Source organism: Cryobacterium cheniae, assembly GCF_004403395.1.
GTDB lineage: Bacteria > Actinomycetota > Actinomycetes > Actinomycetales > Microbacteriaceae > Cryobacterium > Cryobacterium cheniae.
This window is the reverse complement of record NZ_SOGN01000005.1, coordinates 1-56031: the sequence shown is the minus strand read 5'-3', so window position 1 is coordinate 56031 and position 56031 is coordinate 1. Positions and strand designations below refer to the sequence as shown.

Annotated in this window: 52 protein-coding genes and 1 pseudogene; 23 read left to right on the top strand and 30 right to left on the bottom strand. The window is 68.0% G+C overall.

The genetic code is table 11. The features are described 5' to 3' along the window. Positions 1–699: pseudogene (locus E3T23_RS00595) on the bottom strand (hypothetical protein); the annotation flags it as partial. 219 nt (positions 700–918) lie between these two features. Between E3T23_RS00595 and E3T23_RS00590 the strand changes: the two are divergent. From E3T23_RS00590 to E3T23_RS00580, 3 genes are read left to right on the top strand one after another with little or no spacing between them, the layout of a single operon-like run. Further along, positions 919–1737, top strand: a complete 819-nt coding sequence (locus E3T23_RS00590) for an alpha/beta fold hydrolase (protein WP_134368482.1) — start codon at positions 919–921, stop codon at positions 1735–1737. A 9-nt stretch (positions 1738–1746) separates the two neighbouring features. Next, positions 1747–3186, top strand: a complete 1440-nt coding sequence (locus E3T23_RS00585; RefSeq protein WP_134368481.1) for a glycosyltransferase family 2 protein — start codon at positions 1747–1749, stop codon at positions 3184–3186. 60 nt (positions 3187–3246) lie between these two features. Next, positions 3247–3420, top strand: coding sequence for a hypothetical protein (locus tag E3T23_RS00580; protein ID WP_241977478.1), 174 nt, complete (start codon positions 3247–3249; stop codon positions 3418–3420). Positions 3421–3439: 19 nt separating this feature from the next. Here E3T23_RS00580 and ctlX read toward each other — a convergent pair whose 3' ends face one another. Together ctlX and E3T23_RS00570 are read right to left on the bottom strand one after the other, a co-directional pair. Further along, complete coding sequence (ctlX, locus tag E3T23_RS00575) at positions 3440–4390, bottom strand: citrulline utilization hydrolase CtlX (RefSeq protein WP_198416154.1); 951 nt, start codon at positions 4388–4390, stop codon at positions 3440–3442. 5 nt (positions 4391–4395) lie between these two features. Beyond that, entirely contained in the window at positions 4396–5427 is a 1032-nt protein-coding gene (locus E3T23_RS00570; RefSeq protein WP_134368479.1) for an ornithine cyclodeaminase, read from the bottom strand. 125 nt (positions 5428–5552) lie between these two features. Between E3T23_RS00570 and E3T23_RS00565 the strand changes: the two genes are divergently transcribed. Beyond that, complete coding sequence (locus E3T23_RS00565; protein ID WP_134368478.1) at positions 5553–6020, top strand: Lrp/AsnC family transcriptional regulator; 468 nt, start codon at positions 5553–5555, stop codon at positions 6018–6020. Positions 6021–6100: 80 nt separating this feature from the next. Further along, positions 6101–7570, top strand: coding sequence for a cardiolipin synthase (cls, locus tag E3T23_RS00560; protein ID WP_134368477.1), 1470 nt, complete (start codon positions 6101–6103; stop codon positions 7568–7570). A gap of 17 nt (positions 7571–7587) precedes the next feature. Here cls and E3T23_RS00555 read toward each other — a convergent pair whose 3' ends face one another. Continuing rightward, complete coding sequence (locus tag E3T23_RS00555) at positions 7588–8829, bottom strand: alkaline phosphatase PhoX (RefSeq protein ID WP_241977477.1); 1242 nt, start codon at positions 8827–8829, stop codon at positions 7588–7590. Positions 8830–9001: 172 nt separating this feature from the next. On the opposite strand from E3T23_RS00555, the gene E3T23_RS00550 reads away from it, so the two are divergent. From E3T23_RS00550 to E3T23_RS00540, 3 genes are read left to right on the top strand one after another with little or no spacing between them, the layout of a single operon-like run. Beyond that, the gene (locus E3T23_RS00550) at positions 9002–9541 is read left to right on the top strand and encodes a hypothetical protein (protein ID WP_134368476.1); all 540 of its coding nucleotides are present in this window, start codon (positions 9002–9004) and stop codon (positions 9539–9541) included. Continuing rightward, the gene (locus tag E3T23_RS00545; protein WP_134368475.1) at positions 9541–11550 is read left to right on the top strand and encodes an ATP-binding cassette domain-containing protein; all 2010 of its coding nucleotides are present in this window, start codon (positions 9541–9543) and stop codon (positions 11548–11550) included. Before E3T23_RS00550 ends, E3T23_RS00545 begins: the two co-directional genes overlap by 1 nt. Then, positions 11547–12434, top strand: a complete 888-nt coding sequence (locus E3T23_RS00540; RefSeq protein ID WP_134368474.1) for an ECF transporter S component — start codon at positions 11547–11549, stop codon at positions 12432–12434. Before E3T23_RS00545 ends, E3T23_RS00540 begins: the two co-directional genes overlap by 4 nt. Here the strand turns inward: E3T23_RS00540 and metH are convergent. Together metH and E3T23_RS00530 are read right to left on the bottom strand one after the other, a co-directional pair. Then, complete coding sequence (gene metH / locus E3T23_RS00535; RefSeq protein ID WP_134368473.1) at positions 12322–15936, bottom strand: methionine synthase; 3615 nt, start codon at positions 15934–15936, stop codon at positions 12322–12324. The genes E3T23_RS00540 and metH overlap by 113 nt on opposite strands. Positions 15937–16018: 82 nt before the next feature. Next, on the bottom strand, positions 16019–16345 hold the full coding sequence (locus tag E3T23_RS00530) for an antibiotic biosynthesis monooxygenase family protein (protein WP_134368472.1): 327 nt from the start codon (positions 16343–16345) through the stop codon (positions 16019–16021). Positions 16346–16459: 114 nt separating this feature from the next. Between E3T23_RS00530 and E3T23_RS00525 the strand changes: the two genes are divergently transcribed. Further along, entirely contained in the window at positions 16460–17092 is a 633-nt protein-coding gene (locus E3T23_RS00525; RefSeq protein WP_134368471.1) for a histidine phosphatase family protein, read from the top strand. Between the two features lie 144 nt (positions 17093–17236). On the opposite strand, the gene E3T23_RS00520 is transcribed toward E3T23_RS00525, so the two are convergent. Beyond that, positions 17237–18949, bottom strand: coding sequence for an alkaline phosphatase D family protein (locus E3T23_RS00520; RefSeq protein WP_134368470.1), 1713 nt, complete (start codon positions 18947–18949; stop codon positions 17237–17239). Positions 18950–19028: 79 nt separating this feature from the next. Continuing rightward, on the bottom strand, positions 19029–19871 hold the full coding sequence (locus E3T23_RS00515; RefSeq protein WP_134368469.1) for an NAD-dependent epimerase/dehydratase family protein: 843 nt from the start codon (positions 19869–19871) through the stop codon (positions 19029–19031). A 150-nt stretch (positions 19872–20021) separates the two neighbouring features. On the opposite strand from E3T23_RS00515, the gene E3T23_RS00510 reads away from it, so the two are divergent. After that, positions 20022–20996, top strand: coding sequence for an FAD-dependent oxidoreductase (locus E3T23_RS00510; protein ID WP_134368468.1), 975 nt, complete (start codon positions 20022–20024; stop codon positions 20994–20996). A 123-nt stretch (positions 20997–21119) separates the two neighbouring features. Here E3T23_RS00510 and heR read toward each other — a convergent pair whose 3' ends face one another. Next, a complete protein-coding gene (gene heR, locus E3T23_RS00505; protein WP_134368467.1) occupies positions 21120–21905 on the bottom strand; it encodes a heliorhodopsin HeR in 786 nt (261 codons plus the stop codon). Positions 21906–21963: 58 nt separating this feature from the next. Between heR and E3T23_RS00500 the strand changes: the two genes are divergently transcribed. Beyond that, the gene (locus tag E3T23_RS00500) at positions 21964–22452 is read left to right on the top strand and encodes a DNA alkylation repair protein (RefSeq protein ID WP_134368466.1); all 489 of its coding nucleotides are present in this window, start codon (positions 21964–21966) and stop codon (positions 22450–22452) included. Here E3T23_RS00500 and E3T23_RS00495 read toward each other — a convergent pair. Further along, complete coding sequence (locus E3T23_RS00495) at positions 22435–23427, bottom strand: NAD(P)-dependent alcohol dehydrogenase (RefSeq protein WP_134368465.1); 993 nt, start codon at positions 23425–23427, stop codon at positions 22435–22437. The genes E3T23_RS00500 and E3T23_RS00495 overlap by 18 nt on opposite strands. 208 nt (positions 23428–23635) lie before the next feature. On the opposite strand from E3T23_RS00495, the gene E3T23_RS00490 reads away from it, so the two are divergent. Next, a complete protein-coding gene (locus tag E3T23_RS00490; protein WP_198416153.1) occupies positions 23636–24319 on the top strand; it encodes a TetR/AcrR family transcriptional regulator C-terminal domain-containing protein in 684 nt (227 codons plus the stop codon). Positions 24320–24348: 29 nt separating this feature from the next. On the opposite strand, the gene E3T23_RS00485 is transcribed toward E3T23_RS00490, so the two are convergent. Next, positions 24349–26037 (bottom strand): long-chain-fatty-acid--CoA ligase, encoded by a 1689-nt coding sequence (locus E3T23_RS00485; RefSeq protein WP_134368464.1) that lies wholly within the window; start codon positions 26035–26037, stop codon positions 24349–24351. Between the two features lie 55 nt (positions 26038–26092). Between E3T23_RS00485 and E3T23_RS00480 the strand changes: the two genes are divergently transcribed. The 3 genes from E3T23_RS00480 to E3T23_RS00470 all read left to right on the top strand — a co-directional run bounded on the left by E3T23_RS00480 (position 26093) and on the right by E3T23_RS00470 (position 30449). Then, a complete protein-coding gene (locus E3T23_RS00480) occupies positions 26093–27904 on the top strand; it encodes a DEAD/DEAH box helicase (RefSeq protein ID WP_134368463.1) in 1812 nt (603 codons plus the stop codon). Positions 27905–28021: 117 nt separating this feature from the next. After that, positions 28022–28423 carry a VOC family protein gene (locus E3T23_RS00475; RefSeq protein ID WP_134368462.1) on the top strand — a complete coding sequence of 134 codons (402 nt, stop codon included), beginning with the start codon at positions 28022–28024 and terminating at the stop codon, positions 28421–28423. A 25-nt stretch (positions 28424–28448) separates the two neighbouring features. After that, positions 28449–30449 (top strand): hypothetical protein, encoded by a 2001-nt coding sequence (locus E3T23_RS00470; RefSeq protein ID WP_134368461.1) that lies wholly within the window; start codon positions 28449–28451, stop codon positions 30447–30449. Positions 30450–30455: 6 nt separating this feature from the next. On the opposite strand, the gene E3T23_RS00465 is transcribed toward E3T23_RS00470, so the two are convergent. Further along, positions 30456–30953: a hypothetical protein gene (locus E3T23_RS00465; protein ID WP_134368460.1), complete on the bottom strand. Its 498-nt coding sequence runs from the start codon at positions 30951–30953 to the stop codon at positions 30456–30458. A gap of 60 nt (positions 30954–31013) precedes the next feature. Here E3T23_RS00465 and E3T23_RS00460 point away from each other — a divergent pair, with 60 nt between their 5' ends. Further along, on the top strand, positions 31014–31295 hold the full coding sequence (locus E3T23_RS00460; protein WP_134368459.1) for a metal-sensitive transcriptional regulator: 282 nt from the start codon (positions 31014–31016) through the stop codon (positions 31293–31295). Positions 31296–31309: 14 nt separating this feature from the next. Here E3T23_RS00460 and E3T23_RS00455 read toward each other — a convergent pair whose 3' ends face one another. From E3T23_RS00455 to E3T23_RS00440, 4 genes are read right to left on the bottom strand one after another with little or no spacing between them, the layout of a single operon-like run. Next, positions 31310–32083: a sulfite exporter TauE/SafE family protein gene (locus tag E3T23_RS00455; protein WP_134368458.1), complete on the bottom strand. Its 774-nt coding sequence runs from the start codon at positions 32081–32083 to the stop codon at positions 31310–31312. After that, the gene (locus E3T23_RS00450) at positions 32080–32388 is read right to left on the bottom strand and encodes a rhodanese-like domain-containing protein (RefSeq protein WP_134368457.1); all 309 of its coding nucleotides are present in this window, start codon (positions 32386–32388) and stop codon (positions 32080–32082) included. The genes E3T23_RS00455 and E3T23_RS00450 overlap by 4 nt, the downstream gene beginning before the upstream one ends. After that, positions 32388–33452, bottom strand: coding sequence for a HoxN/HupN/NixA family nickel/cobalt transporter (locus tag E3T23_RS00445; RefSeq protein ID WP_134368456.1), 1065 nt, complete (start codon positions 33450–33452; stop codon positions 32388–32390). Before E3T23_RS00445 ends, E3T23_RS00450 begins: the two co-directional genes overlap by 1 nt. Positions 33453–33456: 4 nt before the next feature. After that, positions 33457–34818, bottom strand: a complete 1362-nt coding sequence (locus E3T23_RS00440) for an MBL fold metallo-hydrolase (RefSeq protein WP_134368455.1) — start codon at positions 34816–34818, stop codon at positions 33457–33459. Between the two features lie 122 nt (positions 34819–34940). Here E3T23_RS00440 and trxA point away from each other — a divergent pair, with 122 nt between their 5' ends. Beyond that, positions 34941–35321 carry a thioredoxin gene (gene trxA / locus E3T23_RS00435; protein ID WP_134368454.1) on the top strand — a complete coding sequence of 127 codons (381 nt, stop codon included), beginning with the start codon at positions 34941–34943 and terminating at the stop codon, positions 35319–35321. On the opposite strand, the gene E3T23_RS00430 is transcribed toward trxA, so the two are convergent. Together E3T23_RS00430 and E3T23_RS00425 are read right to left on the bottom strand one after the other, a co-directional pair. Then, positions 35318–36628 (bottom strand): sensor histidine kinase, encoded by a 1311-nt coding sequence (locus E3T23_RS00430; protein WP_166806140.1) that lies wholly within the window; start codon positions 36626–36628, stop codon positions 35318–35320. The genes trxA and E3T23_RS00430 overlap by 4 nt on opposite strands. 95 nt (positions 36629–36723) lie before the next feature. After that, positions 36724–37413, bottom strand: coding sequence for a response regulator transcription factor (locus E3T23_RS00425; protein WP_134368452.1), 690 nt, complete (start codon positions 37411–37413; stop codon positions 36724–36726). 155 nt (positions 37414–37568) lie between these two features. On the opposite strand from E3T23_RS00425, the gene E3T23_RS00420 reads away from it, so the two are divergent. Then, entirely contained in the window at positions 37569–38264 is a 696-nt protein-coding gene (locus E3T23_RS00420; RefSeq protein WP_198416152.1) for a DUF2202 domain-containing protein, read from the top strand. Positions 38265–38343: 79 nt separating this feature from the next. On the opposite strand, the gene E3T23_RS00415 is transcribed toward E3T23_RS00420, so the two are convergent. The 3 genes from E3T23_RS00415 to E3T23_RS00405 all read right to left on the bottom strand — a co-directional run bounded on the left by E3T23_RS00415 (position 38344) and on the right by E3T23_RS00405 (position 40275). Beyond that, a complete protein-coding gene (locus tag E3T23_RS00415; RefSeq protein WP_134368451.1) occupies positions 38344–38721 on the bottom strand; it encodes a rhodanese-like domain-containing protein in 378 nt (125 codons plus the stop codon). A gap of 223 nt (positions 38722–38944) precedes the next feature. Next, the gene (locus tag E3T23_RS00410) at positions 38945–39187 is read right to left on the bottom strand and encodes a thioredoxin family protein (protein WP_134368450.1); all 243 of its coding nucleotides are present in this window, start codon (positions 39185–39187) and stop codon (positions 38945–38947) included. A 38-nt stretch (positions 39188–39225) separates the two neighbouring features. Continuing rightward, on the bottom strand, positions 39226–40275 hold the full coding sequence (locus tag E3T23_RS00405) for a permease (RefSeq protein ID WP_134368449.1): 1050 nt from the start codon (positions 40273–40275) through the stop codon (positions 39226–39228). A gap of 100 nt (positions 40276–40375) precedes the next feature. Here E3T23_RS00405 and E3T23_RS00400 point away from each other — a divergent pair, with 100 nt between their 5' ends. Together E3T23_RS00400 and E3T23_RS00395 are read left to right on the top strand one after the other, a co-directional pair. Further along, positions 40376–40774, top strand: coding sequence for an ArsR/SmtB family transcription factor (locus E3T23_RS00400; RefSeq protein WP_134368448.1), 399 nt, complete (start codon positions 40376–40378; stop codon positions 40772–40774). A 134-nt stretch (positions 40775–40908) separates the two neighbouring features. Next, positions 40909–42522 (top strand): isocitrate lyase, encoded by a 1614-nt coding sequence (locus tag E3T23_RS00395; protein WP_134368447.1) that lies wholly within the window; start codon positions 40909–40911, stop codon positions 42520–42522. A 123-nt stretch (positions 42523–42645) separates the two neighbouring features. Here E3T23_RS00395 and E3T23_RS00390 read toward each other — a convergent pair whose 3' ends face one another. Together E3T23_RS00390 and E3T23_RS00385 are read right to left on the bottom strand one after the other, a co-directional pair. Beyond that, on the bottom strand, positions 42646–42831 hold the full coding sequence (locus E3T23_RS00390; protein ID WP_134368446.1) for a hypothetical protein: 186 nt from the start codon (positions 42829–42831) through the stop codon (positions 42646–42648). 303 nt (positions 42832–43134) lie between these two features. Beyond that, positions 43135–43308 (bottom strand): CsbD family protein, encoded by a 174-nt coding sequence (locus E3T23_RS00385; protein ID WP_134368445.1) that lies wholly within the window; start codon positions 43306–43308, stop codon positions 43135–43137. Positions 43309–43578: 270 nt separating this feature from the next. Between E3T23_RS00385 and E3T23_RS00380 the strand changes: the two genes are divergently transcribed. Continuing rightward, positions 43579–44085, top strand: a complete 507-nt coding sequence (locus tag E3T23_RS00380) for a hypothetical protein (RefSeq protein WP_134368444.1) — start codon at positions 43579–43581, stop codon at positions 44083–44085. 32 nt (positions 44086–44117) lie between these two features. Here E3T23_RS00380 and E3T23_RS00375 read toward each other — a convergent pair whose 3' ends face one another. The 6 genes from E3T23_RS00375 to E3T23_RS00350 form a co-directional block, all read right to left on the bottom strand. Then, the gene (locus E3T23_RS00375) at positions 44118–44618 is read right to left on the bottom strand and encodes an SRPBCC family protein (protein WP_134368443.1); all 501 of its coding nucleotides are present in this window, start codon (positions 44616–44618) and stop codon (positions 44118–44120) included. A gap of 92 nt (positions 44619–44710) precedes the next feature. Beyond that, positions 44711–45736 carry an aldo/keto reductase gene (locus E3T23_RS00370; RefSeq protein WP_134368442.1) on the bottom strand — a complete coding sequence of 342 codons (1026 nt, stop codon included), beginning with the start codon at positions 45734–45736 and terminating at the stop codon, positions 44711–44713. A 94-nt stretch (positions 45737–45830) separates the two neighbouring features. Next, the gene (locus E3T23_RS00365) at positions 45831–46769 is read right to left on the bottom strand and encodes an NAD(P)-dependent alcohol dehydrogenase (protein WP_198416151.1); all 939 of its coding nucleotides are present in this window, start codon (positions 46767–46769) and stop codon (positions 45831–45833) included. 86 nt (positions 46770–46855) lie between these two features. After that, positions 46856–48229 (bottom strand): NAD-dependent succinate-semialdehyde dehydrogenase, encoded by a 1374-nt coding sequence (locus tag E3T23_RS00360; RefSeq protein ID WP_134368440.1) that lies wholly within the window; start codon positions 48227–48229, stop codon positions 46856–46858. Between the two features lie 321 nt (positions 48230–48550). Beyond that, positions 48551–49258 (bottom strand): NUDIX hydrolase, encoded by a 708-nt coding sequence (locus E3T23_RS00355; protein ID WP_134368439.1) that lies wholly within the window; start codon positions 49256–49258, stop codon positions 48551–48553. Between the two features lie 10 nt (positions 49259–49268). Then, positions 49269–52223: an aminotransferase gene (locus E3T23_RS00350; protein ID WP_134368438.1), complete on the bottom strand. Its 2955-nt coding sequence runs from the start codon at positions 52221–52223 to the stop codon at positions 49269–49271. A 222-nt stretch (positions 52224–52445) separates the two neighbouring features. On the opposite strand from E3T23_RS00350, the gene E3T23_RS00345 reads away from it, so the two are divergent. Then, positions 52446–53297, top strand: a complete 852-nt coding sequence (locus tag E3T23_RS00345) for a Cof-type HAD-IIB family hydrolase (protein WP_241977476.1) — start codon at positions 52446–52448, stop codon at positions 53295–53297. Between the two features lie 145 nt (positions 53298–53442). After that, positions 53443–55326 (top strand): FAD-binding monooxygenase, encoded by a 1884-nt coding sequence (locus tag E3T23_RS00340; RefSeq protein WP_134368437.1) that lies wholly within the window; start codon positions 53443–53445, stop codon positions 55324–55326. A 121-nt stretch (positions 55327–55447) separates the two neighbouring features. On the opposite strand, the gene arfB is transcribed toward E3T23_RS00340, so the two are convergent. Then, the gene (gene arfB / locus E3T23_RS00335; protein WP_134368436.1) at positions 55448–55870 is read right to left on the bottom strand and encodes an alternative ribosome rescue aminoacyl-tRNA hydrolase ArfB; all 423 of its coding nucleotides are present in this window, start codon (positions 55868–55870) and stop codon (positions 55448–55450) included. Positions 55871–56031: the final 161 nt, after the last annotated feature.

The following is a 56031-nucleotide window of genomic DNA, read 5'->3' as shown; positions in this document are numbered from 1 at the left end:
CGGAGCGGCCGGCTTGGCCTGGGCGGCAGCCTGCGCCTGCGCGGCGGCCTGAGCCTCAGCGGCAGCCTGCGCCGCCTGAGCATCCGCGGCAGCCTGCGCCTGCGCGGCCGCGGCAGCCGCGGCCGCAACTGCAGCCTGCTCCGCAGCCACGCGAACGACCTCCGCAGTCGAAGTCTTCACGACCTCGGATTCGGCAGTGACCTGTTCGACGAGATCGAAAGTTCGCTGGGGGGCCAGAAGGGTGTAGTCGCTGAGCGCGGCGACAGTGCTCGAGAGAGCCGTCGCATCCGTCTTGCCCTGCGCTGCTGCGATCACACTGTTGGCGCCGGTGAGGGCGGTGCGCGCACTCGCGGAGGCGTGGGCCGAGACGACCCTGTCCAGGCTGCCCGACTGCTCGGGGTGCGGGCCGCCGGTCGTGGCCAGCGCAACGGTGGCGGCCAGGCTCTCTTTTTCTGCGGCCGCCGCGGACTGCGAGGCGGATTGAGCGGAGAATCCGCTTCCCACGATGGCGCCGACGGCGATGATGGCGCCGGCCACCAGCAGGCCGTTGTGCCCCCGGCCGCGACGCGTTTCCTGGTGGCGGGGGAACCCGTTGTCGGTGCCGATCACGGTTTTCGCACCGATCGGTGAGGTGTTTGAATCAGGGGTGGAACTGGGAAAAAGGTCGGACAGGGAGGAATACGAATCAGAGTTTGGCATAACTTTCACAGTGCGAAACGCTCGTGCGGCTGCGCTCGCGGTTCTTGTTCAACGTTCCACGGCCGGGGTCCCGGCCGGGCGAAGTTGCAAGACTGCCCGCGCTTTCTGTATAAATCCTCATTTACAGCTGGCAAAGTGCTGACAACGCGGGGTGGTGGGATTGTCTAAATGGCGATCTGGTGGGCGCGGATCCCAGTGTTCATGGTGCAATGGTCCGTGATGTCAACACGCGCCGCACCACCGCACCGCTTCGTCTATTCGTCCGACGGAGTCAACCTGGCAACCTACGAATTCGGTGATCAGAGCGCACCCACCGTTCTGGCCGTGCACGGCTTCGCCTCCAGCGCGCTCGCCAACTGGCACGTCACCGGCTGGACACGCGATCTCCTCCGCGCCGGCTTCCACGTGATCGCGATCGACCAGCGCGGGCACGGCCTGAGCGACAAACCCCGCTCCCCCGCCGACTACACGATGGAGGCTCTGGTCGACGACGTGCTTCAGGTGCTCGACGCCTACCTGCTCGACGAGGTCGCCTACGCCGGGTACTCCCTCGGCGCCCGCGTGGGCTGGCAGGCCGCCCGCGAGTTGGAGGGCCGCATCTCGCGGGCCGTGCTCGGCGGCATCCCCGACGGTGACCCCCTCAAACGTTTCAAGGTGACGGATGCCCGCGCTCACATCGAGCACGGAACCCAGGTCGACGACCGCCTCACCGGCGCGTACCTGACCATGGCGCGCGCGCTGCCCGGCAACGACCTCAAAGCTCTCGTGGCCCTCGTCGAGGGTATGCGCGGCGGTCCCCAGCCCGGGCCCGAGAACGCACCGGCGCAGCCCGTGCTCTTCGCCACCGGGAGCAAGGACGGTATCCTCGAGGCCTCGAAGGCGCTCGCCGCGGCCACGCCGAACGGCGGATTCTTCGAGATCCCCGGGCGCAACCACTTCAATGCCCCGACGTCGCGCGCGTTCCGGGACGCCGCGATCGAATTCTTCCGCGGCGGCAGCGTCGGCAGCGGGAGGGTCGAGGTCCCCCTGCTCTGCTAACCTGCGCTCATGGGGGCAAAGACTTTCGATCGCGGCGTCGGCGTCGTCATCGGGCTTGTGGCTGGAGGTGCAGCTGCCCTCCTCTGGTTTGTCGTCGCCGCCGGAACGCCGACGGCGGGCGAAATGCCCTCCCAAGGGCTGGTGCTCGGAATGTGGCGGGTGCTTTATGACTTGGCGGCACCGACGCCGCGGATCATCCTCGGCGCCGTCGCTCTGGCTTTCCTCTTCGCCGCAGGAATTGCAATGCTCGAACGAGGAACGTCCAGCAAGGCTCGTCGGTCCTTGAACCAGCGCACCACTCCCCTCTCGGCGGGAATCGTGATGGCACGAACGCGCGGAGTCTTCGCCGGCGCCGTCACCGTCACCGTTCTGGTGCCCGCGCACAACGAAGAGGCTTCGATCTTCGCGACACTCTCATCGCTGCTCGCCCAGTCGCACCGCCCGGAACGCGTCGTGGTCGTGGCGGATAACTGCACCGACGGGACCGTCGACATTGCCCGATCGCTGGGGGTGGAGATCTTCGAATCTCGCCGGAACACATTCAAGAAAGCCGGGGCGCTCAACCAGATCCTGAAGGTGCTCCTACCGGGCCAGGGCGACAACGACCTCATCATGGTCCTGGATGCCGACACACGTCTCGACGACGGCTTCCTGGAAGCCGCCGTCCGTCGCTTCACCAGCGATCGTGCGCTGATGGCGGTCGGCGGGTTGTTCTACGGCGAGGAAGGTTCCGGGCTACTCGGTCAGTTCCAGCGCAACGAGTACATTCGGTACTCCCGTGACATTCGCCGTCGCCGGGGCCACGTCTTCGTTCTCACGGGCACCGCTTCCCTATTCCGGCCCGTCGCCTTGCGTACGGTGGCTGAAAGTCGCGGCGACACGATTCCCGGTGCCAGCGGGGAGGTCTATGACACGGCTGCGCTCACGGAAGACAACGAGCTCACCATTGCCCTGAAGTCGCTGGGCGCGCTCATCATCTCTCCCTCGGAGTGCACGGTCGTCACCGAGGTAATGCCAACCGTTCGCACTCTGTGGGTGCAACGCCTGCGCTGGCAACGGGGCGCGTTGGAGAACATCGGGGCGTACGGCGTCTCACCGTCCACCTTCCGGTACTGGGCCCAGCAGTTGGGCCTGGGCTACAGCGTCATCGCGCTCAGCGCGTTCCTGCTGCTCGTGCTCGTGACGCTCCTGGCGATCGATTCGTGGGTTTGGTTTCCGTTCTGGCTGGGTCTCGGTCTCGTTTTCATCGCCGAACGTGTCGTGTCGGTCTGGGCGGGCGGCCTACGGGCACGCCTGCTGGCGCTCACGCTTTTCCCCGAGCTGATCTTCGATGTGTTCCTGGACGTCGTCTACGTCAAGGGGATCATCGACATCACCCTGGGCCGGCAGGCACAGTGGGGCCATGTCGTCAACTCCGCACCCCACGACGAACTGCGAAGGGTGGCCTGATCCATCGTGGTTGGTGCTCCCCACGCCCTGGTTCCGGTCGGAATCCTCCTTCCGTCAACGGTGCTTCAATCGGATGAATTCGCCATCCTTGCGGCGTTCGTCGCCATCAATACGGTCATGTTCGCCGCACTCGCGGTCGCGAAGATCCTCCCGAAGGTGCACCCCACGGATTGGTTTCGCGGACGCAACCGCCGGGCTGCAACCAGGAGCATCCATCCGGACGAACGCCTCTAGCGTTCGCACGCCGGAGCCCTCAGGCGGCCGCGGCCGCCTGAGGGCTCAGCGCAGCACGACGGTCGAGGTGGATCCCGGCGAGCATGCACCGCACTGAGCCGCCGGCGAGTTCGATCGTGGGCACGTCGAGCGGCAGGATCGTGCAGCTCTGCTCGATGATCCGGCGCTGCTGTGCGGACAGGCTGGCGAGGGCGCGGCGGGAGAGCGCCAGCATCCGACCGTTCCGGCCGTGCAGTTCGATGGCGTTGCCGGCGTAGTTGCGGATCTGGTCTCGGTCGAGGGCGAGCACCTGCCGGTCCTGCGAGGCCAGGCGCTCCACGACGTGGCTGCGCCGGGTGGGCGACTCGATCAGGTCGAGCCCGACCAGGGCGAAGTCCGTGGCGACGCACATCATGACGTTGGTGTGATAGATCGGGGTGCCGTTCTCGTCGGACGCGTCGAAGACGATGGGCTCGTAGCCGAAGTTGGTGCAGAACCGTTCGAGCGCGATCGGGTCGGCCCGCCGCGACCGCGCCACGTAGGCGATCCGCGCCGCATGGTCGAGCACCATCGCGCCGGTTCCCTCGAGGAAGACGTCGTCGAGTTCGAGCCCGGAATAGTCGACGACGTCCTGCACACGGTAGCGCTGCTTCAGCATCTCGACGATGTCGCCCCGGCGCTCGGTGCGCCGGTTCGGCGCGTGCATGGGATAGAGCGCCACGTGTCCCCCGGCGTGGGTCGAGATCCAGTTGTTGGGGAACACGCTGTCGGGGCGACCCGGTCCGTCGTCGTCGAACAGGTGCACCGCAATTCCTTGCCCCTCCAGGGTGCCGGCCACCTCGGTCACCTCGGCGTAGGCCGCCTCGGCCACCAGGGCCGCGTCATGCCCGGCATCCCTCGATTGAAAGGCGTTGTCGTGGGCCGTTTCCGGGTTCGGCGAGAAGAAATGCGGCCGGATGAGGACCACGGCCGACGGTGCCTGGACGGACACCGGGGTCAGACGAGTACGGGCGCGCCCGCGGTGACCAGTCCGAACAGGTCCTTCGGGTCGTCGGGGTCGGCGACGAGGTCGATGTCGGTGTAGAACGGGGTCCGGTCGACGGCATCCTGCAGGAAACGGAGTGCCGAGAAGTCCTCGATGGCGAAGCCGACGGAGTCGAAGACCGTGATCTGCTGGGCTGAGGTGCGCCCGGCAGCCTCTCCGAGAAGGACCTGCCAGATCTCGGTGACCGGGAAATCGGGGTGCATCTGCTGGATTTCACCCTCGATGCGGGTCTGCGCGGTGAACTCCACGAAGACGTCGGCGCGGTGCAGGATGTCCGCGTCGAGCTCGGTCTTGCCCGGGCAGTCGCCGCCGATGGCGTTGATGTGCACGCCGGGGGTGACCATGGCGTCGGTGAGCACGGTGGCGTTCGCCTTGTCCGCGGTGCAGGTGGTGATGATGTCGGCGCCGGTGACGGCATCCGTCGCCCCGGTGGCGACGACGATCTCAAAACCGAGCGGAGCCAGGTTGCGCACGAATTTGGCGATGGCGTCGGGGTCTGTGTCCCAGACGCGCAGCCGGTTGATGCCGAGAAGCCCGCGGAAGGCGAGCGCCTGGAACTCCGACTGCGTGCCGGTTCCGATCATGGCCATGGTGTGGGCGTCGGGGCGGGCCAGCGCCCGGGCGACCATGGCCGACGTCGCGGCGGTGCGGAAGGCCGTGAGCACGGTCATCTCGGACCAGAAGGTGGGGTAGCCGCTCTGCACGTCGGCGAGCACGCCGAACGCGGTCACGGTCTGCAGACCCCGCGACGGGTTCGACGGATGTCCGTTGACGTATTTGAAGCCGTAGGTGACGCCGTCGCTCGTGGGCATGAGCTCGATCACGCCGAGCGGAGAGTGGCTGGCCACGCGCGGCGCCTTGTCGAAGGTGGGCCAGCGGCGGAAGTCGCGCTCCAGGTACTCCACCATGTCGGTCAGGATGCGTTCCACACCCGTGTCGGCGGCCCAGCGGTTGATGTTTCCTACGTCTACAAAGCGCACCACGTGCGTCTCCCCTCGATCAGGGTTTCAACCTTATGCATGGGCGATGTGCGGTCACCATTTGTTTTCTGCCGCAATCTGACCAGAAGATCACACATTATGCACAAGGCATATATACACTATGAGCAATGTATCCCCTCGACGATCTCGACCGCCGCCTCCTGTCCGCCCTGCGCGTGAACGGTCGCGAGCCCGTGGCGAGCCTGGCTCGCGACCTCGGGGTGACCCGGTCCACCATCAACAGCCGGCTCAAGCGGCTGACCGATTCGGGCACAGTGGTGGGCTTCGGCGTGCGGATCCGGGAGGACCGAGACCCGAACTCCATTCGGGCGATCACCCTGATCGAGGTGGAGGGCCGCGCGATCACGAAGGTGATCCACGCGCTGCGCGGATTTCCCGAGGTGAAGGCCCTGCACTCGACCAACGGCGGCTGGGACCTGGTCGCCGAGCTGCGCACCGACACCCTGGCCGACTTCGACCGGCTGCTCGGGCAGGTGCGCTCGATCGAGGGCGTGCTGAACAGCGAGACGAGCCTGCTGCTCAGCTCGGTGTCTAGCGAAGATCTGCCGGGGACCCGCGGGCTGTCTCGGAACTGAGCCGACCTGCACCTCAACGCCTCACCCGCGCTACATTCATGGCAGCTTTTCGACGCCACGGCCTGGGGAGAGTGCAGACAATGGACCCACAAGACACAACCATTCTGGTCAGCGCGATCCTGCTGCTGGTCGACCTGGCCATCCGTATCGCGGCGCTCATCATCATTCCCCGCGATCGCAAACCGACGGCGGCGATGGCCTGGCTGCTGGCCATCTTCTTCATCCCCTTCGTGGGGATTTTCTTCTTCCTGCTGCTCGGGAGCCCCAAGCTGCCCCGGAAACGCCGGGAGAAGCAGCAGGAGATCAACACGATGATCTCCGACGCTGCCCCGACGACGGATCTCGTCTCCAACCGGGACTCCTGGCCGCCGTGGTTCGCCAGGGTGGTCGCGCTCAACCGCCACCTGGGCGCCGTGCCCATGGTGGGAGGCAACCACGCGGCACTGATCGGGGACTACAACGCCTCCATCGACGCGATGGCCGCCGACATCGACACCGCGCGGGAGTTCGTGCACGTGGAGTTCTACATCGTCTCGTTCGACGACACCACGAAGCACTTCTTCGCGGCCATGGAAACGGCCGTCAAGCGCGGCGTGCGGGTGCGGGTCCTGCTGGACCACGTGGCATCCATTCGCACCGTCGGCCACAAGGAGACGTTCGCCGAGCTGGACCGGATCGGAGCAGAGTGGACCTTCCTGCTCCCCGTGCAACCGTTCAAGGGCAAGTATCAGCGCCCCGACCTGCGCAACCACCGCAAGATCGTCGTCGTCGACGGCCGGGTGGCGTATATGGGCTCGCAGAATCTGATCGACCGCAGCTACCTCGCGGAGAGGAACCTCAAGCGCGGCCTGCAATGGCAGGAGCTGGTGACGCGGGTGACCGGGCCCGTGGTCGGCGGGATCAACGCGGTCTTCCTCTCGGACTGGTACAGCGAAACGGACGACCTCCTGAACGAACGCCTGCCTCCCGACACTGTGCTGAGGGACACATCCGCACAGGCGCTGGACTGCCAGGTCGTGCCCAGCGGCCCCGGCTTCGAGGGCGAGAACAACCTGCGTCTCTTTCTCGCGCTGCTGTACTCCGCGCAGGAGCGCATCATCATCACGAGCCCGTACTTCGTGCCGGACGAGGCGATGATGTATGCCATCACATCCTCACGCCAGAGGGGCCTCGACGTGCAGCTCTTCGTCTCTGAGATCGGCGACCAGGCGTCGGTGTACCACGCCCAGCGCTCCTACTACGGGGCGCTTCTGGAGGCGGGAGTGCGGATCTGGCTTTACCCGGCGCCGTACATTCTGCATTCCAAGCATTTCTCGATCGATGACGATGTGGCCGTGATCGGGTCGAGCAATATGGACATCCGTTCGTTCACCCTCAACCTCGAGGTCTCCCTGATGGTGCGCGGACGCACGTTCGTCGACCAGATGCGGGAGGTGGAGGCAGGCTACCGGGAGATCAGCCGGGAACTGACGCTTATGGACTGGAACAACGAGCCCCGCAGCAAGACCGTGCTCGACGGCCTCGCCCGGCTGACCTCGGCCCTGCAATAGCCTGCCTCCGCGTGTGACTAGTCTCGCGTGATCTTCCAGATGCCGTCGGCGAGGTCCTTGTCGGGGTGCTGCACCGAAGCGAACAGCTCCTTCGGGTTCTTGCCGAAGTAAATCCCGGTTGTCTCGGCACCTTCGTCCGTCAGGGAGGCGAAGAGTTCGACGTTGTCGGACGCTCCGTCGCGGTCGAGATCCTTGCCGGCCCGGAAGATGTCGCTGAAGCTGTTGTCTTCCGTGATCCAGAGGGCGCCGTCGGGACCCTCGGCCAGGTTGTCCGGGTTGTTGAACCCGCTGACCCCGGCGGCCTTGTCCTCGACCGGCACGTTCACGCCGGCCTCGACGAAGCTGCTGACGGTGAGCTTCGAGAGGTCGATCGCGACCACGCGCTCCTCGGAGGTGTTGGCCACGTAGAGGGTCTGGCCGATGATCTCGACGTCTTCCGGGCGGCCGAACTCGGTGGCGCCGACCTCGTTGGCCGCGGCATCCGCGTCGACCCGAACCTGCGCCTGGTCGAGGGCCACCCATTCGAAGGCGCCCACCTTCTCGGTGAAGGTGGCCGGGTTCCACTTCTGCGCGGCATCCGTCAGCCCGGTGATCTTGAGGGCGTGCAGCTGTCCCGTGGACAGGTCGCCGCGAACGGTCGGCACGAACTTGAAGATCGAGCCGCCGTTGAGCTCGTCGATGACGATGACCGAGCCGTCGGCCGCGACGTCGATGCCCTCGTGGCGGAGGGCGCCGAGCTCGGTGCGTTCCTCGATACGCTCGACCGTGGTCGGGTCGTTCTTCGCCAGGAACAGTTCGAAGACCTTGCCGCCGGTGGTCTCCTCCGTGACGAGCAGGCTGCCCCACGGGGTCCAGCGGATGCCGTCGAGCCGGTTCCAGTCCACGTTCTGCGCGATGAGACGGGTCGCACCGGTCTTCAGATCGGTCACGGCCACGGCGCCGTTCGCGCCGACCTCGTAGGTGTTGTAGAGGTAACGGCCGGCCTGGACACCGGTCTCGTTTTGCGTGTTCATGTCGTGCAGGTCGTCGACGCCGGGGTAGACGTCGAGCACGGTCTCGTCCTGAACGAGGGTCTGGGTGAAGCCCTCCGGAACCAGGTACGGCTGAGTCCAGTCGGTGCTGCCCATGCCGTAGGCGGAACCGGCGAGGGGCACGAAATCGAACGGACCGCTCGCGGCGAGCGCGGCGGGGGCGATGCCGACGACTGCGGTGGCAGTGGCCGTGGCGGTGATGGCAAAGACGGCGATCTTGTTACGCACGGTGCGACTCCTTCGTGAGGTGTGGGTGAATCGCCATCGACCGTATTCGAGCCGTCTGGCGGGCGGTGGTCGTTCGGTTTCCAGCGGGTGTCGGCCCGGTGAACACCCGGTGCCCCGGTCGCGGCGCGTAACAGAGACGGGAGGGCGCTAGGCGCTCGGTATTCTTGAGCGCATGAAGCTGACTGCACTCGCCACCCTGACCCTGATGGGGGCGCTGGTGTTGAGCGGATGCGCCACCGGCGTTCCCGAGACCGACGGCACCCCTGCCGCCTCCGCCACGGCCACGCCGGCTCCCGCCGACGGGTCCTGTGCCGGCGTGAGCGTCGTCGTCGACTTCGGCGCGCTCGACACCCCCGGCATCACGGACTGCGTCGACACCGGCGCGGCCGAGACGATCGCGGCGAGCACGGTTATGGAGACCTCCGGCGTGACGACCGAGGGCACCCTGGAGTGGGGTGACCAGGTGGTCTGCCGTGTCAATGACCGCCCGGCCGCCGACGAAACCATCGACGTGGCGGGCGAGCCCCCCTTCATCGAATCCTGCCAGTCCATGCCCGCCGCCGCCGCCTACTGGGCGCTCTGGATCAAGCCCACCGCCGACGCGGACTGGGAGTACGCCCAAAAGGGCCTCGGCAGCCTGGAGCTTGAGGCGGGCCAGTCCGTCGGACTCGTCTTCACGACCGGCACCGAGACGCCCACCCCCGGACGCTAGTGTTCCGCTTCCGGTTTGCTCCTCTGCGCGCGGCGGCGCTGCTCGCCGTGGCGTTCGTGGGCTTCCGGGTGCTCTACCGGGTGGCCTTCGGCGGGGCATCCGGTGGCGGCCTGCTGCTGCTCGACCTGCCGCGCCTGCCGCTCGGCGGGCCGTTTCACCACATCGCGCTGCTCGGACCCGTCACCACCGGAGGCCTCGCACAGGCGGCCCTGAGCGCGCTGCCCGTCGCCCTGGTGATTCTCGGGTTCGGGGTGCTCAACGCGCTCGTGGACGTGCGGCGCTTCTTCGCCCGCGGCGCCAACCGGGGCCCGCTCCGCGCCCTGTCGCGGTCACTGGTGATCGCCTGGGCGACGTTCCCGGCACTGATCGAATCGGTGCGCCGCGTGCGCACGGCCGGCACACTGCGCGGCGAACGGTCGACGCCGTCGTTGCTCGTGCCCGTCTTCGAACAGACCGTGGAGCGGGCGCTCTGCCTGGCCGCGTCGATGGAAGTGCGCGGGTTCGCCGCCACGCGGGCCGCCCCCGCCGTGTGCGCGAGGCCCGTGGTGATGACGGATGCCGCCCTCGGCTTCGAGGGCCCCGGCGGGGACGAGCACGCCTGGCATCTCGGGGGGCTCACCCTCGACCTGGCGCCCGGCACGCTGACGGTGATCGTCGGGTCGACCGGATCGGGCAAGACCAGCCTGCTGCACAGCATGAGCGGGCTCTTCCAACACTTCGACGACGGCCGCCAGCACGGATGGATCGAGGTGGGCGGCGCCGACCGCGCCGCCACTCCCCCGCGGGAAACGGCCGGCTTCGTCGGACTCGTCACCCAGAACGTGCGGCTCTCGTTCGTGGCCGAAACCGTGCAGGATGAGATCGGCTTCGCCCTCGCGGTGCGCGGCGTCGCCCCCCTGATCGTGGAACAGCGGGTGCACGAGGTGGCCGAGCTCCTGCAGATCTCCCACCTGCTCGGCCGCGGCATCGAAGCGCTCTCGGCCGGCGAGGCCAGTCTGGTGGCCATCGGCGCCGCCCTGATCAACCGGCCGATCCTGCTGCTCGTGGACGAGCCGCTGGCCGACCTCGACTCCCCGGCCCGGGAACGCGTGGTGCGGGTGCTCGAACGCCTGGCCCACCGGGCCCGGGTGTGCGTCGTGGTCGCCGAGCACAACACCCGGGAGTGGGTGGGCGCGGCGGATGCCTGGCTCGAGCTCCGTGGGGCGCGCGTGCATGCATTCGGCCCCGGCGAGCGGCCGCGTGCGCCGGCCGGGGCGGAGACTGCGGCGCTGCCGGGTGGGAGCACCGTGATCCTGGCCGCCGCCGCGCCTGTTGGACCGCTCGCGAGCATCCGTCACCTCACCGTTCTGCACGGGACCGAGCGTGTGGTCGACGACGTGTCGCTCGACCTCTCGGCCGGCGACCTGGTGGCACTGGCGGGGCGGAATGGCGCGGGCAAGAGCAGCCTGCTTCGCGCGATCGCGCTTTCGGCGGTGCGCGGGAGCGTGATCGTGGCCGGACGGGACGTGGCCGAGCTGCGCCCCCGTGATCGCCGCACGGCCGTGGCCCTGGTTCCGGAGAATTTCGACGACCTGCTCTTCGCCGTCACGGTGGCCGCGGAGTGCCGCCGGGCCGACCGCCGGCTGACGGCCGCGAGCGGGACCAGGACAGGGTCCGAGGCCGGGACCGCGGTGCGGTTCGCGACCCTGCTCGGGCTCGGCACCGTTCTGGAGGCGGCGCACCTGATGCGGCGGCATCCGCGTGACCTGTCGGCCGGCGAACGCCTCTGCCTGGTCATGGCCATCCAACTGGCCGCCGAGCCACGGGTGCTGCTGGTGGACGAACCGACGCGCGGCCTCGACCCGGGGGCCCGGATGCTGGTGGCCGCCGCGTTGCTCCGCGCGTCGAATGCCGCCACGGCGGTCATGTTCGCCACCCACGACCGCGACTTCGCCCGGTCCCTGGCGACGAGGACGGTCGTCCTGGCCGCCGGTCGTCTCCGGGCCGAACCGGAACCGGTGCGGCCATGAGGCGCACCGGTTGGACGGCCTGGGTGCTCGGCGGCGGCAGCCTCCTCGCCGCCGCGGGCTTCGCCTGGCCGTTCTTCGCCTCGGCGCTGCCCGAACACGCCCAGGCGGCCGCCCCGATCGTGGCCTTCGCCCTCGTGCCGGCCCTGATCGTGGCCCTCGCCCTGACCCTCGACCGGGAAATGTACACGGCCAAGACCGTGGCCCTGCTCGGGGTGCTCTCCGCCGTCGGCGCCGCGGTGCGGATCGCGGGCACCGGGGTGGGCGGGGTCGAGGCCGTCTTCATCCTGCTGATCCTGGCCGGGCGCGCCTACGGTGCCCGCTTCGGGTTCCTGCTCGGCCTGCTCACCATCGCGGTGTCCTCGGTCCTGTGGGGTGGGTTCGGCCCGTGGACCCCGTTCCAGATGTTCGCCTGCGGCTGGGTGGGAGCGGGGGCGGCGCTGCTGCCGCGCATCCGATCTGTCCGGCTCGAAATCGCGGCCCTGGCGGCCTACGGCATCGTGGCGTCGTACCTGTTCGGACTCGTCATGAATCTCTGGTTCTGGCCGTTCGCCGTGGGGTCGGGCACCGACATCTCCTATGCGGCGGCGGCCCCGTTCGGCGAGAACCTCGCATCCTTCGCCCTGTACACACTCGTGACCTCCACGCTCACCTGGGACACCGTGCGCGCCATCACCACCACGGCCGGGATCGTGCTGGTGGGCCCGGCTGCCCTGGCCGCGCTGCGCCGGGCGAAGCTGGGCCGGGCGAGCAGGCCGGCGCCAGCCAGAACCGCTACACCGAGAAGTACTTCGCTTCCGGGTGGTGGAACACGAACGCATCCGTCGACTGCTCCGGGTGCAGCTGCAGCTCCTCCGACAGGACCACGCCCATCCGCTCGGGCCTGAGCAGCCGGGCGACCTTGCGGCGGTCCTCCATCTCGGGGCAGGCCGGGTAGCCGAGCGAGAATCGGGCGCCGCGGTACTCGAGCTTGAACATGCCGGCCAGCTCGGCCGGGTCCTCGGCGCCCAGGCCGAGCTCTTCCCGCACCCGGGAGTGCCAGTATTCGGCGAGCGCCTCGGTGAGCTGCATGGTCAGCCCGTTCAGCTCCATGTAGTCGCGGTACCTGTTCTCGGCGAAGAGCTTCGCGGTGACCGTGTCGACGTTCGCGCCGGCCGTGACCAGCTGGAGGGCGACGACATCCGTCTGACCTGAACCGTGCGGCCTGACGAAGTCGGCCAGGCACAGGTGCCGGTCCCGGCGCTGGCGGGGGAAGGAGAAGCGCAGGCGCTCGCTCCCCACGGCGCCGCCCGAGCCGCCGTCGGGGGCGAGCAGGCCGGGCACGCCCAGCACGCCCGCGGGGTCGTCGCCGTGGTGCAGCACGACCAGGTCGTTTCCCTCGCTGTGGGCGGGGAAGTAGCCGTAGGCGACGGAGGCGTCGAGGATTCCCTCGCCGAGGATGCGGTCGAGCCAGTAGCGCAGCCGGGGCCGGCCCTCTGTCAGGGCCAGGTCCTGGTAGCTCCTGCCGTCGTCACCGCGGCCGGGCTTCAGACCCCACTGCCCCATGAACGTGGCCCGTTCGTCGAGGAACGCGGAGTACTCGGCCAGGGCGATCCCCTTGACGATGCGGGTGCCCCAGAACGGCGGCACGGGTACGGGGTTGTCGGTGGCCACATCCGAGCGGGCCGGCATGGCGCCCTGTTCGGTAACGGTGAGCAGGCTGCGCTTGTGGATGCGTTTCTTGAGCGGCGGCAGACCCACGGATGCCGGGTCGGCGCCCCGGGCGACGGCGACCAGCGGTTCCATCAGCGCCAGGCCCTCGAAGGCATCCCGCGCGTAGCGCACGGTTCCCTCGAACAGCTCGGCGAGGTCCTCCTCGACGTAGGCCCGGGTCAGGGCCGCGCCGCCGAGGATCACCGGCCACCGGCCGGCCAGCCCGCGACTGTTCAGCTCGAGCAGGTTCTCCTTCATCACCACGGTGGACTTGACGAGTAGCCCGCTCATGCCGATCACGTCTGCATTGTGTTCCTCGGCCGCCTGGATGATCTCGGTGATCGTCTTCTTGATGCCGATGTTGATCACGTCGTAGCCGTTGTTGGTCAGGATGATGTCGACCAGGTTCTTGCCGATGTCGTGCACGTCGCCGCGGACCGTGGCCAGCACCATCGTGCCCTTGCCGGCCGCCATGGTCTTCTCCATGTGGGGTTCCAGCAGCGCGACGGCGGTCTTCATCACCTCGGCCGACTGCAGCACGAACGGCAGCTGCATCTCGCCGCTGCCGAACCGGGCGCCCACCACCTGCATGCCGGCCAGGAGGTGCACGTTGACGATGTCGAGGGCGCTCTGCCCGCCGGCGCGCGCGAGGTCGAGGTCACCCTCGAGCCCCTTGGCCTCGCCGTCGATGATGCGGCGCTCGAGGCGTTCGCCCACCGGCAGGGCCGCGAGCTCGGCGGCGCGCTCGTCTTTCAGCGCGGCCGAGTCCACCCCGGCGAACAGGTCGAGCAGGGCCGCCAGCGGGTCGTAGCTGAGGTTGCCGTCGGCGTCGTATTCGCGGCGGTCCCAGACCAGGTCGAGCGCCACCTTGCGCCGGTCGTCCGGCACGGAGGCCAGCGGCACGATCTTGGCCGAGTTGACGATCGCGGAGTCGAGCCCGGCCTCGGTGGCCTCGTGCAGGAACACCGAGTTGAGCACCGACCGGGCCGCGGGGTTCAGGCCGAACGACACGTTCGAGACCCCGAGGGTGGTGTGGATGCCCGGGTAGAGGGCCTTGATCCGGCGGATCGCCTCGATCGTCTCGATCCCGTCCCGGCGGGTCTCCTCCTGGCCGGTGGCGATCGGGAAGGTGAGGGCGTCCACGATGATGTCCTCGACCCGCATGCCCCACTCATGCACGAGGGTCTCGACCAGCCGGGTGGCGATGCGCACCTTGTGCTCCGCGGTGCGGGCCTGGCCCTCCTCGTCGATGGTCAGGGCGATCACGGCGGCGCCGTGCTCCTTGACCAAGGGCATGATGCGGCCGAAGCGGGAGCCCAGGCCCTCACCGTCCTCGAAGTTGACGGAGTTGACGACCGGGCGGCCGCCGATGAGTTCCATGCCGGCCTGCAGCACCGCGGGCTCGGTGGAGTCGACGACGAGCGGCAGGGTGGAGGCGCTGGCGAGCCGGGAGACCACCTGGCGGATGTCGGCGACGCCGTCCCGTCCGACGTAGTCGATGCAGACGTCGAGCAGGTGGGCGCCGTCCCGCACCTGCGCGCGGGCGATGTCGACGCAGTCGTCCCAGCGTTCCTCGAGCATGGCGTCGCGGAACGCCCGGGACCCGTTGGCGTTGGTGCGTTCCCCGATCGCCAGGAACGCGGCGTCCTGGTCGAAGCTGACGTGCTGGTAGAGGCTGGCGACGCCGGGATCCTCCTCGATCCGACGGGCCAGAACGGGCGTGCCCCGGAGCCGGTCGACGACGGCTTTCAGATGCGCGGGGGTGGTGCCGCAGCATCCGCCGACCAGACCCAGGCCGAACTCCTTGACGAACTGCTCGTGCGCCGTGGCCAGCTGGTCGGGGGTGAGCGGGTAGCTCGCCCCGGTGGCGGTCAGCTGGGGCAGGCCGGCGTTCGGCATGCACATGACGGGAACGTGCGAGTACTTGGAGAGGTGGCGGAGGTGCTCGCTCATCTCGGTCGGTCCGGTGGCGCAGTTGAGGCCGATCGCGTCGATGCCGAGCGGCTCGAGGGCCGTGAGCGCCGCGCCGATCTCGCTGCCCATCAGCATGGTGCCGGTGGTCTCGACCGTGACCAGGGTGAAGATCGGCAGACGGATGCCCGTCTCCGCAATCGCCTGTTTGCACCCGTTCACGGCGGACTTGGTCTGCAGCAGGTCCTGGGAGGTCTCGATCAGGAAGGCATCGGCGCCGCCGCGGATGAGACCCCGCGCCTGCTCGGCGAAGGTCGCCTTGAGGTGCGCGTAGGTGGTGTGGCCGAGGCTCGGCAGTTTTGTGCCGGGGCCCATCGAGCCGAGCACCCAGCGCATGCGGCCGTCGCGGGCCTCGAAGGCGTCCACGCTCGTCCGGGCGATTTCCGCTCCCCGGCGGGCGAGCTCTTCGATGCGGTCTTCAATGTTGTAGTCGGAGAGGTTCGACCAGTTCGCGCCGAAGGTGTTGCTCTCCACCGCGTCGATGCCGGTCTCGAGGTAGGCATCGTGGATGGCCTCGATCATGTCGGGCCGGGTGACGTTCAGGATCTCGTTGCAGCCCTCGAGCTGCTGGTAGTCCTGGAGGGTGGGGTTGTGTTCCTGCAGCATGGTACCCATGGCGCCGTCGGCGATGACGACCCGCTTGGCCAGCGCGTCCAGCAGGGCCTGGGCGCGGACCGGGCGCACGGCGTCGGATTGCGTGGCGTCGTGTGCACGGGGTTCGCTCATCGGCCCAGCTTAACCGGGCCTCGCGCCGCGCAGCTCCGTGTTACGCGCCGTGGCCTCGGGCACGGCAGGGGACGCGACTGCGTCAGGCCGGCGAGCCGCCGGCGATCTCGTAGGACCACAGCTCGCTGCTGATGCCCACGGGCCGCGCCGGCGCCTCACCATCGGTGGGGGCGTCGCCGCGGTGACCCTGCGCGAAGGACGGCGAGGTCAGCCAGGCCTGGAAGGACTCTTCGTCGGCCCAGCGGGTGACGACCAGCCAGGTGCTGCGGTCATCCGTGGGCTTGAGCAGTTCGAAACCCTCGAAACCCGGTCGGTCGTCGACCGCACCGGCTCGGGCGGCGAACCGGCGGGCCAGCTCGTCGCCGTTGTCGCCGGGTACCGTGATGGCGTTGATTTTGATGATCGTCATGGGGTTTCTCCCTCTCGTGGATGCTCTGCCTGCTCCCCCCATGCTGTCACCCTCGGCTGCGGAGACCTCACCCTGCGGACGCTCGCCGACCGCGATGCCTATGCTGGGGGGACCATGCGACTCTTCCTGATCCGCCACGGCCAGACGCCCGCCAATGTGCTCGGCCAGCTCGACACCGCTCACCCCGGGCCCGGACTGACCGAGCTCGGCTCCCGGCAGGCCTCGGTGGTTCCGGATGCCCTGCGCCTCGAGTCCATCGACGCCATCTTCGCGTCGACGCTCGTGCGCACCCAGCTCACGGCAGGGCCGCTGGCGGCCGACCGGCGGCTCGACGTGCAGGTGGCCACCGGGCTGCACGAGATCGAAGCGGGGGCACTCGAGGGACGGAGCGACCGGGCATCCGTTCACACCTACTTTGAGACCGTTCTGGCCTGGGTCACCGGCGACCTCACGGCCAGAATGCCCGAAGGCCTGGACGGAAACAGCTTCTTCACCCGGTTCGACGCGGATATCGCCACGGCCGCCGCCGGTGCCGACACGGCGGCGGTGTTCAGCCACGGCGCCGCGATCCGCGTGTGGACCGCGGCCCGGGCCAACAATGTGTCACCCCTGTTCGCGGGCACGACCGATCTCGAGAACACGGGATTGGTCGAGTTGTCCGGCTCCCCCGAAGCCGGCTGGACCCTCGTATCGTGGGCCGGCCTCAGCGTGGGCGCACCCGGCGGACCGCAGCTGCTGGCGCTCTAGGTGTACTGAGCCATGACGTTGGCTCAGGGCACTGGGCCGCAGGAGCTACTCGACCAGGGCGTCGTCACGGTGCCCGTCCAGCACGATCGTGACCCAGTGCTTCTTGTTGAGGTGGTAGGCAATACTCGGCGAGGGCATCCGGTGTCATGCCTCAGACCTTGGTTCGGGGCCGTTCTCGGTAGCCGCTCCCCCTGAGCCGCTGGTCCGCGGGGCCACCGTGATCGCGGCGCGTTCGGTGACCGTCGGATGCAACGGATCACCGCCGTCAACAACTCCGGATACCCAGGTGAGCCTCAGCCCATCGGGAGTGTCTGAGAGGGTCGCCAGACAGTTGTCGAACCAGGGGCCGGTGATGCCCGACCAGCGGAAGGGCGGAGGAGGAACCCGCGCCGACCGGGACAGCAGCGCGCTCAGACGCGTGGACACCCCGTAGGACAGCACGGCGGAAAAGGATCGCAGCAGGATGGGCAGCGGGTTGCGAATCGGCGAACAGACGGCCTGGATGATGCGACTCCCCGAGGTTCTCTCCACCTCCGATACGTAGGAATAGTGCACGTCACCCGAGATGAACGTCACCGTCTGCGGGGCCGCGCCCCGGTTGCCGTCCGCGACGGCGGTGGAGATGTCCGCCACACGACGGAAGCTCCTCTGGAATGCAGCCCAATGCTCGAGGTCGAGGGCCTGGCGCAGGCGTTCACCCACGCGGGCGGCGAGCCTGCCCCAGGCTCCCTCGGAGATCGCCTCGTTCCAGGCTTCCAGATGGTGGAGTCCGGGCGGGAGCAGGAACGGTAGCGAGGTCGCCACCACCAGGTGCCGGAACCCGCCCTGCATCCGTTCGTCGAACCAGGCCGTCTCCTCCTCGTTCACCAGCGCACGCCGCCGGGGATCGAGTTCGCGCGCCGCACGGGAGTCGAGAACGATCAGCCGGTCCTCCCCGAAGTCACGGCAATAGCTCCACCGATAGGTGGTCGGCTCCCGGTCGCAGCGTTCGGCGAACCCGTCGAGCATCGCGCTGAGGTCGAGTTCTTCGGCGCCATCATGCGCCGCGATCGCCTGCCACACCTCGTCAGCGGCACGTTCCGCCGGGGAGAGATTGCCGAGGTGCTGGTAGACCCAGTACGAGGCCAACCCGGCAACGATCCGTCCGTGCCACCAGGTCGTGGCTTCCATCTCGCGTTTCCAGCTCAGTGACGAATTCCAGTCGTCGCGCACGTCGTGATCGTCGAAGATCATCGCGATGGGCACGGTGGACAGCAGCCACCGGTTGGCCTCGTCCGACCAGGCCAGGTTGTAGAGCTGCGCGTATTCCTCGAAATCCGCCAGCTCCTCGCCGGGAGGCGCCTTGATGTCACGACGGGCGCGGATGAAATCCTGCATCGCCGCACTGGTCAGGTCCGCGTAGACCTGATCGCCGAGGAACAGCATCAGCTGCGGCCAGGAGAGGCCGTCGTCGTCCGCCATCTGCAGCGCAAAGGCCCGGAGGGCATCCACCCCGTGCGTGCGGTTGCCCGCCCGGTCGTGGGGCACGCTGGTGCGGCAGGATCCGAAGGACAGCCGTAGGGGTGCTCCCGGCGTCAGCGTGGTGATGACGGAGGCCGGGTAGACCGAGTCGGCGGCGGGCCAGACCGCCGCCCCGTCGATGCACACGGTGTAGGGCGTGGCGGTGCCGGGGTGCAGGCCGTCCACGTGTACCAACGCGTAGTGGTGGCCGTGGACGGCGAAGGTGCGCGCCGTCCACGAACGGTTTCCGGCGTCGACCACGACGGATGCCGCATCCCGGGTCTCGACCCAGACACTCGCCGACACCGCGTCCACGTATCGCAACATGGGGCCCAGCACCAGAGGCGTAGTCGTCATGCTGTAGTTCTACCGCTCCGCCGCGTCTACCGCTCCCCCCGGTCTCCCCGCCCGAGGTCTCCCGCTTCAAGGACGAGGGCTACACGTGGTCGCGCCAGCTGTGCTGGGGCGCGTAGCCCAGCATCCGCCTGGCCTTGTCGATCGAGAGCAGGGTGTCGTTGTCGCCGACCTTCCGGAATTCCACGCCGGGGAAGACCTCGGCGGCCAGCTCGGCGTTGGGCCGGCTCATCACCGTGTCGGCGGCGGCGATGATGAACGCCTCGAAGCCCGGCTTCGCGTTCTCCAGGGCCCGCAGCACGGCCTGGGCGCCGTCACGGCCGTCGATGTAGCCCCACAGGTTCCACTTGCGCAGGGTGGCGTCGGCGTCGAAGGCGGGGAAGGCTGCGTAGTCCTCCGGGTCCTTCACGTTGGAGAAGCGCAGGGCCGTGATGCTGAGTTCGGGATCCCACCGGGTGAGCTGGATCGCCATCTGCTCCTCGAGGTGCTTCACCAGCGAGTACGTGCTCTCGGGGCGGGCCGGGTATTCCTCGTCCACCGGGATGTAGGGCGGGTCGATGTCGAACGGCAGGCCGAGCACGGTCTCGCTGGAGGCGTAGACCAGCTTCTTGATGCCCGCACGCCGGGCCGCCTGGAACACGTTGTAGGTGGAGAGGATGTTGTTGTGGAACGTGGCCACGTCGGGAACCAGGCCGGGGGCCGGAATCGCGCCCAGGTGAACGATGGCATCGAAGCCGCTGTGGCGGTCATCGATTCCGAGGACCGCGTCGACCACCTGGCCGTAGTCCTTGAGGTCCACGACGACCAGATCCGGGCTGCGGGCACCGTCGCGGTCGAGGTTCAGCACCTCGTGGCCCTCGGCGACGAGGTACTTCACGACCGTCCGGCCGAGTTTTCCGGTTCCACCGGTGACGACGATCTTCATGCGGGACTCCTCTTCGTGGGCGTTGCGTGTGGCTACTACTGAACAAGCGTACGACTGCGCTCCGGGTGCCGGCGCTCTCCCTGCACGTGCCACTCCGCGTGCCACGGCGCGTGCACAGCACGTGCACAGCGCGTGCACTAGCCTCCAGGCATGGAAACGTGGGATGTCGTCGTGGTCGGTGCCGGCGTGTGCGGGCTGACGATCGCCCGGCACCTGCAGGAGTACGGTCGGGCGGTCCTCCTCCTCGACAAGGGCTCGCGGCCGGGCGGGCGCCTCGGCGGCCGACCGCTCGGCGGCACGCTGCTGAACCCCTCCGTTGACACGGTTCGAAGCCACGACGACGAGGTCACCCGCGAGATCACCCGACGGACCGGCGCCCGGTTTGCGCCCGTGTTCGAAGGCCACGCGGACTGGATTTTCGACGTGCCCGTCGGCGACATCGCTACGAGGTGGGCGGCCGGGACGACGCTCATGCGCACGTTCGTCACCCACCTCGCCGTGAAGGATTCCGGACTCATCCACGTCGTGCCGCACGCCTCGGGGGCACCGTTCGTGGGCCGGGCGGTGGTGCTCACCGCGCCCGTTCCGCAGAGCGTGCAGATCCTCCGCAGTACTGGGCTCGCGGTGGCGCCCGGGCTGCTCGACGTGGTCTACGACAAGCGGGCCGTTCTGCTCTGTGTCGTCGATGGCGTCGTCGATGGCGTCGGGGGCGGTGTCGGGAGCGGTGTCGGGGAGGATAACCTCGGCATTCGTCCGGCCTCTGACGGGGTCATCGAGACGGTTCGAGTCAGGCACAGGGGCGATGCCCGTCGGGTGTGGCTCGAAGTCTTCGCGAGCCCTCTCTGGAGCGAGGCGACGTGGGATGCGGACGCCACGTTCTCGCAGGCCGCCCTGCTGGCCGAGCTGATCCGGCTCCGGCCCGGCCTGCGAGTCGTGGACTCGGAGCTGAAGCGCTGGCGGTACGCGAATGCGGTGGGTGCGGTTTCGGATGCCACGTTCTCCCGCAGCGAGGACCAGCCGGGCATTTTCGTGGCGGGAGACGGTTTCGGACAGCTGCAGGGGCATCCGTCGGGGGTCGCCCGGGCCGTGCGCTCCGGGCTGGACGTGGCCCGGGCCCTCGCCTAGCCCGCCTGGGCCCGGCACCCGCATCCGTCGCGGCGCACCTTGTAGAAGCAGGCGCACGTTCCAGGCTGCGCCCGCTTCCACACCCTGCGCCACGAGCCCCGTCACCAAGCCATGGGTCCCGAACTAGAGCAGCGCGCCCCACAACACCTGGCCGGCCAGCAGCGTGGTGCCGAGCGTGACCAGGGTGATCTGGACGATTTCCACGCGACCCGGATGCGCCCACGCACCGTCACCTCTCCGCCCGAGCCAGGCGTTGGCCCAGACCAGGGCCGCCACCGCGAGCAACGAGAGGGTGACGGTGCGCACGAAAAGTTCGGGGACGTCACCGAGGAGTCCGGCACCGATCTGGTAGAAGGCGATGATGCCCCACGGCACGATGCCCACCATGGCCCCGAAGACGAAGGGCCGGAGCGAGTCGCCGGCCGGTTCGCGTTCCTGCAGGGCAAGGAAGAGTGTCGCCCCCGCCGTGATGGCGTAGAGCGCCACCAGCGTGCCGACCTCCGTGACGCCGTTGAGCTGGGCGACGAGGAACACCGTGATCGCTGCGACCTGCGAATACTCGACCCAGCGCAGCGGGTTGCGTGCGGCGGCCAGGCCCCGCCGGTAGCTGCCGGCGAACACCGGGGTCACGGCGGTGAGACGCAAGAGAGCGGAGAAGGCGAGCAGGATGACGACGGCCACCCCGAGGTTCACGGAGGCCAGGTCGACAACGTGCGGTTCGGCCGTGGAACCCACCGGTCCGCCGGGGAAGCCGGCCGTGACCGGCAGCAGCACCGGGGCTTTCCGGACCAAAACGACCACGGAGACCAGAACGGCCTGCGCGAGAAGCACGAGGCCGGCGACGAGGTTCACGGCGCGCAGTCGGGTGAAGTGGGCATCCGTCACGGTGTTGTGGGATGCCGTCGTCATGCGTTCAGCGTAATGGTCAGGTTCCGCGGGCGGCTCGCGAAAACGCCAGAATGAAGGGGTGAGTGATGCCGGCAGCTTCGTGGACGCGACGCTGCAGGCGGAAGGGGATTCGTACCGGGCGGCGGCGGCGCAGCAGCGGCTGGGCAGCGACCTGCGGTTCTACGGCGCCTCGGTCGGCGCGGTGCGCGGCACGATCCGGGACGTCTCCCGCCGGCATCCCGGTCTGACGCACGACGAGATCACCGCGCTGAGTTCCGAGCTGTGGGCGGTGCCGGTGTTCGAGCGCCGGCTCGCGGCCGTCGTGCTGCTGCAATCGAACGTGCGGATGCTGGACAACTCCGATCTGACCCGGATCGAGGGGTTCGTGCGGAGTGCCGGCCTGCGCGAGCTGGTCGACCCACTCGCCGTCGATGTGGTGGCCCCGCTGCTGGCGCGTCTGGATGCGCCGGGCCGCGCCCGGGGCCAGGGCGTGCTGGATCGCTGGGCCGGAGACGGCGATCAGTGGGTGCGCCGGGCCGCCCTCCTGTGCTCATCCAGCGAGCGATGAGTCCTCCGGCACGGTGATGACGATCTTGCCGCGCGCGTGCACCTCGGCGAAGTGGCGGAGGGCCTCCGCCGTTTCCCTGAGTGGATAGGTCCGATCGATGGCGGGCGTCACGGCGCCGGCTTCGATGAGGGTGCGGAGTTCGTCCAGGGCGACCCGGCCTCGACCCGCGGTGAAGGTGCGCAGATTCTGGCTGATGAAGGGCGACAGGGTGAAGGCCCGCAGGATGCGACCCATCGGGCCGAGGACTCGGCCGCCGGCGCCGCTCGACAGCACGAGAGTGCCGCTGCGGGACAGTGCGCGCCGGAACTCGCTGAGCGAATGGTTGCCGATCAGGTCGAGAATCACGTCGTAGCGCTTCCCGCTGGTCGTGAAGTCCTCCCCCGTGTAGTCGACGACATGGTCGGCGCCGAGCGTTCGCACCAGCTCCGCATTCCGGGTGCTGCACACGGCGGTCACCTCGGCGCCGAGCACCTTCCCGAGCTGTACGGCAAACGTGCCGACCCCACCGGAGGCGCCGTTGATCAGGATCTTCTGCCCGCGCTGCACCCGTCCACCATCCCTGAGCCCCTGCAGTGCCGTCCTGGCCGACAGCGGCACGGTCGCAGCCTGCTCGAAGGAGAGGTTGGCCGGCTTGTGCGCCAGCATCTCCTCCGGAACGGCGGCGTACTCGGCGAAACCGCCCGCGTCGATCTCGGCGAAGACCTCGTCGCCCAGGCGGAATCGGGTGATGTTCGTGCCCACCGCGGTCACCACCCCGGCGACATCCTTGCCTCGAACCATCTCCCTGGGTTCCCTGAGACCGAAGGCCAGCCGGGCGATCAGCGGGCGGCCGGTCGTGTAGACCCAGTCGGCGTGGTTGACGGATGCCGCGCGCACGCGGATGAGCACCTCGTCGTCCGTGATCACCGGTTGGGCGACGTCCTCGAAATGCAGCACGTCGGCCGAGCCGTAGGCGTGCTGAACAATCGCCTTCATGGTTTGCGTCTGTGCTCGTTCGGTGTGGACGGCACTCTGGTTCGGTGTTTTCTTCGTAGTCGTCTTCATGGTCGTCTTGTTCATTGCCCCATGCCTTTCTGAGAGGAATCCGGATCAACCATACGGCGTAAGGTTGTTACCGAAGAAAGTACCATACGATGTAAGGTATGTATAGGTCAATAACGGAACGCGACCCATCGGAGGCACAGTGACTTCAACAACGACGACCACGACAGCCCGGGAGCCCGTCACGAGGGCCCGGGCCATCCAGGCCGCCGTGGCCCTCGCGGACGCCGACGGGATCGAGTCGCTCAGCATGCGCAAGCTGGCCCGGGACCTCGGGGTCGAGGCGATGTCGCTCTACTACCACGTCAAGAGCAAGGACGACATCCTCGACGGAATGATCGAGAGCGTCATCGACGAGATGGCCCTGCCTGCCGCCGATGCGGAGTGGAAGTCGGCCCTGGGCGAACGCGCGGAATCAGCGCGGAGAGTGCTGGGGAGGCATCCGTGGGCGATCAGCATGGTCGACCAGCGCACCACGCCGACGACGATGCGCCACCTCGACACCGTGATCGGATGTCTCCGACACGCCGGATTCTCCATCGCCATGGCCGCGCACGCGATGTCCCTCCTCGATAGCTACGTGCACGGATTCGCACTGCAGGAGGCGTCCCTTCCGCTCGACGAGTCCGGTGACATCGGCGCGACAACCGAAGACATCCTCGCCCAGCAGGGCATGACTGCGGCGTTCCCCCACCTCGCCGAAATGGGGGTCGAGCTGATCCTGCAGCCCGGGTACGCCTACGGAAACGAGTTCGCGTTCGGGCTCCGGGTGATCCTCGACGGTCTCGAGGCCGCCTTCACCGCCGAGGCTCGATCCCGGGCCTGAGCACCCTCGGTGTCAGAGCAGTGCCGGCGTCAGAGCCCCGGCAGCACCTGTTCCCGCACCTGCTTGCGCAGGATCTTGCCGAGCATCGAGCGGGGCATGTCCTCGATCGTGACGATCCGCCGCGGAATCTTGTAGGCGGCGAGGTGCTCGCGGCAGTGCGCCCGCAGGGCCTCCTCGTCCAGCTCCGTCCCGGGCTTCAGCTCGACCGCCGCGACGACCATTTCGCCGCCGCGTTCGAGCGTCTTGCCGACGACGGCCGCGTCGACGACATCCGTGTGCAGGCGCAGCGCCACCTCGACCTCCGAGGGCGAGACGTTGAAACCGCCGGTGATGATGAGCTCCTTGGCGCGGTCCACGATCGTGGTGAAGCCGTCTGCGTCGACGGTCACGATGTCGCCCGTGCGCAGCCAACCGTCCGGCAGGAGGGTCTTCGCGGTCTCCTCGGGGTTGTTCCAATAACCCTGGAAGACCTGCGGGCCCTTCAGCAGCAGCTCGCCGGGCTCGCCCTGGGCCACCGTGGTGGCGGGGTCGTCCAGGTCGACCACCTTCATCAGGGTGGAGGGGAAGGGCACGCCCACCGTGCCGGGCCGGCGGGTGGGGTGGAACGGGTTACCGAGAGCAACCGGCGACGTCTCCGTCATGCCGTAGCCCTCCACCAGCAACCCGCCCGACACCGACTCCCACAGTTCCACCACATGGTCGGGAAGGTTCATGGCACCCGAGATGCAGTATTTGCAGGAGCGCAGCGAGATCCCGCGTTCCTGGGCGGCCACCGCGGTGCGTTCGTAGATCGGCGGCACCGCGCAGTACACCGTCGCGGGCGACTTCTTCATGGCGTCGAGAATCAGGTTGGGGTCGAACTTGGGGAACAGCACGAGCAGGCCCTGCTTGCGGATGCCGTAGGTCAGGTAGAGGGTCATCCCGAAGGCGTGGAACATGGGCAGGATCGCGTAGAAGACCTCCTTGCGGTACTCGGCCCCGTGCATCCACGCCTCGCCCTGCAGGGCGTTGGAGTACAGATTGAAGTGGGTGAGCATGGCCCCCTTGGGCTGTCCCGTCGTGCCCGAGGTGTACTGGAGTGCCGCGAGATCGTCGACCGCCGGGCGCGGATGCTCGGGATCGATCGGGTCGTGGCTCAGCAGTTGCTTCCACGGGATCGTGCCCGGGGCCGGACCGGTGAGAGCCTCCCGGGATTCGCGCAGTTTCTTCACCGGCAGGTGCAGGGCGAGGCGCTTGACGGTCGGGAACGCCAGGAGCAGGTTCACGGAGACGATGTGGTCGATCTCGATGTCTTGCGGGAAGGCCCGAACGGATGGCACGGACTTGTCCCAGGCGATCACGATGCGGGCCTGGTGGTCCTCGAACTGGTGGCGGAGTTCCCGCGACGTGTAGAGCGGGTTGTGCTCCACCACCACGGCGCCCAGCCGCAGCACCGCGTAGAAGGCGACGACGTGCTGGGGGCAGTTCGGCAGGATCAGGGCCACCCGGTCGCCCGCACGCACGCCGAGGTGCCGCAGGCCTTCCGCCGCCCGGTCGACCTGGTCGCCGAGCTCGGTGTAGGTCGTGCGGCGCCCGAAGAATTCCAGCGCGGGGTGATCCCCGGCCTCGATTACGGACCGTTCGAGCATCGCGACGAGTGACTCCGTGGGGAGTTCGATTTCGGCCGGCACACCCGGCTGATAGTTCTGCACCCAGGGCTGCTGCTGCGTAATCGACATGCTCTTATCTTCTCGCACGAACGGGGGGCACTCTCCGATGGATTACCGTTGTAGTATGCACACCCCTGACACGACCCCCACGCAGAGCGCGGCAGACACTGCCCGCGAAACGAAAACCTTCGCCGACCTCGGGCTCAATGATGCGATGCTCAAGGCGCTCAAGGACGTCGGGTACGAAACTCCCTCCGCCATCCAGGCCGCCACCATTCCCCCGCTTCTCGCCGGGCGCGACGTCGTCGGCCTCGCCCAGACCGGAACCGGCAAGACGGCCGCGTTCGCGTTGCCGATCCTCTCGCGCCTCGACATGGCCCAGAAGACCCCGCAGGCACTCGTACTCTCCCCGACTCGTGAGCTCGCCCTGCAGGTGTGCGAGGCCTTCGAAAAGTACGCCGCCCACATGCGCGGCGTGCACGTGCTCCCCGTCTACGGCGGCCAGGGCTATGGCGTGCAGCTCTCCGCGCTGCGCCGTGGGGTGCATATCGTCGTCGGTACGCCCGGCCGCATCATGGACCACCTCGAGAAGGGCACGCTCGACCTGTCGCAGCTGAAGTACCTGGTGCTCGACGAGGCCGACGAGATGCTGAAGATGGGCTTCGCCGAGGACGTCGAGACGATTCTCGCCGACACCCCGGACGACAAGCAGGTCGCCCTGTTCTCGGCGACCATGCCGGCGCAGATCAGGCGGATCTCGAAGAAGTATCTCGACGACCCCGAAGAGATCACGATCAAGAACAAGACCACGACGTCGGCGAACACGACCCAGCGCTACCTGATGGTGTCGTATCCGCAGAAGGTCGACGCGCTCACCCGCATCCTCGAGGTGGAGAACTTCGAGGGCATGATCGTGTTCACCCGCACCAAGAATGAGACCGAGCTGCTCGCCGAGAAGCTGCGCGCGCGCGGCTACTCCGCGGCGGCCATCAACGGCGACGTGGCCCAGGTGCAGCGTGAGCGCACCGTCAACCAGCTCAAGTCCGGCAAGCTGGACATCCTGGTCGCAACGGATGTCGCCGCGCGCGGCCTCGACGTCGACCGCATCAGCCACGTCGTCAACTACGACATCCCGATCGACACCGAGTCGTATGTGCACCGCATCGGCCGCACCGGCCGCGCCGGCCGCAGCGGCGCGGCGATCAGCTTCGTCACGCCCCGCGAGCGCCACCTGCTCAACGCCATCGAGCGGGCGACCCGCCAGCCGCTGACGCAGATGCAGCTGCCGAGCTTCGAAGACGTCAACGTCACCCGCCTGGCACGCTTCGACGACGCCATCTCCGAGGCCCTCGGCCAGTCCGAACGGATCAGCGCCTTCCGCGACATCATCGGTCACTACGTCTCGCACCACGACGTGCCCGAAGCGGATGTCGCCGCGGCACTCGCGGTCGTCGCCCAGGGCGAGACTCCCCTGCTGCTCACCCAGGCGGATGCCCGAGCGCAGCGGCCCGAGCGCGCCGACCGCGGCGACCGTGCCGAGCGTGCCCGCGCCGACGCCGGTCGCGGTGACCGCCGTGACGACCGCGGCGAACGCGGCGAACGCGTTGAGCGGGTGGAACGACGCCCCCGCGACAACAACCGGGCGATGGCCTCGTACCGCATCGAGGTCGGCAAGCGCCACAAGGTGGAGCCGCGCCAGATCGTGGGTGCCCTCGCCAACGAGGGCGGCCTGAGCCGCGAAGACTTCGGTCACATCCAGATCAACCCGGAGTACTCGCTCGTCGAGCTGCCGGCCGACATGCCCGGCGACGTTCTGGACCGACTGACGAACACCCGCATCAGCGGCAAGCTGATCGAGATCCGCGCCGACGGTGGCGGACCGGTGCGTCGCGAGGGCCGCACCGAGCGCCCGCCGCGCCAGCCGCGCAGCTACTGAGCGCCCCACGGCATACCGGCGGCATCCGCCCTCCGGTATGCCGTGGGGCTATGCGGCTCCGGTGCAGCGTGCAATCGTCGTAGGCGAACCGATTGGTTCCTGACGAAGGAGACTGACATGTTCACCAGTTCCGAAGCCTTCAGTTCGTTTTCCGTGGACGACATCGACAAGGCGAAGCGCTTCTACGGCGAGACCCTCGGGCTCTCCGTCACGGAGGGCATGATGGGCAACCTCGAGGTTCGGCTCGGCAACGGCGCGCAGGTTTTCATCTATTTCAAACCCGACCATGTGCCGGCGACCTTCACCGTTCTCAACTTCATGACCGACGACGTCGAGAAGACCGTCGACGAGCTCAATGCCCGCGGCGTGACCACGAAGATCTACGGCGACGAGGATCTCGCCGATATGCCGCCCAACGACGAGAAGGGCATCATGCGCGACGACGAGCACAAGGCCCAGATCGCCTGGTTCACGGACCCGGCCGCCAACGTGCTCGCCGTGGTTGCGGCATCCGTGTAGCGGAGACTCACGGCGGGAGATTGTGATGCAATCTGCAATTGACAACCCGGAGGCCACCTGGGCCGAGCGCTGGTCTGAGAGCTGGGACGGCTTTTTCTCGAACTGGCTGGCGCCGCTGGAATCCCCCGGTCTGGCCATCCTCGGCCTGAGCCTGGCGGCTCTCGTTCTCGCCCGGCTCCTGGCATTCGTGCCGCTGATGTGGCGCGGCAAAACCAGCCAGCACGCCATCGACCGCCTGAAAGGCTGGGGACTGGGCCTGATTCTCGGCGGATCTGCGGTGTTCGTCCTGTTCGCGGGAGGCCCCGGTGTGGTGTGGGTGCTGGCCTATCCCGGTGCTCTGATGATGGTCGCCGGGATGGTCGGCTTTTCCCGAGGTCTGGCCACCGATCGGAAAATCTCCGTTGAGGTGCGCGATGAAGCCGGTCAACCCGCCGAGACTCGCACCCGGAACGTGATGGTCTTGTTGACGTCGCTTGCCGGGAGCCGGCCCAAGGGCCTCTACTTCGCGATCGGGAGCGATGTCGCGTTCCTCTCCGATTCCTCGCTGTCGGGCGTCGTGCCCAACCGGGTGCTGGCAGCGCTACAGGCCATCGCGACCTTCATGATCGGCAGCACCCCCTGGCGTCTGTCGGTGGATGCAACGAACCCGGACAATCTCGCCGTGAGCATGTCGCGGCACGGCCGCCAGATCGATGCGGCGACCATCAACCGCTCCGACCTGGGTCTGGCCCGCCTGGACGGCGGAGACACCGTCGACCTGGACAAGTTCGTGGCGGCATTCGCGCTGATGATCCTGTCTACGCAATATACGGATGTCGAGGGTCTGGCCGGCACCGGATCCTGGCGGTCCCTGGGTCTCCACTTCGTGGCCTCCACCGATCTTCGTGATGATGCCAGCGATGCCCGTGCCATCGCCATCCTGAGCCACGCGGTCGATCTGGACCCCGACAATCATCCGGCCAGCCTCATGCTGCAGTACCGCCTGCACCGGTACGGCACGGAGTTCGACGAACTCCGGCGCTACGCGGACTGGCTCAGCGTTGAGACGGCCCACCTCGAAGCGGAGCACTCCCCCACGCAGGATGCGGACTTCTCGTTGCACTACCACCGCGTGCTCCTGAACTACGTGATCACCGTCGAGAATCTGGTCTCCGTCACTGACCGGCCATCCGGCACCAGCACCAGCACGGATGCGATCCGTGCGCGGGAGAGCGCCCTGGAATTGGTGCGCCTGATCGACGCGGGGGCGGGCGAACGGAACATCGAACCGGGCGAGGTCTCCCTGCTGAAGCGAAAGATGCGTCTGGTGGCCGCCACCGGCTACGTTGCGCTCGGCGGGTCGCAGGATCTGCTCGAGATCGGCAGCCGCATCAAGGAGGCCGGCATTTCCGCGTCCCCGTGGGTGCGCTACGACCTGGGGTGCATGTTCCACGCTCAGAGCCAGGAGCAGACGGATCCGACGCGGAAGGCGGAACTGCGCGAGCTCGCACTGGGGCACCTCGAGTACGCGATGATCGCCCCGCGACCCCGGTCCTTCGTCTGGAAGGACCCGATGCTCACCCAGCTTCACGCCGATCCCCGCTTCCAAAAACTGGCCGGGAACCCCCGCACGGATTTCTGGGATCTGAACTCGCTGCAGCCGTACCGCACGCAGTTCGCCGACCTGGGGATCACCAGCCCGTTTCACCTGTCGACCCTCGTCGGAAGCAGGTCGGAACTCGGCGACTTCCTGGGGGCGGGGCGGCTGCAGACGCTGGCACTGTTGGGCATCTCGGAACTGGCGAACCGCGCGGAGGTGCTTTCGATGCTGCCCTGGTCCGAGGAGCTACTCAGCCGTTACCGGGTCGAGCTCGTGTCCGAGATCATCGCGGAGGGCATTCTCAGCGCCGCGGAACTCGGCAACCTCGGTGAGCAGGAGCGTGACCTGCTGAGCACCAAGGTCTTCCGCGCACTGGCGCGCCGGTACGACTTCGAGGAGTTCGACCTTCTGCAGGTGGCCGGTTGGGTCGACGCGCTGGTGCCCTGACGGCTCCTAGCGGACCCGCGGAGCCGGGAACAGCGGCTTGCAGGTCGTGCAGACCTCACCGTCCTGGTCCTGGTCCCGGTCGGAGACGGCACGGTGTTCGCTGCCCAGTCGCTCGAGCAGCGCCCACACCAGTAGCGCGACAGCGGCGACCGCGACGACCGGGCGAACGGCGTCGGAGATCAGCGGCACGGCCTCGCGCAGCTCGGTGGTGAGGTAGAACGCGATGAGCCCGAGCACGGGCCAGCGCACGTCACACCGGGTGGCTTCCCCGCCGATCGGGGCATCGAAGTAGCTGGCCACGACCAGGCCGATCAGCCCGGCCCCCACGACCGTGACCGCGTAGGCCCACGCGGCACCGGGGAACGCCAGCGACCCGTCGACGACGGCGACGGCGCCGGAGGCGAGGGTCAGCACGGCCAGCACCGCCGCGGCGATGCCGGCTGCGATCATCCGTCGCCGGCCGGGCCAGGTTCGCAGTTCGGTGAGCATTCCCGAAAGTCTCATAGTGCGACTGATTCCTTATTCGTGATTGTGCGTTGATACCCCATGGGGTATTTTATACCCATGAAACCCGAATCGACGAAGTCAGACGATCTGCGCAAGACCGTGAACCGGCTGAAGCGCGCCCAGGGGCAGCTCGCCGCGGTGATCGCCGCCGTCGAATCCGGCGCCGACTGCCGTGCGGTCGTCACCCAGCTCGCCGCCGTCTCCAGCGCCATCGACCGCGCCGGCTTCACGATCATCTCCTCCGCCATGAAGGAGTGCCTCACCGACCAGGGCGACACCGGGGACAAGAAGCCCCTCCGCGTGGAGGAACTCGAGAAACTGTTCCTGGCGCTGTCCTAGCCGACCAGGCTGTCCTAGCCGACCAGGGCGATGATCGCCTGAACGGCCACGTAGGCCGCGACGATCAGAACCAGAACGGCGAATCCGCGTTTCAGCACCGTGTCGGACAGCCCTCGGGCGAGCCGGCCGGCGATCAGGGACGCCGCCATGGCCGTCCCGGCGAACGCCGCGGTCACGGCCCAGTCGATCTGCACGTCACCCAGGTGCGCGGTGAACCCGGCGATCGAGTTGATGACGATGATGACCAGCGAGGTCCCCACGGTCACGCTCATCGGCAGGCCCAGCACCAGGGTGAGCGCGGGCACGATGAGAAACCCTCCTCCGACGCCGAGCAACCCGGTCAGGAAACCGACCACCGCGCCGGTGGCGAGGGCCCGGGGCAGGCAGCTGCGCCACCGAATCCCTCCGTCCGGCAGCGCGCACGGGCCGCCGGAAGCCCGGATCGGCATGAACATGCGGATGCCGGCGACGACCATGATCGCGGCAAAGATCAGGAGCAGAACTCCGGGGTCGAGCAGCCGGTTGACCATCGTGCCCAGGTAGGCGGTGGCCACGCCGGCGGAGCCGACGATGAGGGCCAGACGCCAGTTGACGCCACGACGAAGCCGCGGCAGCACGGCGACGGCGGAGGCCGCTCCGACCACGATCAGGGAGGTGGGGATCGCCTCATCCAGCGGAAGCCCGACGCCGTAGACGAGGGCCGGTACGGCGATGATCGCCCCGCCGCCGCCGACCAGGCCCAGCAGCGCCCCGACGATGATCCCCAGGGCTAGGGCCGCGACGATCACGGGTGCTGAGGCAGAACCGTGGGCAGCCGCTCAGCGGTCCACTCGAGCATGCCGCCCGTCATATTGATCGTGTCGAATCCAGCAGCCGTCAGATATTCCGCGGCGCTCGCGCTGCGGCGCCCGCTGCGGCAGACCAGGATCACGGGTTTCTTCGGGTCCAGGGCCGCGGTGTTCTCCGGAATCGTGCCGAGCGGAATGTGCCGGGCTCCGGCGATCATGCCGTCCAGAAGTTCCGGGGTCTCCCGGACATCGACGATTTGCGCCTCGGCCAGGCGGGTGAATACCTGCTGCGGGGTGAGTTCCATTATGAGTGCCTTTCGAGGGACAGGTTGGGGCGGAATCGTCCCCACAGAACCAGGAGGAGTCCGGTCAGCGCGAAAACGCCGAACAGAGCCCCTCCCAGGAACGTGAGGTCGACGGCCGCGAAGATTTCGAGGGTTCCGCCGCCGATTCCGAGGTCGGTGAGCATGGCCATGAGGCCCATCCCACCGACGAAGAAAGCGACGAAAACGGATACGCCGGTGACGATCAGATTGTAATAGACCTTCCGCAGCGGGTCGATGGATGCCCACTGGTAGACGTGGTTCATCAGGATTCCGTCTGCGCTGTCGAAGAGAGCCATGCCGGCCGTGAAGACGACGGGGAGGACCAGTGCCGCATACCAGGGCAGGCCCGGCGTGAGCACCCCGGCGAAGACGAAGAGGCTGATCGAGGCGGCGGTGTCGAGGCCGAGGCCGAAGAGCACTCCGATCGGCAGCATCTTCCAGGGCCGGTCGACGAGCCGGGACATCGGCCGAAGCAGCCGGTTGATCACGCCGCGGTTGTCCAGGTGCCCGTCGAGCTCGCTCTGCACGAAACGTCCGGCCCGCACGTCTCGAAGCACCTGTCGCAGCCCCTTCAGAGACGACAAGTTCAGCGCGCCCATCAGAATCAGGAAGATTCCGGAGACGGCAGCGCCCCACACGCCGGTGATCTGTCGAAGGGCGGAGCCGTCATCCGCGAGGCTGCCGGCGAAGGCGTTGATGCCGAGAACCAGCAGCACCACGGAGACCACGACGACGGAGGAATGCCCGAGGGCGAACCAGAAACCGACCGACACCGGGCGGCGGCCGGCGGCAACGAGGCGCCGGGTGGCGTTGTCGATCGCGACGATGTGGTCGGCGTCGAAGGCGTGCCGCACCCCCAGCAGGTAGGCGCTGACCGCCAGACCGAGCATCACCGCGGTGTTGCCGCCCGTGCGGGACAGCTGCGGCAACACCAGCAGGAACAGGGTCCCCCAGCCGATCAGGTGAAGGGCGACCACGGCCGCACCCATGCCGAGAAGACTTCGCTTCTCGGCTGGGTGGATCGCCGTCCGCTTCACCGACATGGGGTTAGACGGTCAGCTCGGCCAGGGTGAGTCCGGCGGCGGATGCCTCGTCGAAGTTGGCGTCGACGTGCACGACCTCACGCCCGGCGCGCTGAAGCAGGCTGGCGGCAACCCCGGCCCGGTAACCGGAACCGCAGTGCACCCAGATCTTGCCGGCCGGGATCTCGTCCAGCCGGGAAAGCAGCTCGTGCAACGGAACGCTCACCGCATCGAGCAGGTGGGAAGCGGCGAACTCGTCGGCGCGCCGCGTATCCAGCAGAACATCCTGCTCGGCCCGGCCCTCCAGCACCCCGGCCCAGCCCACGCGGGGGTACGAGGCGACCGGGGCATCCGGGGCCAGAGCGTGCGGCTCGGTGCCGATGGCGGCATCCGGTGAGTCGATGCCGATGCGCGACAGGTCACGGATGGCGTCCTCGACGTCTGCACGGTCACCCACCAGGGTGAGCTGCTCGTTCCAGGGCAGAACCCAGCCCAGGTAGGTGGTGAAGTTGGAACCGTTGCCGTATTCGAAGCTCACGGCACCCTGCAGGTGGTTGCTCGAGAATGCGACCCGGTTGCGCAGGTCGACGACCCACTCCCCCTCGGCCAGGCGTCGGGTGAGCTCGGCGGAGTCGAGGGACTCGGGCACCTGCAGGTTCGCGGGGCCGGGACCCTGAGTGTTCGCGGGGGCCATGTGCGCGTAGTACGAGGGGTACGCGGTGAGGTTGGCGATCAGGTCACGCACGAAGTGCTCCTCATCGGCGTCGGTCAGGGCGTGGTTCGCCGTGAGCTGTTCCCCGATGGTGGATGCTCCGGCGCCGGTGGCCGGGCCGCTGGAGCAGAAGGAACCGAACCCGTGGGTCGGGAAGAGCGCGGCCTCATGCTCGGCTTCGTGCACGAGCCTGCGCACCGAGGCGTACTGGTCGTGGGTGAGCCCGACCGTGTCGCTCGCGGCCACCAGGTCGGTGCGTCCGACCGAGCCGAACAGCAGGCTTCCGCCGGAGAAAACCGCCTCGGTCGTGCCGTCGCTGACGATGTAGGACACGTGCGTGTGGGTGTGGCCCGGCGTGGCCACCACGGTGACGGTCAGACCGCCGACGGGGATGACCTGGCCGTCGGTGACCGGCTCCCGCTCGAACGTGACGGGGTCGGCGGCGTTGACGAGGTATTTCGCACCGTGCACCCGGGCAAGCTCGAATCCGCCGGTCACATAGTCGTTGTGCAGGTGGGTCTCGGCAACGTGGGTGATGGTGACCCCGGCCTCGCGTGCCGCATTCTCCACCCGGTCGGTGTCGCGCTGCGGGTCGATGACGACCGCGACGGCGCCGTCGTGCACCAGGTAGCTGCGGTCTCCCAGCTGCGGGGTTTCGATAACGATAACGTCCATGGTTCGAAGTCCTCCAAGTCGTGTGCGAATGGAATTGCACGTTCATACGATACCCCCAGGGGTATCCGAACGCAACCCGTGCAGGCTTGACCAAAATACCCCATGGGGTATATTCTGGCGTCATGGCAACCATTGACACGACCGAGAAAACCTTCGACCAGACCATCACTGACAACTCCATCGTGCTGGTGGACTTCTGGGCCGCCTGGTGCGGCCCCTGCCGCATGTTCGCGCCCACCTTCACCGCCGCATCCGAGAAGCACCCCGACATCGCCTTCGTCAAGGTCGACACCGAGGCCGAGCCGAGCCTGGCCGCGGCCGCCGGCATCCGTTCGATCCCGACCCTGATGGCCTTCCGGGACAAGGTGCTCGTGTTCTCCCAGCCCGGCGCCTTGAACGCCTCCTCCCTGGAAGAGGTCATCACCGCCGTGCGGAACCTCGACATGGACGAGGTGCACGCCAGCATCGCGGCCCGTCAGGCCTCCGACCAGGCCTCCGTTTAGGGGCTCGGCAGGCGGATCGTGATCACGGTCCCCGTGCCCGGAGCGGATTCCGCCGTGATCGCTCCGCCGTGACTGGTGACGATTTCGCGCACCAGGGCCAGGCCAATCCCCGACCCCGCGACCTGCTCGGCCGCGCGGCCCCGCCACAAGCGATCGAAAATGTGCGGCAACTCGTCGGCCGGGATCCCGGGACCGCTGTCGGCGACCCGGAGCACCGCCTGGCGGTCTTCCGCAGTGACGCTCAGGTCTACCGTGTCGCCCGGGCGGCAATACCGGGCCGCGTTGGCCAGCAGGTTGCCGACGGCCTGGTGCAGACGGTCGGCATCCGCACGCACGTGGACGGATTGGCCCGCGTCGACCGTCATGTTCACATCCGCCGCCCGCAGCTCTGACTCGCGCACCGTCGACTCCTCCCGCACGATCTGCGCGAGGTCGACGGATGCGAGGTGCAGGGACAGGCCCGCCGTCTCGACCGCGGACAGTTCGGCCAGGTCGGCCACCACGCGTCCCAGCCGGAGGGACTGGTCGTGCAGTCCGGCCAGGCCTTCGGGGGTGGGCTGCACGAGTCCGTCGCGCATTTCCTCCAGTCCGGCCTGCAGCGCGGCCAGCGGGGTGCGCAGTTCGTGGGCCACGTCGGCCGTCATGTTGCGGCGATCCCGGTCCGAGCGGACCACGGCGTCGGCCATGTCGTTGAAGGCGACCGCCAGTTCGCCCAGCTCCCCCGGGGCCCGTTCGGTGGTGCGCGACTGCCGGTCGCCGGCCGTGAACGACTGGGCGGCATCCGTCATCGCCCGGATCGGCCGCACGAGCAGGCGCGTCACCAGCCAACTCGCGGCGAGCGCCACGATCAGGGCGACGACGGCGGCCACCGCGATCCAGGCCCAGGCCACGTCGATCACCCGGGTGCCGGCCGCGGGGCCGAAGTTGATCCGGACCGATCCGACCTCGCTGCCGTCGACCAGGATCGGCGTCGTGACGACGTTCTCGCTCGGGCCGGCCCCCTGGCCCGGCCCCTGACCCCCGCCCTGCCCGGTGGGGTTGCCACGGCCGGCCGCCCTCGACTGGAGCGCCTCCCCGTCGGCATCCAGCACGGCCACGCGGGCGGATGCCGCGTCACCGATCGCGATGACCCGGCTCAGGTCGGCCTGCTCCCAACCGCCGGCCTGCCGGTAGGCGTCGGCGGCCGCTGCCGCCGCCCGCGCCGCGATTTGCTCCCGGTCATTCTGCTGGGCGACCTGCACGCCCCGATCCACGCCGATCAGGGCGGCCCCGGAGAGCACGAGCACCGAGGAGACCGCGACCAGCACGAAGGCGAGCAGGAGGCGGCGCCCGAGGGCACCGAGCCCGAGACGGGGATGGGGATGGGGATGGGGATGGGGATGGGGATGGGGACCGACGGACCTCATCGGGCGTCGTCCTGGCGCAGGCCCAGCCGGTAACCGACGCCGAGCACGGTTTCCACCACGTCGGCGCCGTCGGCGCCCAACTTGCGCCGGAGGTTCTTGACGTGGGAGTCGATGGTGCGCTCGTAGCCCGCATACTCGTAGCCGCGCACCCGGTTGACCAGTTCGTAGCGCGAGTAGACCCGCCCGGGCGCGGCGGTCACCGCGGCCAGGAGTCCCCACTCGGTGGGCGTCAGATCGAGCAGAACGCCGTCGAGCCACGCCTTGTGTTCGCCCTCGTCGATCCGCAGCCGCTTGTTGCCGTAGGTCACCGGCCCGGTCACGGCCGGCATCCCGCTGTAGCGGTGCAGCACCGCCTGCACGCGCAGCACGACCTCGGCCGGGCTGAACGGCTTGGTGACGTAGTCGTCGGCGCCCAGTTCCAAACCGTGGATGCGATCGTCGGTCGAGCTGCGGGCGGTCAGCACGATGACCGGGAGGTTCCCCAGTGCGTGGATCTCGCGCAGGACATCCGTGCCGTCGATGTCGGGCAGACCGAGGTCGAGGATCACCAGATCGGCCGACGCCAGCAGTCGCAGGGCCTCGGCGCCGGACCCGGTGGTGAGCACGGAGAAACCAGCCCGCTCCAGATAGCGGCGCAGAACGTCACGAATGTCACGTTCGTCTTCGACTACCAGCACGTTGGCCATACTTCACCATAACGACGGAGGCCGGGCACGGATGTCTCCGCTCCCGTTCTCCATGCACTCTCCACACGCTCCGCAAGGCCCCTGCACCTCGGGGAGGCACCGTGTAATCAGCAAGAAGCACAAGCCGCACGAATTACCAGGTCAGGGAGCACACCATGAACAAGAAAACAATCGTCAGCTCGGCGATCACCACCGCGGCCGTCGTCGCCGCTCTCATCGCCACGCCGGCGCTCACCGCGACCGCACGCACCGTCGACGCCCCGGAGGTCGGTGCGTCCATGCACACCAGCCAGCCGTCCGCCCCGGGCGAAGGCACGCAGGGCGGCCGGTTGAACCACGGCAGTATGGGCCAGAATATCGGCGGCCAGAAAATGGGCGGCCAGAAAATGGGTGGCGGCACCGGACTCATCGACGTGGCCGGCGGCACCCTGACGGACGACCAGAAGGCAGAGCTTGCCGCGATGGCCGAAGAGGAGAAGCTCGCCCAGGACCTGTACGCCGCGTTCGACGCCCAGTACGACGCGATGGTCTTCACTCGCATCGCCAAGTCGGAATCCAGGCACCTGGATGCCGTACGCACCCTCCTCGAGCGGTATGAGTTGACCGACCCGACCGTGGGTCTGGAGGCCGGTGAGTTTGTGAGCGACGACACCCAGGCGCTCTACGACACCCTGCTCGCTGACGGCTCGGTCAGCCAGGATGCCGCCATGGAGGCCGGCCGCACGGTCGAGGAGACCGACATCGCCGATCTGACCACCGCGACCGCGGGCGTCACCGCCCCCGACGTGCTGAAGGTCTACGAGCGACTGCTGGCCGCTTCAGAGAAGCACCTCGCCGCCTTCGGCGGCTAAGGGCCGGAAGCAACAGCGAAGGGCACCCACGATTGTGGGTGCCCTTCGCTGTGCTGTGTGCTGTGTGCTGGTGCTCGCGCTACGGGGTCGTGACGACCGGGAGACCGGTGGAGACGGCGGCAGCGGACATGCCGCCGGCATCCGTCACCGAGGTGAATCCGAGTTCGGCCAGACGTGCCGCGGCGGCTGCCGAACGGTTGCCCGACTTGCAGTACACGACGTAGTCGCCGTCGGCCGGCAATGCCGACACCTGGCTGTCGAAGTCGGATGCCTGCACGTCGATGTTCATCGCACCTTCGAGGTGACCGGCGGCGTACTCCCCCGGGGTGCGCACGTCGATCACGACGGCGTCGGCCGAAATGGAGGACTGAGCGGCCGGGGCGGCCGGGGCGGAGCAGGCGGTGAGGCCGAACAGTGCGGCACCGGCCAGGACGAGTGCTGCGACGAGGTTTTTCATGCCTAGTTGCAGGTGCAGCGCTCAGCGCGCGGGACATTGGCCATGACGCTGTCGACGTGCTCGCCGCAGCCGGTCCAGGTGATCTTGCCGCAACGGTTACAACGAATGGGACTGCACATGGGTGGCTCCTTCTCGATTCAATGGAAATACCAATATACCCCCTAGGGTATCCAGAACGCCACCACGGGCCTCATTCCCGCTTTCCAGCACGGGCCGGCAAAGCCTAGATGCCGGCGGCGGTGAGGAATGCGCGCACTTCGGGAGGTGTCGGCACCCGGCCGGAGACGACGACCTTCTCGTTGATCACGAGGGCGGGAGTGCTCATCACGCCGTAGCCGACGATCGCGGCGTAGTCTTCGACCTTTTCGATGGTGGCGTCCAGGCCGAGCTCTTGGACGGCGGCCGTTGTGACCTTGGTGAGGGTTTTGCAGTTGCTGCAGCCAGGTCCGAGGATCTTGATGATCATGGGATGGTTCCTTTCGGGAGGGGTTCGGTGAGGAGGGGTTAGGCCAGGATGGCGTTGAAGAGGTAACCGACGGCGACGATGCCGAGGCCGGTGGTCGTGATGAAGATCGCGAGCAGCTGGGGTTTGAGCACTCGGCGCAGCAGGATCATTTCGGGCAGCGACAGGGCGACGACCGCCATCATGAAGGCCAGCAGGGTGCCCATCGGAAGGCCCTTGTCGTAGAGGGCGGCGACCAGGGGCATGATCCCGGCGGCGTTGGAGTACAGCGGGATGCCGATGAAGACCGCGATCAGCACGCCGAAGGGGTTGTCGGGGCCGGCGTAGGTGGTGAAGAACTCGGCGGGGGCCCAGCCGTGGATGAGGGCGCCGAGGCCGATGCCGACCAGCAGGTAGATCCAGATCTTCTTGATGATGGACTTGACCTCTTCGACGCCCATCTGCATCCGCTGCCCGAAGGTCAGCCCGAGGGAGGGGTCGATGGTCTCGCCGCCGAGTTTCACGTCGAAGACGAAGGGTTCCACCCACTTCTCGACGTGCAGGCGGCCGAGGATCCAGCCGGACACGATCGCGATCGCGAGGCCCGACACCACATAGAGGGCGGTGATCTGCCAGCCGAACAGGGTCAGCAGCAGACCGATGGCGATCTCATTGACCAGCGGGCTGGCGATCAGAAAGCTCATCGTGACGCCGATCGGCACGCCGGCGGCGACGAACCCGATGAAGGCAGGCACGGCGCTGCAGGAGCAGAACGGGGTGATCACCCCGAGGCCCGCGGCGAGGATATTGCCGACCCCTTCGCGCTTGCCGCCGAGGAAGGCGCGGGTGCGCTCGACACTCATGAAGGAGCGGAGCACGGTCGAGGCGAAGATGATGATGGCCAGAAGCAGCAGGATCTTCAGCGAGTCGTAGATGAAGAAGTGGATGGTCTCGGTCACCCGGCTCTCCGGGTCGAGGCCGAACGCGTCGTACAGCACCACGTCCCAGAGCCACTCGTTGACCCAGTAGACCAGGGCCCAGATCGCCACGCCCAAGGCCAGGATTCCGACCCGGCCACGAGTGGTGGTCGGTATCCGTTCGGCGATGCTCACAGCTGCTCCTTGACCGGGAACGACGAATCATTCGACGTTCATCTAATTACAAGTATCGTCACCTCTTTGATATGTGTCAAGAAGGTGACAGGATGTCCCTATGCCTAAAACGCTTCCGCTCCTCGAGGATGTATCGCCGATCTGCTGCGGCGCTCTGGGAAACAGCGCCACCCTCGACCTGGCTGATGCGATCGCGCTCGCGGTGCGCCTGAAGGCCCTGGCCGACCCGGTGCGCCTCCAACTGCTGGCCTACCTCCTGGCCCAGCCGAACCAGGAGGCCTGCACCTGCGATTTGGCCCCGGTCGTGAAACTGTCCGAGCCCACCGTCAGCCATCACCTCAAGAAGTTGCAGGCCAGCGGGATCCTGACCAAGGAGCGGCACGGGATGAGTGTGCATTACCGCGTCGTCCCCGAGGCCATCCATGCCATCGCCCGAACCCTGGACACGGGCGACTGGGCGCAACCGGTTCTCAATCTCGGGATTTCTTCTCAATCGTAGAAGAACTGCAAAAGTTCTGCCTCGAATCCCGGAGAAGACCTCTTGTTATTGCGGCAGTCTTCATGTAGCAGCCGATAACGGGCCGCCAAAACAGCCGTCCACGCTCTGCACAATTCAACGTCGAAGGAATGCACATGACCCTCTATCAAGACGACACCAAGGCCGTCGAAGTTCTCAAGAACGCGGCCGGGAGCAGCTGGGATGCGATCAACCCTGAGTCGGTCGCCCGCATGCGTTCACAGAACCGTTTCAAGACCGGCCTCGAAATCGCGCAGTACACCGCCGACATCATGCGCAAGGACATGGCGGAGTACGACGCGGACTCCTCCGTCTACACGCAGTCCCTCGGGGTCTGGCACGGCTTCATCGGCCAGCAGAAGATGATCTCGATCAAGAAGCACCTGAAGACCACGAACAAGCGCTACCTGTACCTGTCCGGCTGGATGGTCGCCGCCCTGCGGAGCGACTTCGGCCCGCTGCCCGACCAGTCCATGCACGAGAAGACGGCCGTTCCCGCGCTGGTCGAGGAGCTCTACACATTCCTCCGCCAGGCCGACGCCCGCGAGCTGGACCTGCTGTTCACCGCCCTGGACGGGGCCCGCTCGGCCGGCAACGACGCCAAGGCCGCGGACATCCAGGACCAGATCGACAACTACGAGACCCACGTCGTGCCGATCATCGCTGACATCGACGCCGGCTTCGGCAACCCCGAGGCGACGTACCTCCTCGCCAAGAAGATGATCGAGGCCGGCGCCTGCGCCATCCAGATCGAGAACCAGGTCTCGGACGAGAAGCAGTGCGGCCACCAGGACGGCAAGGTCACCGTCCCTCACGAGGACTTCATCGCGAAGATCAACGCCGTGCGGTACGCGTTCCTCGAGCTCGGGATCGACAACGGCATCATCGTCGCCCGCACCGACTCGCTCGGTGCCGGCCTGACGCAGAAGCTCGCCGTGACCTACCAGCCCGGAGACCTGGGCGACCAGTACAACTCCTTCCTCGACGTGGACGAGATCACCGAGGACGAGCTGGGCAACGGGGATGTCGTGATCAAGCGCGACGGCAAGCTGCTCCGCCCCAAGCGCCTCGCCAGCAACCTGTTCCAGTTCCGTCCGGGAACCGGTGAGGCCCGCTGCGTCCTCGACAGCATCACGTCGCTGCAGAACGGCGCGGACCTGCTCTGGATCGAGACGGAGAAGCCGCACGTCGCCCAGATCGCCGGAATGATGAACGAGGTACGCAAGGTCATCCCGAACGCCAAGCTGGTCTACAACAACAGCCCCTCGTTCAACTGGACCCTCAACTTCCGTCAGCAGGCGTACGACAACCTGCTCGCCGAGGGCAAGGACGTGTCGGCCTACGACCGCGCCAAGCTCATGAGCGTCACCTACGACGAGACCGAGCTCGCCCAGATCGCCGACGAGAGCATCCGCACCTTCCAGCGCGACGGCTCGGCCGAGGCCGGCATCTTCCACCACCTCATCACCCTGCCGACCTACCACACGGCCGCGCTGTCCACCGACGACCTGGCCAAGGGCTATTTCGCCGACCAGGGCATGCTCGCCTACGTGAAGGGCGTGCAGCGTCGCGAGATCCGCGAGGGGATCGCCACGGTCAAGCACCAGAACATGTCCGGCTCCGACATCGGTGACAACCACAAGGAGTACTTCGCCGGCGAGGCCGCGCTGAAGGCCGGCGGAACCAACAACACCATGAACCAGTTCGAAGAACCTGCCCTGAGCCACTAAAGCACTCAGCCACTAAAGCACTCAGCCACTAATTCGACATCTGCACAGGTCGTGACGAAGAAGCCCCAGTCTCCGGACTGGGGCTTCTTCGGTGTCCGGGTGAGCGGATGCCCACTGACCGAATCAGTTGCGTCTCCCGCCGAATCCCAGCAAGCTCTGGGCAGGGCCCTCCACCTTGACCGTCAGGCAGAGATCGTCCGGATCCTCTCCCGCAACGGCTTCCATCTGCTCGGCGAGGCGGGCGTCGACCCGCGCGAACTGAGCCTGCCAGCCGGACAACACAGGGCGGCCTGTGGATAACCAGATCAAATGCACATTGTGGTGGAACGGAGACGCCCGCCGCATCCGTCGCCGGGCCTGCCGAGTGCATCCGTTGCTGAGGTGCCACTGCGCCCTCGCGAGCCGGGCCGGAGGCTCGTGGCGCACCCTGTGGAAGCCGGCGTGCGTTCTAGCGTGCGCCCGCTGCCACAGGGTGCGCCGCGAACGCCTGAACGACGCCAGCACCACCATGCACACCCGACTGGCGGGAACCCACGGCGGGGAGCACTAGCACGCAGACGGATGGCGCGGCAACCCATAGGGGTCGCCGCGCCATCCGTCTGATCTGGCGTTCTAGTGCTTGAACGCGTCCTTGACGTTCTCGCCGGCCTTCTTCACGCTGGCGGAGCTCTGCTCGGCCCGGCCCTCGGCGACCTTGGAGTCGTCGTTGGTCGCCTTGCCGACCGTCTCGGTGGCCTTGCCCTTGAGGTCTTCAGCGGCGTTCTGGATCTTGTCGGATGCACTCATTGGACTCTCGATTCGCGTTGGTTTTACGTGGTCGGCATTCCAGCGCGGGTTCGCGCGTCGCCGTAGGACATACACCTCTAAGACGCATCGCGGACCCTGTTCGTCACGCGTGCACGCGAAATCGCGTATCCCGAGTCGAACGTGCGCCCGGGAGCGCGACCGCCCACCTATGCCCGCGCGGCGTGGTTGCCGATGCACGGTCCTGCGCGGCTCGCCCGACTATGCTGACCGTGGCGGCAGCGAGTTGCCAATGCGGAAGTGGCGGTGGCGGTGAAGGCTTCGGGGTTCGACCTGGATGCCCGGTTGCGGCGCTCCCCGTGGGTGTCACGGGCCTTGAACGCGGAGGCCGTCTACGGCACTGTGTTGGCCGCCGGTCTCATTTCCGCCTTCTCCCTATACAACCCCGGCCTGCCGGCCCTCATCGCCCGCACGGTGGGAACCGTCCTGGTCTTCTGGGGCGCGCATGTGTACGCCGAAATCGTCGGCAACCGTGAGATGAGCTGGCGGGAGGCGGTCCGTGAGGCGCTGCAACGCTCAGCCGGGCTGTTATGGGCACTCATTGTGCCGGTAGCCTGCCTGAGCGTCGCCGCACTCCTCGGGTGGTCGATGGATGCTGCCGTAGACCTCTCATTGTGGGCTGCGGTAGTCACCCTCGCGGTGCTGGGCTGGTGGGCTGCCCGGCAACGACAGGCCGGTATTCTCGCAAAGCTCGCCACCGCGGCCGGCACGGCGGGCATGGGCTTGGCGCTGATCGCACTCAAGGCGCTGGTGCACTGAGCGGGGCTCGACCACCGCGGGCGGCGCACCGATCAGGCGCTGTCGTCTTCGGCGAGCAGCGTGTCGATCTGCCCCATGGCCCCACGCATGCCCTCCTCCATGCCCATGTCGGACATCTGCTGCATCTGCTCCAGGTTCGCGAACGTCGAGACCGTGGTCATGCGGGTGCGTCCCTCGGTCTCCTCCAGGGTCACCACCGCCCGCACCGACCCCATCTCGGGAACCGGATCGCCGTTCTCGTCGGCGAAGCCGTCCTCGAATTCCAACCGGCGCGGCGGCGGCTGGATCAGCGTGGTCACCCACCAGCCGGGGCCCTTCTCGCCGTCCGGGCCGGTCATGTAGTAGTTCGACCGGCCGCCGGGCACGAAGTCGTGCCGCTCGAAGGTGGCCGGCCAGGTCGGCGGGCCCCACCAGCGTTCAAGCTGGCGCGGGTCCTCCCAGAGCTGCCAGACCCGCTCCGGGCTCCCGTCGAAACCGGCCACGAATGTGAGGGTGAGCGCCTCGGTGTCTTTGTGGGAACTGATGACGGTCATGATTTTCTCTCCTTATTCGTCTCTACCTGGTCTCAACAGGATGTCGCTGAATTCGCGACGCCGACAGCCCCCGCGGCATGTACAGACCGCTCTTAGTAGCCGACCACGCGGTGGCGCTGCGAGACCGCCGCCGCACCGTAGGGGTAGTCGGAGACGACCGGCGCACTCAGGGTGCCCAACCGTGCCAGGTGCTCAGCGCTCAGGTGCACGTCGGCGGCGGAGAGATTTTCCGCGAGCTGTTCCACGCTCCGTGCCCCGAGGATGACCGAGGTCACCGCCGGTTGCGCCTCGAGCCAGGCGAGGGACACCTGCGCGCTCGTGGCACCTACCTCGGATGCGATCTCGGCGACGGCGTCGATGATCCGCCAGGTGCGTTCCTGCTTATTGCGCGGTTCCCAGGCTTCCATCCCGCGCGCGGGGTCTTCGCCCAGGCGCGTGGCCCCGGTGGGATCCGTGTCGCGCTGGTACTTGCCCGACAACCATCCGCCGCCGAGGGGCGACCACGGCAGAAGCCCCAGGCCCGCGTCGAGGGCGGCCGGTACGATCTCCGATTCGATTTCGCGCACGAGGAGGCTGTATTGCGGTTGCAGGGTGACCGGCGGCGTGAAACCCAGCGCCCGTGCCACGTGCACGGCCTTCGTCAGCTGCCATCCCAGGAAGTTGGAGAAGCCGTAGTAGCCGATTTTTCCACTCCGGATGGCGTCGTCGAGGAAGCGCAGGGTTTCCTCCAGCGGCGTCACCGGGTCCCAGGCATGCAGTTGATACAGGTCGACGTGATCCGTGCCCAGCCGGCGCAGCGAGTCGTCGAGCGCCCGGATCAGGTGCCGGCGGCTGGTGCCCCGATCGTTCGGGCCGCTGCCCATCGGAAACCGGCCCTTGGTCGCGAGAACGATCTGCTCCCGCTCGGTCGGGTGAGCGGCCAGCCAGGTCCCGATCATCTCCTCCGAGACCCCGGAGCTGTAGACATCCGCTGTGTCGATGAAGGTGCCCCCCGCTTCCACATACGTGTTCAAGAGCGAGTGGGCCATCTTCTGGTCGGCTTCCGCACCGAAAGTCATGGTGCCGAGGGCGTAGGTCGAAACGACCGCGCCGCTGTTGCCGAGTGTGCGATAGTGCATCTGCGATTCCTATTCTATTTCGAGCTAGGGGCGCCACTTTTTTCAAGATGAAGCGCCCATGGCCTCGTTGTCTGCCAGAGTATGCTGCGGGCCGTCAGCGGTCGGGCGGACCGGCGACGGTGATGACGACACTTCCCACTTTCTGCCCGGTCTCGACATAGCGGTAGGCCGCCACGATGTCGTCCAGAGGATAGGTTCGATCGATCAGCGGCGTGAACTCTCCGGATTCGATCAGCCCTCTCAGATACACCACCATCTCGGTGGTCTGGGTCGGTATGGGGAACAGCACCTTCCTGCCGCGCTGGAGCGGCGCGAGGAGAGCCAGGAACGGGTTCTGGGCCCAGGGGCCCAGTTCCGTGGAGATGTAGATTCCGCGCGGTTTCAGGAGGCGCTTGCACTGGCCGAAAGAGCTCTTGCCGACCGCATCGAGGATCACGTCGTAGCGCTGGTCATCGAGAGTGAAATCCTGGACCGTGTAGTCGATGACCCGGTCGGCGCCCAGACCTCTGACCAGATCCATGCTGTTCGTGCCGCAGACGGCGGTCACCTGAGCACGGAGACTCTTCACCAACTGCACCGCCGCCGAGCCGATGGCTCCTGACGCACCATAGACGAGCACGTCCTGCCCGCTCCGAATCTTCGCCGCCCGGATTTGCACGAGGGCATAGTGCGCCCCCTCCGTGCTGGGAGCCGCCTCCGCATAGGTCAGATTCGCCGGCATGATCGCGATCGCGCCGTCCGCCGCAACCGTCAGGTACTCCGCGTGCGCACCGAACGGTCCCTCGTTGTAACCGAAGACCCGGTCGCCGACCGTGAAAGACGTGACACCGGTGCCGACCGCCTCGACGACTCCCGCGAACTCGCAGCCGAGCACGGTCATCCGTGGGGCGGTGAGCCCGGTGAAGAGTCTCATGAAGAAGGGATTCGCGGCCCGGTTGGCGCAGTCGGTGCGATTCACCGTGGTCGCGTGCACCTTCACGAGCACCTCGCCGTGCCCGGCGGTCGGTGTGCCGACGTCTGACACCCGAACCACGTCCGGAGGACCGTACTTCGTGTGAACCGCTGCCCTCATGGCTGGACCTCAGCCGGTTCGCGGCCGATCGGAACGGGCACCGCTCGTCACTTGAGAATGCGGATGAGCTTCTTGTTGGCGAACTCCGCGATGCCGAAGCGTCCCAGTTCCCGCCCGAAGCCGGACCTCTTCACTCCGCCGAAGGGAAGCTCGGCGCCGTCGAGGAGCGAGCCGTTGATGAAGACCATCCCGGCGTCGATCTGGTCCGCCACGCGCAGGGCCTGCTCCGGATCGGTCGTGAAGAGGTAGGAACCCAGGCCGTACGGGATGTCGTTGGCCACCTGCACGGCCTCGGCTTCGTTCGCCACGCGGTAGACGGCGGCGACCGGGCCGAAGAACTCTTCCCGGTAGGCGTCGCTCTGCGGGGACACGTCGGTGAGGACCGTCGGCGAGAAGAAGGCGCCCGTGCGACTTCCCCGCGCTGCGACGGTTGCACCCTGGGCCTCGGCTCGCTGGAGCTGTTCCTCGAGGCCTTCGGCGGCGCCGACGGATGACAGCGGGCCCAGCGTGGTCTCCGGCGACAGGGGATCTCCGGGCACATTGCCCGTCATCTTCGCCGTAAAGCTCGCCACGAAGGCGTCGAACAGGGCGTCGATCACGATGAAGCGTTTGGCCGCGTTGCAGGACTGGCCGGAGTTGTCGATGCGGGCGGCGACGGCGGCGTCGACGGCTTCCTCGAGGTCGTCCGTGCTGAGCAGGATGAACGGGTCGGATCCGCCGAGTTCGAGCACGACCTTCTTGAGGTTGCGGCCCGCGACCTCCGCGACGGCGGCTCCGGCCCCCTCCGAACCGGTCAGGGACACCCCGCAGACGCGGGGGTCCGGAATGATGATGTCGGAGATCTGAGCGCTGGATGCGTACAGGTTCTGGTACGCGCCCGCCGGGAAGCCGGCATCCGCGAAGATCGTCTCGATGGCGGCAGCGGATTCGGGGCACTGCGAGGCGTGCTTGAGCAGGATCGTGTTGCCGAGCACCAGGTTCGGGCCCGCGAACCGGGCGACCTGGTAGTAGGGGAAGTTCCACGGCATGATCCCGAGGAGCACCCCGAGGGAGGCGCTACGGATGAATGCCGAGCCCTCACCACCGAGCAGTTCGATCGGTTCGTCGGCGAGGAAGGCCTCGCCGTGGGTCGCATAGTAGGAGTAGATGTCGGCTGAGAAGTCGACCTCTCCGAGTGCCTGCTCGACGGGCTTGCCCATCTCACGCACGATGAGCTCGGCTAGGTGCTCGCGGCGCTCGGTGTGCAGGTCCGCGACACGCTGCATGAGGGCGGCACGCTCGGTCACCGACGTGCCACGGGAGAACTCGCTGTGGGCACGGTCTGCGGCCCCGATGGCGTCGGTCACCTCGGCATCCGTTGCCAGAGCAAAGCTTGCTCCGCTCGCCCCGGTGGCGGGGTTCGTGACTGTGTACTTGTTCATTATTTCTCCCCAAGCTTTCTTCGCTGACGCCGATCGAGAACGGACCGCTGCTGCGGGAGCAGGGGCGCGCTCGTGTCGTTACAGTCTGCCGCAGTCAGGGCATTTATTCTCAACGGAGGTTGTAATACTCCCGATGAACGTTCGGCGGCCTGACGCCGGACTGCTGCAGGCCCTTTTGAAAACCGTTCACGATTCCCTCGGGTCCGTCACTCTGGGGAGACTCCCCTGCAGCTGTAGCCGCAGCCCCTTCGGCACGAAGGGGCGCCAGCGCGGCGTGGTCGATCCCGGTGTACCACTGCTCCACCGACGGCAAGGTGCCGTTCAGCTGTCGGGTTTGACGACCCGGTCTTGATCCCACGGGGTCGCCCACCGGAGCTCCTCGAACATGCGCGACAGCACGATGGCGGTGAACCCCCACACCAGCTTGCCGCCGACGGTGAACGCCGGCGCCCGGTAGGTCCGGTTCCCGAACGCGTGGGCCGTGCTCACCCGGTTGACCGGGTCGAGCAGATCCGCCACGGGCATCCGGAACACCTCGAAAGTTTCATCGTGGTCGATGGCGGCCACCTGGGACGGGCGTGTCCACCACGCCGGCACGGGCGTGACGAGATGGTTACTCACCGGCACCGCCAGCGCCGGCAGGGTGCCGAGCGGTTCGAGCCCGGCCGGGTCGAGTCCCGTCTCCTCGACGGCCTCGCGCAGCGCCGCCGCGATCGGGCCGGCGTCGGATTCCTCCAGCCGGCCGCCCGGGAAGGCGATCTGCCCCGGGTGACTCCCGAGCGTCGCGGCCCGGCGCAACAGGAGCACATCCAGGTCACGGCTCACCTGCCGACTGCCGGGGCCCGGCGCGGGCGCCTGTGCGGGACTCGGTGGAAGTACGGAGTCGAGCACCCCGAAGAGCACGAGGACGGCGGCCCGGCGTGCGCTGGACGGGTCCGGCAACACGCGGGACAGACGTGAGAGGTCGGTGTTCCAGTCCAGGCCGCGCTCGCAGAGCGCCGCGAGCTCGGCGCGGGGATGATCAGCCACGCCGTGCACGCTACCAGCCCTCGCTCAGCACCTCATCGAGGCAGTCGACGAAGAAGTCCGCGCTCTCCCGGCTCAGGCACAGCGGCGGCTTGATCTTCAGCACATTCTGCCGCTCCGAGGCGGGCTGCACGATCACGCCGAGCTCCAGCATCCGTTCGCAGATCGCGGCGGTCTCGCTGGTCGCCGGCTCCCGGGTGTCCCGGTCGCGCACGAGTTCGACCCCCTGGTAGAGGCCCAGGCCGTGCACCGTTCCGATCAGCGGATGCCGCTCCGTGAGCTCGGCGAGCCGGCCCGAAAGGTGCCGGCCGACGGAATCCGCGTTCTGCTGGAGGGATTCGTCCCGGATCACGTCGAGCACCGCCAGGCCCGCGACGCAGCCGACCGGGCTGCCGCCGGCCGAGGAGAAAAAGTTGCCCTCCCCGGCCAGGGATTCGGCGACGTCGCGGCGGGTGAGCACCGCGCCGAGCGGGTAGCCGTTGCCCATCGCCTTGGCCACGGTGAGGATGTCGGGCACGACGCCCTGCTGCGCCGAACCCCAGAAGTGGCTGCCCAGACGGCCGTAGCCGACCTGAACCTCGTCGGCGATGCACAGCCCTCCACGGGCGCGGATCTGCTCGTAGACGAGCGCGAGGTAGCCCGCGGGCGGCATGACGCCGCCGGCGTTGCCCAGCACGGGTTCGGAGATGAAGGCGGCGAGGTCGGCGCCCGGGCCCGCCGCCTCGTCCATCAGCCGGGCCAGATCCGCCGCGTAGGCCTCTGCCGCCCCGGCGCCGCGGTGCCTGCCCCGATAGACGTTGGGGGCATCCACGATGTGCACCCAGCCGGGCCGGGAGGCCGCGGCGTGGGGGTTGTCGAACGCCGAGGTCGAAACCGCGTCGGAGGCCATCGTCCAGCCGTGGTACCCCTCGCGGAGGGCGACGACGTTGTTCCGGCCGGTGTGGATCCGGGCCAGGCGCAGGGCCAGGTCCACAGCCTCGCTGCCGCTGTTGACCAGCAGCACGGTGTCGAGGGACGGGTCCGGCGATGTGGCCACGATCCGTTCGCAGAGGTCGGCGAGCGCCGAGTAGAGAAACCGGGAGTTCGTGTTGAGCAGCGCCAGCTGAGCGCTCACGGCCCGGCCGAACCGGGGGTGGCTGTGCCCGATCACGGCCACGTTGTTGACCATGTCGACGTAGGAGCGGCCGCGCGTGTCGATCAGCAATTCCCGCCAGCCGCGTTCGATCTGCGGCGGCCGTTCGTAGTATTTCTCCTGCGCCGCGGCCATCACCGCGCCGCGCCGCGCCAGTTCGACCGCCGGATCGACGACGGATGCCTGCGGCGCCAGCCCGAGCCACCGCGCCGGGTCCGGAGCGAGGGTTGCCCACGCGGCGGCCCGGGAGCCCTGGGTGAAAAGTGGGGCGTGCAGCCCCCCGTGGGCGAGCTGCTGCACGGTCACCCGGCCGCTCGGGCTCGCCACGCCCAGGGCCTGCCCCGCGGCGACCGCGGCCCCCGGCGCGAGGCAGGGCGTGATCCCGCCGATGCGCAGCTCGCTACCGGCCAGGGTCAGCACCAGGGTGTCGCCGCCGACCGCGGTGACCGTGGCTCGCGCGGGTGCCACGATCGCCGAACCGGCCGGCAGGAAGACCTCGGTGAACAGGGCGAACGTGTCGGGTTCCCGGCGGGAGAGCGGCGGGGTTCGGGTGAGCCGGAACTGGCCGTAGGGGGCGACGGCGACGCTGTGCCGGGCGAGGGCGGCCTGCGCGAGGCGCCACTCGGCATCCGGTGCCTGCCAGAGGCCGTCGGCCAGCGCTGGGCTGGTCACGGAGAAGTCGAGCATCTCGTAGTCGCCGCCGGCGAGTGCGGGAATCAGCGGGAGGACGGTTTCGGCCTCGGCCTCGGCCGGGCGACGTTCGGCACCGGCGCGCGGTGGCCGGCCGAGCCCCTGCCGGATGGCCGCTTCCGCCTCCTCCCAGCCGATCGCGCTGGCGGCGGCGAACACCCGCCATTCGGCGTCCATCCGGTGCCGGGCATAGTCGTTGTCGGCATCGATCCGCACCTGCTGCTCGCCGCTGGCCACCAGCACCGCCCCGCGGAGAACGATCAGCGGCCAGAGCGCGACGATCTCGTCATCGGTCAGGGGAACGACCTCGTCGAAGGCGACGATCGCGTCGAGGGCCGCCAGCGGATTGCCTTGAACGTGGTGCAGAACGGATGCCGCGGTGACGGCCAGCTCCGCCACCAGCCATCCGGTTCCCAGGTCGCCGAAGTCGATGACCCCCTCGGGAATGTGATGGCCGTTCGGCAGCACGGCGCAGATCACGTTGTCGTCGGTGATGTCCCCGTGGATGGTCTGCAGCCGCAGTGCGGATGCCACGGTCGCCAGGCGCGCGGCGGCGCTGTCGGCGATGGCCGTCAACTGCGCCCGGGTGTCCTCCGCCGGCACCCAGTGCACCAGCAGGTCGATCACGGCTTTCGCGTTGCGCAGGTCCCACTGCAGCGTGCGGTCGAGCCCGTCGGCCGCGAAGCCCTGCAGGTGCAGCGCCGTGGTGCCCGAGAGCCGGCCGAGTGCCCTGACCACCGGCGGGGCCAGGTGGCCCTGCGACTCGAGCGAGGGGCCCTCGAGGAAGGTCAGCAGCCGAACCGGGAGAAGGGAGGCATCCGTTCCCCGCCACTGCTGGCGGCTGCTGCCGTCCACTCCGCGCACCGGCTGCGGCACCCGCATGCCGCGCGCGGCCAGGAACTCCATCACCGCGTCCTGCGCCGCCAGCTCCGTGGCGGAGAAGGCGGGGTTGTCGACCTTGAGCACGTGGCGCCGCGCTCCGTCACCGGGGCGCGCGCTGATCAGAAAGTTGCGATCCTGCTGGCTGCCGAGTTCGCGGGCCGTGCCCTCGATGCCGAAGAGCAGCGCCACCATGGATTCGGCGTCCGCCGCCGTGATGTCCGGGCGCACCAGCCCCTGGCCACTGAAGAAATCAAAACCGGGCACGTCGACGCTCCTCGCAGCTGGTGCAGTGAATCCTGACAGTTTGGCACCCGGGCTACCCGATACGTGCGCCCAACGCTCACTTCGCGCGCAACTCGGAGCCCGGCGGGCAGGGATGACATCATCAGGAGAGACAGCGTCGTCGTCACCGCCCGAGGGACGCGTGCGAACACTCGTGATTGCCGCGTGATGCCCGGGACCGAACAACGACCGAAAGCCGCCGCAGTGAACCACCCCGTAGAGCCCTCCGACATCCGTCTCATCGTTTCGGACATGGACGGCACGCTTCTCGACGACGAGGGCAACGTGCCGGACGCCTTCTGGCCTCTGCTCGATGACCTGCACCGGGCCGGAATCCTGTTCGTGCCGGCCAGCGGACGCCAGTACCAGACCCTGCACGGCATTTTCGGCGAGCACGAAGGACTCATCTACATCGCGGAAAACGGAACCAACGTGGTGCAGGGCGGCATCAGCCTCGACCTTGAACCCGTCGAGCCCCCGATCATCGCCCCCATCCTGGACTGGGTGCGCAGCACCGCCGCCACCGGAGCCGACCTGGGGATCGTCGTCTGCGGCGCCCGGAGCGCCTACATCGAGCGCAGCGACGAACGATTCGTGAGCCAGGTGCGCCGGTACTACAAAGCGGTCGAGGTCGTCACGGATGTGCGCGCGGCCGCCCTCGACGACGTGGTTCTGAAGCTGGCGATCTATGACCCCGCCTGCGCCGAGGCGCGAAGCGGACCGGCGCTGCGCGGCCTCGATCTTGCGGCGGCGGTCGTGGTCTCGGGCACGGACTGGGTCGATGTGATGCGCCGGGGAGCCAACAAGGGCCGGGCGCTGGAGCGGCTGCAGTTGCAGCTGGGAATCAGCCGGGCCCAGACGATGGCGTTCGGCGACTATCTCAACGACGCCGAGATGCTCGATGCCGCCGGGCACTCCTACGCCATGGCCAACGGCCACCCCGGCATCCGGGCGCGTGCCGTGCACCTTGCGCCCTCGAACTCGGAGGCCGGTGTGATCAGCAGCATCCGGGCTGCCCTGCCGCACCTGCAAACCGGGCGGGTGCACGCCCGGTAAGTCCCCGCCGGTTGATCTGGTCACGGACCGCCGGATGATATATGATCGCACGAAGCGATAATAGAACTGTGTGTTCGATTATCGAACACACAAGACAGAGACGTCCGTTCCACCCACGCAGAGCCCACAAAGAAGTGAGGAAGCCGTGCAGTTTCACCACCACGGATACGTGTCCACCGATCCGCGCATCCAGGACGCCGCGGGGGTCGGTCTGAATCGCCCCGACGAGCTCCCCGACAACGTCGACGTTCTCATCGTCGGAACCGGCCCGGCCGGCATGATCACCGCCGCCCAGCTCTCCCAGTTCCCGGGCATCACGACCCGCATCGTAGAGCGCCGCGGTGAGCGCCTCGCGATCGGGCAGGCCGACGGCATCCAGGCCCGCAGCGTCGAGACATTCCAGGCGTTCGGCTTCGCGGAGCGCATCATCGCCGAGGCGTACCGCATCACCGAGATGGCCTTCTGGACGCCGGATCCTGCCGACGTGACCCGCATCATCCGTTCGGCCCGTGCCGTGGACGACCCCACCGGCATCAGCGAATTCCCGCACCTCATCGTCAACCAGGCCCGCGTGCTCGACTACTTCGCCGAGGTGATGGCGAACTCGCCGACGCGGATGGAGCCCGATTTCGGCTTCGACTTCCGCAGTCTGGAGACCACCGACGAGGGCGAGTATCCCGTCACGGTGACGCTCGTGCACACGACCGGGGAGAGGAAGGGCCAGGAACGTATCGTTCACGCCAAGTACGTGGTGGGTGCCGACGGCGCCCGCAGTGGCGTGCGCGACTCCATCGGCGGCACGCTCGCCGGCGACCAGGCGTTCCACGCCTGGGGAGTGATGGACGTGCTCGCGGTCACCGACTTCCCGGACATCCGGATGAAGTGCGCGATCCAGTCCGAATCCGGTGGGAACATCCTGCTCATCCCGCGTGAGGGCGGGTATCTGTTCCGCATGTATGTGGATCTCGGCGAAGTCGCCGCCGACGACAACGGCGCCGTGCGCACGACGACGATCGAGGAGATCATCGCCAAGGCCAACGGCATCCTGCACCCGTACACCCTCGACGTGAAGAATGTCGCCTGGCACAGCGTGTACGAGGTCGCCCATCGTCTCACCGACCGGTTCGACGACCTCCTCCCCCACGAGATCGGCACACGCACTCCGCGGGTCTTCATCACCGGGGACGCCTGCCACACGCACAGCGCCAAGGCCGGCCAGGGCATGAACGTGTCGATGCAGGACGGCTTCAACCTGGCCTGGAAGCTCGGCTACGTGCTCGAGGGTCGCAGCCCCGAATCGCTGCTCGGCACCTACTCGGCCGAGCGTCAGGTGATCGCGAAGAACCTGATCGACTTCGACAAGACCTGGTCGACCCTGATGGCGACGAAGTCGGAGGACCTCGAGGTGCCGCTGGAGCAGTTCTACACTCAGACCGCCGAGTTCCCGTCCGGCTTCATGACGCAGTATCCGCCGTCGATGCTGATCGGTGAGGACACCCACCAGGGGCTCGCGACCGGGTTCCCGCTCGGCAAACGCTTCAAGTCCGCCCCGGTGGTGCGTGTCGGAGACGCCAACCCGGTGCAGCTCGGGCACCACCACCGCGCCGACGGCCGGTGGCGCGTATACGCGTTCGCGGATGCCGCGGCATCCGGTGCGCCTTCCGTTCTGACCGACTGGGCCGAGTGGATGCGCACGTCCCCCGAGTCGCCGCTGCTCGCGCACACCCCCGCCGGGGCCGACATCGACAGCGTCTTCGACATCAAGGTGGTGTACCAGCAGCCGCACACCGGCGTGGACGTCGGCCGGGTTCCGGGCGTTTTCCTGCCGATAACCGGCCCGTACGAGCTGATCGACTACGAGAAGCTCTATGCGACCGACCCGGAGCACGACATCTTCGAGCTGCGCGGGATCGACCGCGGTGGCGCCGTCGTGGTGGTGCGCCCGGACATGTACGTGGCGACGGTTCTGCCCCTGACCGCGACCGCGGAGCTGGCGGCCTTCTTCCGGCAGATGCTGCTGGTGCGGTAGGCGCTGGTGCGGTAGGCGCGCGTGCGGTAACTTCCTGGTGCGGGCCACTCCCGGCCGCGAGAGCGGGTGAATCGTCGCTTTGAGCTGCGCTAAGCGACGATTCACCCGCTCTCGCGGCGTGCTACTCGGCGGACGGGCGCTGACGCTGCTTCTTGGTGGCCGACCGCTGCTGCTTCGCGGCGAGGTGCCGCCGGCCCGAGCCTCGGGTGGGTTTGGTCGGCCGGCGCGGGGCCGCGTCGGGAGCCAGGCCCGCAGCCACGAGGTCGGCCAGCTTGGCCAGTGCGAGCTCGCGGTTCCGCAGTTGGGAGCGCCGCTCCGAGGCGGTCACGGTGATCACCCCGTCGACGAGGCGTTTGGCGAGGCGGGTGAGCAGGCGCATCCGCTGGTCGTCGGAGAGCTTTGCCGAGTCGGCGACGTTCCAGAACAGCTCGACACGGCTGTCGGAGGTGTTGACGTGCTGGCCGCCCGGCCCCGACGACCGCGAGAATCGCCAGCCGAGTTCGCGGTCGGGAATGGTGAGCGCGGGCGACACCTCCAGATCCATGCACTCAGCGTGCCACGATCCGGGCGACAGCATCGGCCAAAGCGTGCCGTTGGTCGAACCGTTCGAGACCCGAGACCCCGGCGAGCCGAACCCGGGAACTCACGTCGACGCCGGTCGAGCCTGTCGAGACCCGAGACCCCGGCGAGCCGAACCCGGGAACT

What these genes read in the sequence shown, in the direction of transcription:
- E3T23_RS00590 (WP_134368482.1), top strand. Translation starts at nt 919, where the DNA reads ATGTCAACACGCGCCGCACCACCGCACCGCTTCGTCTATTCGTCCGAC.
- E3T23_RS00585 (WP_134368481.1), top strand. Translation starts at nt 1,747, where the DNA reads ATGGGGGCAAAGACTTTCGATCGCGGCGTCGGCGTCGTCATCGGGCTT.
- E3T23_RS00565 (WP_134368478.1), top strand. Translation starts at nt 5,553, where the DNA reads ATGTATCCCCTCGACGATCTCGACCGCCGCCTCCTGTCCGCCCTGCGC.
- cls (WP_134368477.1), top strand. Translation starts at nt 6,101, where the DNA reads ATGGACCCACAAGACACAACCATTCTGGTCAGCGCGATCCTGCTGCTG.
- E3T23_RS00550 (WP_134368476.1), top strand. Translation starts at nt 9,002, where the DNA reads ATGAAGCTGACTGCACTCGCCACCCTGACCCTGATGGGGGCGCTGGTG.
- E3T23_RS00540 (WP_134368474.1), top strand. Translation starts at nt 11,547, where the DNA reads ATGAGGCGCACCGGTTGGACGGCCTGGGTGCTCGGCGGCGGCAGCCTC.
- metH (WP_134368473.1), bottom strand. Translation starts at nt 15,936, where the DNA reads ATGAGCGAACCCCGTGCACACGACGCCACGCAATCCGACGCCGTGCGC.
- E3T23_RS00530 (WP_134368472.1), bottom strand. Translation starts at nt 16,345, where the DNA reads ATGACGATCATCAAAATCAACGCCATCACGGTACCCGGCGACAACGGC.
- E3T23_RS00525 (WP_134368471.1), top strand. Translation starts at nt 16,460, where the DNA reads ATGCGACTCTTCCTGATCCGCCACGGCCAGACGCCCGCCAATGTGCTC.
- E3T23_RS00520 (WP_134368470.1), bottom strand. Translation starts at nt 18,949, where the DNA reads ATGACGACTACGCCTCTGGTGCTGGGCCCCATGTTGCGATACGTGGAC.
- E3T23_RS00515 (WP_134368469.1), bottom strand. Translation starts at nt 19,871, where the DNA reads ATGAAGATCGTCGTCACCGGTGGAACCGGAAAACTCGGCCGGACGGTC.
- E3T23_RS00510 (WP_134368468.1), top strand. Translation starts at nt 20,022, where the DNA reads ATGGAAACGTGGGATGTCGTCGTGGTCGGTGCCGGCGTGTGCGGGCTG.
- heR (WP_134368467.1), bottom strand. Translation starts at nt 21,905, where the DNA reads ATGACGACGGCATCCCACAACACCGTGACGGATGCCCACTTCACCCGA.
- E3T23_RS00495 (WP_134368465.1), bottom strand. Translation starts at nt 23,427, where the DNA reads ATGAAGGCGATTGTTCAGCACGCCTACGGCTCGGCCGACGTGCTGCAT.
- E3T23_RS00485 (WP_134368464.1), bottom strand. Translation starts at nt 26,037, where the DNA reads ATGTCGATTACGCAGCAGCAGCCCTGGGTGCAGAACTATCAGCCGGGT.
- E3T23_RS00480 (WP_134368463.1), top strand. Translation starts at nt 26,093, where the DNA reads ATGCACACCCCTGACACGACCCCCACGCAGAGCGCGGCAGACACTGCC.
- E3T23_RS00475 (WP_134368462.1), top strand. Translation starts at nt 28,022, where the DNA reads ATGTTCACCAGTTCCGAAGCCTTCAGTTCGTTTTCCGTGGACGACATC.
- E3T23_RS00470 (WP_134368461.1), top strand. Translation starts at nt 28,449, where the DNA reads ATGCAATCTGCAATTGACAACCCGGAGGCCACCTGGGCCGAGCGCTGG.
- E3T23_RS00465 (WP_134368460.1), bottom strand. Translation starts at nt 30,953, where the DNA reads ATGAGACTTTCGGGAATGCTCACCGAACTGCGAACCTGGCCCGGCCGG.
- E3T23_RS00460 (WP_134368459.1), top strand. Translation starts at nt 31,014, where the DNA reads ATGAAACCCGAATCGACGAAGTCAGACGATCTGCGCAAGACCGTGAAC.
- E3T23_RS00450 (WP_134368457.1), bottom strand. Translation starts at nt 32,388, where the DNA reads ATGGAACTCACCCCGCAGCAGGTATTCACCCGCCTGGCCGAGGCGCAA.
- E3T23_RS00445 (WP_134368456.1), bottom strand. Translation starts at nt 33,452, where the DNA reads ATGTCGGTGAAGCGGACGGCGATCCACCCAGCCGAGAAGCGAAGTCTT.
- E3T23_RS00440 (WP_134368455.1), bottom strand. Translation starts at nt 34,818, where the DNA reads ATGGACGTTATCGTTATCGAAACCCCGCAGCTGGGAGACCGCAGCTAC.
- trxA (WP_134368454.1), top strand. Translation starts at nt 34,941, where the DNA reads ATGGCAACCATTGACACGACCGAGAAAACCTTCGACCAGACCATCACT.
- E3T23_RS00425 (WP_134368452.1), bottom strand. Translation starts at nt 37,413, where the DNA reads ATGGCCAACGTGCTGGTAGTCGAAGACGAACGTGACATTCGTGACGTT.
- E3T23_RS00420 (WP_198416152.1), top strand. Translation starts at nt 37,569, where the DNA reads ATGAACAAGAAAACAATCGTCAGCTCGGCGATCACCACCGCGGCCGTC.
- E3T23_RS00415 (WP_134368451.1), bottom strand. Translation starts at nt 38,721, where the DNA reads ATGAAAAACCTCGTCGCAGCACTCGTCCTGGCCGGTGCCGCACTGTTC.
- E3T23_RS00410 (WP_134368450.1), bottom strand. Translation starts at nt 39,187, where the DNA reads ATGATCATCAAGATCCTCGGACCTGGCTGCAGCAACTGCAAAACCCTC.
- E3T23_RS00400 (WP_134368448.1), top strand. Translation starts at nt 40,376, where the DNA reads ATGCCTAAAACGCTTCCGCTCCTCGAGGATGTATCGCCGATCTGCTGC.
- E3T23_RS00395 (WP_134368447.1), top strand. Translation starts at nt 40,909, where the DNA reads ATGACCCTCTATCAAGACGACACCAAGGCCGTCGAAGTTCTCAAGAAC.
- E3T23_RS00385 (WP_134368445.1), bottom strand. Translation starts at nt 43,308, where the DNA reads ATGAGTGCATCCGACAAGATCCAGAACGCCGCTGAAGACCTCAAGGGC.
- E3T23_RS00375 (WP_134368443.1), bottom strand. Translation starts at nt 44,618, where the DNA reads ATGACCGTCATCAGTTCCCACAAAGACACCGAGGCGCTCACCCTCACA.
- E3T23_RS00370 (WP_134368442.1), bottom strand. Translation starts at nt 45,736, where the DNA reads ATGCACTATCGCACACTCGGCAACAGCGGCGCGGTCGTTTCGACCTAC.
- E3T23_RS00360 (WP_134368440.1), bottom strand. Translation starts at nt 48,229, where the DNA reads ATGAACAAGTACACAGTCACGAACCCCGCCACCGGGGCGAGCGGAGCA.
- arfB (WP_134368436.1), bottom strand. Translation starts at nt 55,870, where the DNA reads ATGGATCTGGAGGTGTCGCCCGCGCTCACCATTCCCGACCGCGAACTC.